The sequence below is a fragment of the Rhodococcus sp. OS5 genome, from assembly GCF_056837585.1.
Genome location: NZ_CM166368.1, coordinates 2,434,077 through 2,489,942 on the forward strand (window position 1 = coordinate 2,434,077; position 55,866 = coordinate 2,489,942).

56 protein-coding genes, 1 tRNA gene and 1 other RNA gene (1 of these 58 cut by a window edge) are annotated in these 55,866 nt (G+C 62.6%); 37 read left to right on the forward strand and 21 right to left on the reverse strand.

What is annotated here, in order from left to right; all coding sequences use genetic code 11:
• The 3 genes in view from ACVZUB_RS11485 to ACVZUB_RS11495 are tightly spaced (each overlapping or abutting the next) and all read right to left on the reverse strand, a layout consistent with a single transcriptional unit that may run on beyond the window.
• Nucleotides 1-157: the 5' portion of an isopenicillin N synthase family dioxygenase gene (locus ACVZUB_RS11485; protein WP_482628427.1), read on the reverse strand. It extends 914 nt beyond the left edge of the window; only the first 157 of its 1,071 coding nucleotides appear in the window; the start codon lies at nucleotides 155-157; its stop codon lies beyond the left edge, outside the window.
• Nucleotides 154-1,059, reverse strand: a complete 906-nt coding sequence (locus tag ACVZUB_RS11490) for an ABC transporter permease (RefSeq protein ID WP_482628428.1) — start codon at nucleotides 1,057-1,059, stop codon at nucleotides 154-156. Before ACVZUB_RS11490 ends, ACVZUB_RS11485 begins: the two co-directional genes overlap by 4 nt.
• A complete protein-coding gene (locus ACVZUB_RS11495) occupies nucleotides 1,056-1,838 on the reverse strand; it encodes an ABC transporter ATP-binding protein (protein ID WP_003942349.1) in 783 nt (260 codons plus the stop codon). The genes ACVZUB_RS11490 and ACVZUB_RS11495 overlap by 4 nt, the downstream gene beginning before the upstream one ends.
• A 251-nt stretch (nucleotides 1,839-2,089) precedes the next feature.
• Here ACVZUB_RS11495 and ACVZUB_RS11500 point away from each other — a divergent pair, with 251 nt between their 5' ends.
• Genes ACVZUB_RS11500 through ACVZUB_RS11510 form a run of 3 tightly spaced genes read left to right on the forward strand, consistent with a single transcriptional unit; the run spans nucleotide 2,090 to nucleotide 5,642 of the window.
• The gene (locus tag ACVZUB_RS11500; RefSeq protein WP_007731279.1) at nucleotides 2,090-3,280 is read left to right on the forward strand and encodes a hypothetical protein; all 1,191 of its coding nucleotides are present in this window, start codon (nucleotides 2,090-2,092) and stop codon (nucleotides 3,278-3,280) included.
• Nucleotides 3,281-3,295: 15 nt separating this feature from the next.
• The gene (locus ACVZUB_RS11505) at nucleotides 3,296-4,273 is read left to right on the forward strand and encodes an isopenicillin N synthase family dioxygenase (RefSeq protein WP_003942293.1); all 978 of its coding nucleotides are present in this window, start codon (nucleotides 3,296-3,298) and stop codon (nucleotides 4,271-4,273) included.
• 40 nt (nucleotides 4,274-4,313) lie between these two features.
• Nucleotides 4,314-5,642, forward strand: coding sequence for an amidohydrolase family protein (locus ACVZUB_RS11510; RefSeq protein ID WP_058039108.1), 1,329 nt, complete (start codon nucleotides 4,314-4,316; stop codon nucleotides 5,640-5,642).
• A gap of 6 nt (nucleotides 5,643-5,648) precedes the next feature.
• Here the strand turns inward: ACVZUB_RS11510 and ACVZUB_RS11515 are convergent, their stop codons facing one another.
• From ACVZUB_RS11515 to ACVZUB_RS11525, 3 genes are all read right to left on the reverse strand, one after another.
• Nucleotides 5,649-7,283: an acyl-CoA synthetase gene (locus ACVZUB_RS11515; RefSeq protein ID WP_063316616.1), complete on the reverse strand. Its 1,635-nt coding sequence runs from the start codon at nucleotides 7,281-7,283 to the stop codon at nucleotides 5,649-5,651.
• Nucleotides 7,284-7,439: 156 nt separating this feature from the next.
• Nucleotides 7,440-8,645 carry an acyl-CoA dehydrogenase family protein gene (locus ACVZUB_RS11520; RefSeq protein ID WP_003942363.1) on the reverse strand — a complete coding sequence of 402 codons (1,206 nt, stop codon included), beginning with the start codon at nucleotides 8,643-8,645 and terminating at the stop codon, nucleotides 7,440-7,442.
• Between the two features lie 27 nt (nucleotides 8,646-8,672).
• A complete protein-coding gene (locus ACVZUB_RS11525; protein WP_003942317.1) occupies nucleotides 8,673-10,121 on the reverse strand; it encodes an acyl-CoA dehydrogenase family protein in 1,449 nt (482 codons plus the stop codon).
• Nucleotides 10,122-10,224: 103 nt separating this feature from the next.
• Between ACVZUB_RS11525 and ACVZUB_RS11530 the strand changes: the two genes are divergently transcribed.
• Together ACVZUB_RS11530 and ACVZUB_RS11535 are read left to right on the forward strand one after the other, a co-directional pair.
• Nucleotides 10,225-11,370, forward strand: coding sequence for a sensor histidine kinase (locus tag ACVZUB_RS11530; protein ID WP_223304439.1), 1,146 nt, complete (start codon nucleotides 10,225-10,227; stop codon nucleotides 11,368-11,370).
• Complete coding sequence (locus ACVZUB_RS11535; RefSeq protein ID WP_047271656.1) at nucleotides 11,367-12,005, forward strand: response regulator; 639 nt, start codon at nucleotides 11,367-11,369, stop codon at nucleotides 12,003-12,005. Before ACVZUB_RS11530 ends, ACVZUB_RS11535 begins: the two co-directional genes overlap by 4 nt.
• On the opposite strand, the gene ACVZUB_RS11540 is transcribed toward ACVZUB_RS11535, so the two are convergent.
• The 3 genes from ACVZUB_RS11540 to ACVZUB_RS11550 all read right to left on the reverse strand — a co-directional run bounded on the left by ACVZUB_RS11540 (nucleotide 11,999) and on the right by ACVZUB_RS11550 (nucleotide 14,965).
• Nucleotides 11,999-13,531, reverse strand: a complete 1,533-nt coding sequence (locus ACVZUB_RS11540; protein ID WP_063316614.1) for a multicopper oxidase family protein — start codon at nucleotides 13,529-13,531, stop codon at nucleotides 11,999-12,001. The two genes, ACVZUB_RS11535 and ACVZUB_RS11540, sit on opposite strands and share 7 nt — an antisense overlap.
• 137 nt (nucleotides 13,532-13,668) lie before the next feature.
• Entirely contained in the window at nucleotides 13,669-14,451 is a 783-nt protein-coding gene (gene hisN, locus ACVZUB_RS11545) for a histidinol-phosphatase (RefSeq protein ID WP_003942301.1), read from the reverse strand.
• 19 nt (nucleotides 14,452-14,470) lie between these two features.
• Complete coding sequence (locus tag ACVZUB_RS11550; protein WP_007731285.1) at nucleotides 14,471-14,965, reverse strand: beta-class carbonic anhydrase; 495 nt, start codon at nucleotides 14,963-14,965, stop codon at nucleotides 14,471-14,473.
• Between the two features lie 109 nt (nucleotides 14,966-15,074).
• Here ACVZUB_RS11550 and prfB point away from each other — a divergent pair, with 109 nt between their 5' ends.
• The 7 genes from prfB (at nucleotide 15,075) to ACVZUB_RS11585 (ending at nucleotide 20,725) form a co-directional block, all read left to right on the forward strand.
• Nucleotides 15,075-16,181 (forward strand): peptide chain release factor 2, encoded by a 1,107-nt coding sequence (gene prfB, locus ACVZUB_RS11555; RefSeq protein ID WP_003942364.1) that lies wholly within the window; start codon nucleotides 15,075-15,077, stop codon nucleotides 16,179-16,181.
• A 22-nt stretch (nucleotides 16,182-16,203) separates the two neighbouring features.
• Nucleotides 16,204-17,088 (forward strand): mechanosensitive ion channel family protein, encoded by an 885-nt coding sequence (locus tag ACVZUB_RS11560; protein ID WP_003942304.1) that lies wholly within the window; start codon nucleotides 16,204-16,206, stop codon nucleotides 17,086-17,088.
• Entirely contained in the window at nucleotides 17,085-17,570 is a 486-nt protein-coding gene (locus ACVZUB_RS11565; RefSeq protein WP_007731286.1) for an Rv3103c transmembrane domain-containing protein, read from the forward strand. The genes ACVZUB_RS11560 and ACVZUB_RS11565 overlap by 4 nt, the downstream gene beginning before the upstream one ends.
• Before the next feature lie 71 nt (nucleotides 17,571-17,641).
• Nucleotides 17,642-18,322, forward strand: coding sequence for a cell division ATP-binding protein FtsE (ftsE, locus tag ACVZUB_RS11570; protein WP_020969258.1), 681 nt, complete (start codon nucleotides 17,642-17,644; stop codon nucleotides 18,320-18,322).
• Nucleotides 18,323-18,403: 81 nt separating this feature from the next.
• Nucleotides 18,404-19,309: a permease-like cell division protein FtsX gene (gene ftsX / locus ACVZUB_RS11575; protein ID WP_003942367.1), complete on the forward strand. Its 906-nt coding sequence runs from the start codon at nucleotides 18,404-18,406 to the stop codon at nucleotides 19,307-19,309.
• 76 nt (nucleotides 19,310-19,385) lie between these two features.
• A complete protein-coding gene (smpB, locus tag ACVZUB_RS11580; RefSeq protein ID WP_003942330.1) occupies nucleotides 19,386-19,859 on the forward strand; it encodes an SsrA-binding protein SmpB in 474 nt (157 codons plus the stop codon).
• Entirely contained in the window at nucleotides 19,856-20,725 is an 870-nt protein-coding gene (locus tag ACVZUB_RS11585) for an EamA family transporter (protein WP_482628527.1), read from the forward strand. The genes smpB and ACVZUB_RS11585 overlap by 4 nt, the downstream gene beginning before the upstream one ends.
• 35 nt (nucleotides 20,726-20,760) lie before the next feature.
• On the opposite strand, the gene ACVZUB_RS11590 is transcribed toward ACVZUB_RS11585, so the two are convergent.
• Nucleotides 20,761-21,345 (reverse strand): helix-turn-helix domain-containing protein, encoded by a 585-nt coding sequence (locus ACVZUB_RS11590; RefSeq protein ID WP_042450077.1) that lies wholly within the window; start codon nucleotides 21,343-21,345, stop codon nucleotides 20,761-20,763.
• 65 nt (nucleotides 21,346-21,410) lie between these two features.
• Here ACVZUB_RS11590 and ACVZUB_RS11595 point away from each other — a divergent pair, with 65 nt between their 5' ends.
• The 3 genes from ACVZUB_RS11595 (at nucleotide 21,411) to ssrA (ending at nucleotide 24,390) form a co-directional block, all read left to right on the forward strand.
• Nucleotides 21,411-22,358: an NAD(P)/FAD-dependent oxidoreductase gene (locus ACVZUB_RS11595; RefSeq protein ID WP_158170455.1), complete on the forward strand. Its 948-nt coding sequence runs from the start codon at nucleotides 21,411-21,413 to the stop codon at nucleotides 22,356-22,358.
• 20 nt (nucleotides 22,359-22,378) lie between these two features.
• A complete protein-coding gene (locus tag ACVZUB_RS11600) occupies nucleotides 22,379-23,953 on the forward strand; it encodes an SDR family oxidoreductase (RefSeq protein WP_192712535.1) in 1,575 nt (524 codons plus the stop codon).
• A 66-nt stretch (nucleotides 23,954-24,019) separates the two neighbouring features.
• Nucleotides 24,020-24,390: a transfer-messenger RNA gene (gene ssrA / locus ACVZUB_RS11605) on the forward strand.
• A gap of 115 nt (nucleotides 24,391-24,505) precedes the next feature.
• On the opposite strand, the gene ACVZUB_RS11610 is transcribed toward ssrA, so the two are convergent.
• From ACVZUB_RS11610 to ACVZUB_RS11620, 3 genes are all read right to left on the reverse strand, one after another.
• Complete coding sequence (locus tag ACVZUB_RS11610; protein ID WP_218695193.1) at nucleotides 24,506-25,486, reverse strand: alkaline phosphatase family protein; 981 nt, start codon at nucleotides 25,484-25,486, stop codon at nucleotides 24,506-24,508.
• Between the two features lie 101 nt (nucleotides 25,487-25,587).
• Nucleotides 25,588-26,889 carry an HNH endonuclease signature motif containing protein gene (locus ACVZUB_RS11615; RefSeq protein ID WP_482628429.1) on the reverse strand — a complete coding sequence of 434 codons (1,302 nt, stop codon included), beginning with the start codon at nucleotides 26,887-26,889 and terminating at the stop codon, nucleotides 25,588-25,590.
• A gap of 110 nt (nucleotides 26,890-26,999) precedes the next feature.
• Nucleotides 27,000-27,821, reverse strand: a complete 822-nt coding sequence (locus ACVZUB_RS11620; RefSeq protein ID WP_080961234.1) for a GNAT family N-acetyltransferase — start codon at nucleotides 27,819-27,821, stop codon at nucleotides 27,000-27,002.
• Between the two features lie 53 nt (nucleotides 27,822-27,874).
• On the opposite strand from ACVZUB_RS11620, the gene ACVZUB_RS11625 reads away from it, so the two are divergent.
• The 14 genes from ACVZUB_RS11625 to ACVZUB_RS11690 all read left to right on the forward strand — a co-directional run bounded on the left by ACVZUB_RS11625 (nucleotide 27,875) and on the right by ACVZUB_RS11690 (nucleotide 40,378).
• Complete coding sequence (locus tag ACVZUB_RS11625) at nucleotides 27,875-28,507, forward strand: dienelactone hydrolase family protein (protein WP_054187610.1); 633 nt, start codon at nucleotides 27,875-27,877, stop codon at nucleotides 28,505-28,507.
• Complete coding sequence (locus tag ACVZUB_RS11630) at nucleotides 28,504-29,784, forward strand: NAD(P)/FAD-dependent oxidoreductase (RefSeq protein WP_482628430.1); 1,281 nt, start codon at nucleotides 28,504-28,506, stop codon at nucleotides 29,782-29,784. The genes ACVZUB_RS11625 and ACVZUB_RS11630 overlap by 4 nt, the downstream gene beginning before the upstream one ends.
• Complete coding sequence (locus tag ACVZUB_RS11635) at nucleotides 29,775-30,518, forward strand: DUF1365 domain-containing protein (RefSeq protein WP_042450068.1); 744 nt, start codon at nucleotides 29,775-29,777, stop codon at nucleotides 30,516-30,518. Before ACVZUB_RS11630 ends, ACVZUB_RS11635 begins: the two co-directional genes overlap by 10 nt.
• The gene (locus tag ACVZUB_RS11640; protein ID WP_007731299.1) at nucleotides 30,515-31,804 is read left to right on the forward strand and encodes an SAM-dependent methyltransferase; all 1,290 of its coding nucleotides are present in this window, start codon (nucleotides 30,515-30,517) and stop codon (nucleotides 31,802-31,804) included. The genes ACVZUB_RS11635 and ACVZUB_RS11640 overlap by 4 nt, the downstream gene beginning before the upstream one ends.
• Nucleotides 31,801-33,117, forward strand: coding sequence for an SAM-dependent methyltransferase (locus ACVZUB_RS11645; protein WP_116056887.1), 1,317 nt, complete (start codon nucleotides 31,801-31,803; stop codon nucleotides 33,115-33,117). The genes ACVZUB_RS11640 and ACVZUB_RS11645 overlap by 4 nt, the downstream gene beginning before the upstream one ends.
• Nucleotides 33,114-33,917 carry a DUF1295 domain-containing protein gene (locus ACVZUB_RS11650; RefSeq protein WP_037130102.1) on the forward strand — a complete coding sequence of 268 codons (804 nt, stop codon included), beginning with the start codon at nucleotides 33,114-33,116 and terminating at the stop codon, nucleotides 33,915-33,917. Before ACVZUB_RS11645 ends, ACVZUB_RS11650 begins: the two co-directional genes overlap by 4 nt.
• 23 nt (nucleotides 33,918-33,940) lie before the next feature.
• Nucleotides 33,941-34,318 carry a fluoride efflux transporter FluC gene (locus ACVZUB_RS11655; RefSeq protein WP_162114279.1) on the forward strand — a complete coding sequence of 126 codons (378 nt, stop codon included), beginning with the start codon at nucleotides 33,941-33,943 and terminating at the stop codon, nucleotides 34,316-34,318.
• A complete protein-coding gene (crcB, locus tag ACVZUB_RS11660) occupies nucleotides 34,315-34,659 on the forward strand; it encodes a fluoride efflux transporter CrcB (protein WP_003942344.1) in 345 nt (114 codons plus the stop codon). Before ACVZUB_RS11655 ends, crcB begins: the two co-directional genes overlap by 4 nt.
• Nucleotides 34,660-34,756: 97 nt before the next feature.
• Entirely contained in the window at nucleotides 34,757-36,394 is a 1,638-nt protein-coding gene (gene pgm, locus ACVZUB_RS11665; protein WP_482628431.1) for a phosphoglucomutase (alpha-D-glucose-1,6-bisphosphate-dependent), read from the forward strand.
• A gap of 42 nt (nucleotides 36,395-36,436) precedes the next feature.
• Nucleotides 36,437-37,690: an MFS transporter gene (locus tag ACVZUB_RS11670; protein WP_482628432.1), complete on the forward strand. Its 1,254-nt coding sequence runs from the start codon at nucleotides 36,437-36,439 to the stop codon at nucleotides 37,688-37,690.
• Nucleotides 37,691-37,715: 25 nt separating this feature from the next.
• Nucleotides 37,716-38,204, forward strand: a complete 489-nt coding sequence (locus ACVZUB_RS11675) for a MauE/DoxX family redox-associated membrane protein (RefSeq protein ID WP_003942318.1) — start codon at nucleotides 37,716-37,718, stop codon at nucleotides 38,202-38,204.
• 42 nt (nucleotides 38,205-38,246) lie between these two features.
• Nucleotides 38,247-38,990, forward strand: a complete 744-nt coding sequence (locus ACVZUB_RS11680) for a DsbA family protein (protein WP_397523859.1) — start codon at nucleotides 38,247-38,249, stop codon at nucleotides 38,988-38,990.
• Nucleotides 38,991-39,135: 145 nt separating this feature from the next.
• A tRNA-Ala gene (locus ACVZUB_RS11685) sits at nucleotides 39,136-39,208 on the forward strand.
• 126 nt (nucleotides 39,209-39,334) lie between these two features.
• A complete protein-coding gene (locus ACVZUB_RS11690; protein ID WP_482628433.1) occupies nucleotides 39,335-40,378 on the forward strand; it encodes an NAD(P)/FAD-dependent oxidoreductase in 1,044 nt (347 codons plus the stop codon).
• A gap of 10 nt (nucleotides 40,379-40,388) precedes the next feature.
• On the opposite strand, the gene ACVZUB_RS11695 is transcribed toward ACVZUB_RS11690, so the two are convergent.
• Nucleotides 40,389-42,923: an AMP-binding protein gene (locus tag ACVZUB_RS11695; protein WP_482628434.1), complete on the reverse strand. Its 2,535-nt coding sequence runs from the start codon at nucleotides 42,921-42,923 to the stop codon at nucleotides 40,389-40,391.
• Nucleotides 42,924-43,101: 178 nt separating this feature from the next.
• On the opposite strand from ACVZUB_RS11695, the gene ACVZUB_RS11700 reads away from it, so the two are divergent.
• The 3 genes from ACVZUB_RS11700 to bluB all read left to right on the forward strand — a co-directional run bounded on the left by ACVZUB_RS11700 (nucleotide 43,102) and on the right by bluB (nucleotide 45,464).
• Entirely contained in the window at nucleotides 43,102-43,704 is a 603-nt protein-coding gene (locus ACVZUB_RS11700; protein WP_042924492.1) for a lipocalin family protein, read from the forward strand.
• 81 nt (nucleotides 43,705-43,785) lie between these two features.
• On the forward strand, nucleotides 43,786-44,838 hold the full coding sequence (locus ACVZUB_RS11705) for a CobW family GTP-binding protein (protein WP_482628435.1): 1,053 nt from the start codon (nucleotides 43,786-43,788) through the stop codon (nucleotides 44,836-44,838).
• Nucleotides 44,835-45,464 carry a 5,6-dimethylbenzimidazole synthase gene (bluB, locus tag ACVZUB_RS11710; RefSeq protein WP_007731309.1) on the forward strand — a complete coding sequence of 210 codons (630 nt, stop codon included), beginning with the start codon at nucleotides 44,835-44,837 and terminating at the stop codon, nucleotides 45,462-45,464. Before ACVZUB_RS11705 ends, bluB begins: the two co-directional genes overlap by 4 nt.
• A 14-nt stretch (nucleotides 45,465-45,478) precedes the next feature.
• On the opposite strand, the gene ACVZUB_RS11715 is transcribed toward bluB, so the two are convergent.
• The 4 genes from ACVZUB_RS11715 to ACVZUB_RS11730 form a co-directional block, all read right to left on the reverse strand.
• Complete coding sequence (locus ACVZUB_RS11715) at nucleotides 45,479-46,918, reverse strand: DEAD/DEAH box helicase (protein WP_042450056.1); 1,440 nt, start codon at nucleotides 46,916-46,918, stop codon at nucleotides 45,479-45,481.
• 228 nt (nucleotides 46,919-47,146) lie between these two features.
• Complete coding sequence (locus tag ACVZUB_RS11720; protein ID WP_482628436.1) at nucleotides 47,147-47,560, reverse strand: molybdenum cofactor biosynthesis protein MoaE; 414 nt, start codon at nucleotides 47,558-47,560, stop codon at nucleotides 47,147-47,149.
• Complete coding sequence (moaCB, locus tag ACVZUB_RS11725; RefSeq protein WP_165638280.1) at nucleotides 47,553-48,539, reverse strand: bifunctional molybdenum cofactor biosynthesis protein MoaC/MoaB; 987 nt, start codon at nucleotides 48,537-48,539, stop codon at nucleotides 47,553-47,555. Before moaCB ends, ACVZUB_RS11720 begins: the two co-directional genes overlap by 8 nt.
• Before the next feature lie 28 nt (nucleotides 48,540-48,567).
• Entirely contained in the window at nucleotides 48,568-49,770 is a 1,203-nt protein-coding gene (locus ACVZUB_RS11730) for a molybdopterin molybdotransferase MoeA (RefSeq protein ID WP_003944714.1), read from the reverse strand.
• Nucleotides 49,771-49,881: 111 nt separating this feature from the next.
• Here ACVZUB_RS11730 and moaA point away from each other — a divergent pair, with 111 nt between their 5' ends.
• From moaA to ACVZUB_RS11745, 3 genes are all read left to right on the forward strand, one after another.
• A complete protein-coding gene (gene moaA, locus ACVZUB_RS11735) occupies nucleotides 49,882-50,940 on the forward strand; it encodes a GTP 3',8-cyclase MoaA (protein WP_482628437.1) in 1,059 nt (352 codons plus the stop codon).
• Nucleotides 50,933-51,190, forward strand: coding sequence for a MoaD/ThiS family protein (locus ACVZUB_RS11740; RefSeq protein ID WP_003944706.1), 258 nt, complete (start codon nucleotides 50,933-50,935; stop codon nucleotides 51,188-51,190). Before moaA ends, ACVZUB_RS11740 begins: the two co-directional genes overlap by 8 nt.
• 314 nt (nucleotides 51,191-51,504) lie before the next feature.
• Nucleotides 51,505-52,260, forward strand: a complete 756-nt coding sequence (locus tag ACVZUB_RS11745) for a hypothetical protein (RefSeq protein ID WP_003944763.1) — start codon at nucleotides 51,505-51,507, stop codon at nucleotides 52,258-52,260.
• Nucleotides 52,261-52,285: 25 nt separating this feature from the next.
• Here the strand turns inward: ACVZUB_RS11745 and nadE are convergent, their stop codons facing one another.
• Entirely contained in the window at nucleotides 52,286-53,110 is an 825-nt protein-coding gene (nadE, locus tag ACVZUB_RS11750; protein WP_003944695.1) for an ammonia-dependent NAD(+) synthetase, read from the reverse strand.
• 68 nt (nucleotides 53,111-53,178) lie between these two features.
• Between nadE and ACVZUB_RS11755 the strand changes: the two genes are divergently transcribed.
• Complete coding sequence (locus ACVZUB_RS11755; protein WP_007736063.1) at nucleotides 53,179-53,733, forward strand: nucleosidase; 555 nt, start codon at nucleotides 53,179-53,181, stop codon at nucleotides 53,731-53,733.
• A 19-nt stretch (nucleotides 53,734-53,752) separates the two neighbouring features.
• Here ACVZUB_RS11755 and ACVZUB_RS11760 read toward each other — a convergent pair whose 3' ends face one another.
• Nucleotides 53,753-54,532, reverse strand: a complete 780-nt coding sequence (locus ACVZUB_RS11760; RefSeq protein ID WP_007736061.1) for an META domain-containing protein — start codon at nucleotides 54,530-54,532, stop codon at nucleotides 53,753-53,755.
• A 35-nt stretch (nucleotides 54,533-54,567) separates the two neighbouring features.
• The gene (locus ACVZUB_RS11765; protein WP_003944690.1) at nucleotides 54,568-55,167 is read right to left on the reverse strand and encodes a TetR/AcrR family transcriptional regulator; all 600 of its coding nucleotides are present in this window, start codon (nucleotides 55,165-55,167) and stop codon (nucleotides 54,568-54,570) included.
• Nucleotides 55,168-55,273: 106 nt separating this feature from the next.
• Here ACVZUB_RS11765 and ACVZUB_RS11770 point away from each other — a divergent pair, with 106 nt between their 5' ends.
• On the forward strand, nucleotides 55,274-55,840 hold the full coding sequence (locus tag ACVZUB_RS11770; RefSeq protein ID WP_003944689.1) for an NAD(P)H-dependent oxidoreductase: 567 nt from the start codon (nucleotides 55,274-55,276) through the stop codon (nucleotides 55,838-55,840).
• Nucleotides 55,841-55,866 lie beyond the last annotated feature (26 nt).

A 55,866-nucleotide genomic window follows, 5' to 3' on the forward strand; every position in this document is an offset into this window, starting at 1 on the left:
TCTGTATGAATCCGACCTCCCGGCACGCGCGATCGAGTTGAGCTGCCACTTCCGCACAGGCAGTGCTGTTGGTGGCGTTTGCAACCGCTGCCTCGCCGCGGAGGTACGGGCTGATATCGATCGTAGGAATTTCGAAGACAGGAGTTTCGTGGGTCATTTAAAGTCCTTGCGGCCGGACGTGTGCCACTTACCGACGAGCACACGTGAGAGGAATCCAAAGGCAGAGAAGACGAGGACACCGAACACCGACGCGATCACGATCGCGGCGATCAGATCCTCGGACTGAAGGCGGCTTCGGTAGACGTCGAGCAGCGTTCCGATCCCGGGTTGTCCTTTGGCGAAGAACATGTCGCCGATGATGGCACCGACGACAACAAGGCCGGAGGCGGTGCGGATGCCGGTGAGAATAGCCGGCATTGCCGCTCGCAGTTCGAGTTTCACCAATCGATCCCAACGGGACGCGCGGCCGAGGGTGAAGAGTTCGTGCAGTCCGCGATCGACCGATTGCAATCCGAAGTGTGTGTTGGTGATGATCGGGAAGGCTGCGATGAGAACACACACCAGGGTACGCGCGGTCATACCGTAGCCGAACCAGAGCCCGATGAGGGGGACGATGGCGAGGATGGGAATGACCTGCAGCACAACGGCATAGGGATAGACGATCTGCTCGATCCACTTGGCCTGGCTCATCAGCACGCCGGTTCCGACGCCGACTGCCACCGCGACGACGAAGCCGACCAGTGCTACCTGTGCCGTCACTGCGAGGGCTTCGAGCATGGGCGAGAGGTGCTTCCAGTCGAGTAGCGACTTTGTCAGTACTTGACTCGGCGGCGGAAGGAGAAATCGACGTTCCGGGGAGAGAACGAGGTAGCTGACGATCGACCACGCTGCGACCGCGCCGGCAAGTGAGAGCAGCGGATAGAGAAGGAAGGTGCCGAGCGCTCTCATTCGCGAGGGCCGTCCGGGCTGTGACTGTGCTCGCGCGGCGGTCGCAGAATCAGTGCGAACGGCGGAATTGCGTGCGGTGGTGCCCTGTTGCACTGCAAGGACTTCGGTCATCGTGAGCTCCCATGGAGACTGGCCGAGATCTCGGCGACGTGTTCGGTGTATCGGGCGTCGTAGCGCAGTTCCGGGCTACGCGGGTACGGGAAATCGATGTCCACGACCGAATGGATTCGTCCGGGCCGGGCGGTCATGACGACCACCTTGTTTGCGAGGTACACGGCCTCGGATACCGAGTGCGTGATGAACATCGAGGTGAACCCCTTGTCGGTGTAGAGCCTTTGCAGCTCTACCTGCATCTCCAGTCGTGTCATCTCGTCGAGAGCACCGAAAGGTTCGTCGAGCAGCATCACAGCAGGTGCGAGGGTGAGCGCACGCGCCAACGAGACGCGCATCTTCATTCCGCCCGACAACGCGTTGGGCAGTTGTTTCGCGAAGTCCGCCAGTCCCACTGCGCGAATTGCCTCGTCGGCGCGCAATTTTCGGGCTGCTTTGTCGCCGCCACCGAGTTCGGCGGACAATTCGACGTTGGCCTGCACGGTTCGCCAGGGGAGGAGAGTCGGCTCCTGGAAGATGAAGCCAACTGATTCGGTGTCGAGGGCAACCGCGCCGCTGGTCGGTCGCTCGAGGCCGGCCGCCATGCGCAACAAAGTCGACTTGCCGCAGCCGGAGGGTCCGACCACGGCGACGAAGTCTCCTCGCTCCACGTTCAGATCGATGCCGTCCAGCGCGACAGTGCCGGTATCGAACTTCTTGACGACATCGGAAAAGACCATCTGCATCGGTGCGGTGAGCTTGCGAGCGTCGGCATCCTGCATCGTGTTCGCGAGTTCCATCTGAGCCTCCGGTTCGATAATGCATGCAAAAGTTCTTCAAGATGTATGAACCATCTTGAATTGCATGTATGTCGCCTAGATTGCTGAATGTAAATGTGAGGTGACATTGCAGGTGAAGCGAGAATCCGGGCGCGCGTTACCTGATGGAAACAACTAGTCGATTGCATGTAATCCATGTGCTGCAGAGTGTGCACATCGGATCATCCTTCCTGGTTCGCCCACATCCCAATTGTTTTCACGAAGGAGACGCTGTGTATTCAAATCGCAAGGTGCATTCCAATCGCAGAAGTGTGGGAGCGGCCGGCGCGGCACTGGCCATGTGTGCAGCCATCGGATTGACTGCGTGCAGCTCCAGTGAGGCTGAGACGGCCAAGGCTGAATCTCTCGAACCAGCTGCCGAGGCTCAGAACCTAGCGGGTCTCTGTCCGGAAAACGTTGTGGTTCAACTCCAATGGCAGCCGCAGTCGGATATGGGAGCGCTCTTCGAGATGCTTGGTCCCGGCTATTCGGTCGACACCGACGACAAGTCCGTCAGCGGGACTCTTGTCGCCGGAGGGAAGGACACCGGAGTCGACTTGACCTTGCGGGCCGGGGGACCGGCAATCGGGTTCCAATCCGTCAGCTCCCAGATGTACGTCGACGATTCGATCACTCTCGGCTTGGTGCACGGCGATCAGGTGATCGCGGCAGCGGCAAGTCAGCCCGTTGTGGCCGTCACGCCATTGCTCAAGTACAGCCCGGCAATCCTCATGTGGGACAAAGAGTCTCATCCGGAATGGGCGAGTGTTGCCGATATCGGCAAGTCCGACGCGAGTGTCGTCGTTTCCAAGGAGCAACTGTTTCCGCAGTGGCTCGTGGCGAAAGGCCTACTGAAGCAGTCTCAGCTCGACACGAGCTACGACGGAGCTCCCTCGCGATTTGTCGGTGACCCGACCATCGCTCAGCAAGGATTCGCGAATTCGGAACCGTACACGTACGAGAAGGAGACGCCGGCGTGGGACAAGCCGGTTTCCTATGACCTGCTGAAAGATTCGGGTTTCGACATCTACGCGTCCAATGTTTCCGTTCGTGCCGACAAGGTCGAGACACTCTCCCCGTGTTTGAGCAAGCTGGTTCCGATCATTCAGCAGGCCACCGCGGACTACATCACTGCGCCGGATACGGCGAATGCTGCCATTGTCGACGTCGTCTCGCAGGACGTGTCGTTCTCTCCCTACACCGAGGGTGAAGCAGCGTTCAGTGCCCAACTCTTGAAAGAGAAGGGCCTGATCGCGAACGAGGCGGACGGATCCGTCGGCACGTTCGACATGACGCGAGTCGCTCACACCGTCGAAGAACTGAAGCCCATCCTGAACGCCGGGGGTGCGGCGATACCGCAGTCATTGACTGCAGAAGAGATCTACACCGACAAGTTCACCGATCGGTCCATCGGAATCCGCTGAAGGAGCTGACAGCAAATGACGTACGACATGACAGAACTCAACCGCGAGACCCGCATGGGTGGCCTGGGCACGGAGACCACCGACCGCGAGGTCCGAAGAATCGATCTCTCGGATTTCGAGAACCGGCGCAGCGAGATCGCCGAGGAGTTGTGGTCGGCAGCGACCGACATCGGATTCTTCCAAATCGTCAATCACGGGATCGATCTGGACCAGGTCCGCGAGGCTTTCGCGGCGGCCGAGCGATTCTTTGCACTGCCCACTGAGGTCAAAGCGCAGTATCCGCTCAAGAAGGGTTTCAACTCCGGCTGGGAGAGCATGACGCAGGTGCGTCCGTCCATCGGAACACCTGATCAGAAAGAGTCCTATCAGGTGACCCGCCCGCATATGGGTGATCTGTGGCCCACTGCAGACGAATTGGGCGGATTCCGCGAAACGATCCTGGACTTCGAAGCCAAGTGCTGGGGCATTGCGATGGACCTGTTGTCGTGCTTCGCCGAGAAGCTGGGATTCGAACGAGACTTCTTCACCAGGGCACATGACCCGTCGGTGGACACCTACCAGAGCACGCTGCGACTACTCCACTACTTCCCCCTTGCCGCCGACGCAGATGTCGAAGGGATGTGGCGTGCCGGAGCACACACCGATTTCGATTGCCTGACATTGCTTTTCCAGCGTGACGGTCAGGGCGGCTTGCAACTGTGCCCGGGCAAGGAGATGGACACCCAGGAATGGACGTCGGTGGTGCCGGCTGAGGAAGCAATCACCTGCAACATCGGCGACATGCTGATGAGATGGAGTGATGACGTCCTGCCGTCGAATTTTCATCGAGTCAAGAGTCCCGGAGTCACCGACTATCGGGGAGCCCGCTACAGCCTCGCGTTCTTCGCTCAGGCGAACCGCGACGTGACCATCGAGGGGCCGGCGGGCAAGTACCCGCCGATCACTGCCGAGGACTACATCGACCAGCGAGTACGCGCGAACTTCGCGCGTTGATCCGTATCCGTTCCGTCACACACTTTCAGGAGAACTGGCGATGACTACCGCGCCCAAGAACATGACCGACGCGATCATCCGGGACGTGACGTTGTACAGCGGCGGGCAATGGCTGACCGGCCACGACGTCGTCGTCTCGAATGGGGTGGTCGAATCGATCGAGAAGTCGACCGGCACCGCCACACCTGGAAGTGTGGACGGATCGGGGGCGTATCTGATCCCTGGGTTCGTCAACACCCATACGCACCTTCAGCAGTCACTGATGCGTGGGATCGCCGAAGGGACACCGCTTCTCGAATGGCTACTCGCGGTCGCAGAAGAGTCGGTTCAGATCACGCCGGAGCGCGCATACACGGCCACTGTCGCAGCCTCGCTGGAGGCATTGCGCAGCGGTACGACCACCCTGGTCGAACACATGTGGCCGCACCCGTCCAGCGAGGTTCACGACGCTGTGATCCGGGCGTTGCACGACACCGGGATTCGTGCGGTACTGGGACGCGGAACCGCAGACCGGGCGGACAAGACGAGGAAGTGGGGCTTCGATCCGCGGCTCATGCAACCACTCGGAGACGTTCTCGCACATACGGATCAGATGATGCGCGACGTCGCAGGTTCCCGCGTCGACGTGGCAGTCGCGGTACCGAACCCGCGTTCGCTGACCCCGGAGGGGATGTCGGAAGTGCGTGAGTTCGCGCAGGCTCGCGACCTGACGGTCTCGATTCACCTGCTCGAGACGCAGACCGACAACACGATGTGTACCGAACACGCGGGCATGAACGCGGTCGACTACCTGGATTCCCATGGGTTCTTGTGGGACCGGGTGCTGGCGGTCCACTGCGTCGAACTCGACGACCGTGGTCAGAAGGTGCTGGCGGAGCGCGGCGTCGGAGTGTCGTACAACCCCGTCAGCAACATGCGGCTCGGTAGCGGAATCGCGCCCGTCCCGAGTTTCCTCGACGCGGGGATCGCGGTGGGGTTGGGTGTGGACGGCGCAGCCAGCAACGATACTCAGGACATGCTCGAGACGCTGCGCACCGGCGCCTACGTGCAGCGAGCCGCGCGCGGCCGCGCCGACCTGCTCGGCTTCGAAGCCATGATCGACATCGCATCCGGCGGTGCAAACGCAGCACTCGGTCTGCCGGCCAGGTCCGGCGGGATCTCCGTGGGTGATCCCGCCGACCTCACCATGATTCGGTTCGAACGCGACTTCGGTTGCCTCCCGGTACGAGATCCGGGCGCGTCCATTCTCACGACGGGCAGTCGTCAGATAGTGGACACGGTGTTGGTTGCGGGCGAGGTCGTACTCCGCGACGGGCACTCCACTCGCGTCGACGAGGCGGAATTGATCCGCACGCTCAGCGCTTTGTGACTGTGCTCAGTCTTCGCTGATCTCCATCTCGATCAGGACGCGGCGCAACAGCTTTCCGGTGGCGTTGCGGGGAAGTTCGTCGATGAAGACGATCTCGCGGGGAACCTTGTAGCGCGCGAGATTCGACCGGACGTGATCCTTCAGCTCGTCGGAGTTCTGGTCGGCGCCGTGGGCGACGACGACAAACGCTCGCAGGCGGTGCCCGAAGTCGGCGTCCTCGACTCCGATGACTGCCGCTTCCAAGACGTCCTCGCGATCGGCGAGCAGGTTCTCGACTTCGAGCGGGTAGACGTTCTCGCCACCGGAGACGATCATGTCGTCGTCGCGGCCGTCGACGAAGAGGAGGCCGTTGGCGTCGAAGTGTCCGACGTCGCCGGTCGAGAGAAGTCCGTCGATACGTTCCTTGTCGCGCCCGTCGGTGTATCCCTCGAAGCTCAGCCCGCTGGCGACGAAGATCCTGCCGATCGTGTGTGGGGTGGTGATCTTCCTGTTGTTCTCGTCGAACAGTTCGACGTGACAGGTCACCGGAGCGCGGCCCGCGGTTCCCGGCGCAATGGTCAGATCCTCGGGAGTCGCGACCGTGGCCACTGCGACCTCGGTGGATCCGTACAGGTTGTAGAGGACGTACCCGAACGAGGCCGTGACTCGCTTGCACAGGTCGGGTGAGAGTGACGAACCTGCCGAGAAGATGATCTTCAGGTTCGACGTGTCGTACTTGGACAGCACGTCGGGACCGAGGTCGATGATGCGAGTGAGCATCGTCGGGACCACGACCAGACTGTCGCACTTGTACTGGGCGACAAGCTTGATCGTGTTCTCCGGATCGAACTTTCGATGCATGACGACGGTCTGGCCGAGCGCCAACGCGAGAGCGAACTGCGAGACGCCGGTTCCGTGGAAGGCGGGGGCCGCCATCATCATGGTCTGTCCGCGGCGCAACGGCACGCGGTCGAGGAACTGCGCCGACGCGAGAGGGGAGGTGTGGCCACGCGGCGCACCCTTGGGAGTTCCCGTTGTGCCGCTGGTGAGGAGGACGAAGCCACCGTTCTTCTCGGGTGCCGGCACCGACGACGTGGTGCGTCCGGCGATGGCCTCGTCGAGAGTAGCTGCCGTGGAACCGTCAGCGGCCGTGCCCTCTGGCCAGGAACGATAGACGACGACGTCGTCCGGCAAGGCATCGGCGATGTCCGCGAACTCGTCGTCGTAGACGAAGGCGACCACCTTCTCCCGCGCGGCGACGTCCACGAGTTGGGGCCGAGCGAAGCCCGTGTTCATGAGAACGAGCTTCGTTCCGTTTTTCGCTGCCGCCAGCATGGTCAGGACCAAGCCTCGATGGTTACGGCACATCGCACCCATGACGGAGTCGGAGGTGATGCCGTCGGCCTGCCACGCCCGGACCAACGCGTTGCTCTGACGCTCGAGCTCGGCATAGGTGATGGGTCCGCGCTCGTCGATGACCGCCACCGCATCGTAGCCGTTCTCGGCGTGTGCATGGACCGGCCCGGCAAAGGGTCCGTACTTGTCCACGGCTGCAATGGATTTGAGCCCGCGATCGAGGCGAGGGAACGGGACGAGTCCGGCTCGGAACATGACCCCCGCCGCGCCGATGGTGTCAGTGACCTTGGTGACCAATCCGGGCATACGTGAACCTCTTCCGAGCGTCGTTGTAGGACTGATTACACACTAATGCGCAATCAGGTTTCGGTGGTGAAGTTTCACGATGGCGACCGAGCACTCCGCCCCGCCACCTCGAAAGGTGGCGGGGCGGAGTGTTTCGGGATCTGGTCCGTGCGACCGTCACTTCAGTTCGGCGGACGACTTTCCGAGCAGGCGGCGTGCGACGATCAGCTGCTGGATCTGCTGGGTGCCCTCGAAGATGTCGAGAATCTTCGAGTCGCGGCCCCACTTCTCGAGCAACGGGCGCTGCGAGTAGCCGTAAGTGCCGGCCAACTCGACTGCCTTGAGCGTCACGTCGGTGCCGGTGCGGCCGGCCTTCGCCTTGGACATGGACGCTTCGAGCGAGTTCGGCTTCTTGTTGTCGGCCATCCACGCCGCGCGCAGAGACAGCAGGTACGCGGCCTCCCAGTCGGCTTCCAAACGGATGAACTCGGCTGCAGCTGCATGCTGGTTGTAGACCGGTGTGTCGTAGGAGATCTCGACACCGGCTTCGGTCAGGATGCCGCGCAGTTCTTCGAGAGCTGCGCGTCCGACGCCGACGGCCATGGCTGCAACGAGGGGCCGGGTGTTGTCGAACGTCTGCATGACGCCGGCAAAGCCCTGCTCCACGTTGACCTCCGGGCTGCCGAGGATGTTGTCCGCGGGAATGCGGCAATCCTGGAGCAGGAGTACTGCGGTGTCGGAGGCCTTGATGCCCAGCTTGTGCTCGAGGCGGGCAACGCTCAGGCCCGGTGCGTCACGCGGAACGACGAACGATTTAATGGCCGCTCGGCCCTTCGACTTGTCGACCGACGCCCACACGACGATGTGCGTCGAACGCTCACCGGCGGTGACGAAGATCTTCTCGCCGTTGAGAACCCACTCGTCGCCGTCGAGAACGGCGGTGGTGGTCACTGCGGCGGAGTCGGAACCGAAACTCGGTTCGGTGATGGCCATCGAGGCCCACACCTTACCGAAACGTTCGAGCTGTTCGTCGGTTGACACTGCGGCGATCGCGGCGTTGCCGAGCCCCTGGTAGGGGATCGAGAGCATGAGTCCGACGTCGCCCCAAGACGTTTCGAGCGAGTTGAGGAGCGCAGACATGTTGCCGCCGTTGGCGTTGCCACCCTTGGCGCTCGCGTCGGACCGTCCGCCGCTGGCACCGCCGATGTCTCCACCGGAATCGGAGAGGCCTTCGACCATGGCGGCCATGGTGTCGAGCTCGACGGGATACTCGTGCTCAGCGAGATCGTACTTACGTGAAATGGGTCGGAAGATCTGCGCCGCGACCTGATGTGCCTGGTTCGCTGATGCTTTGAGCTTCTTGGGAAGTTCGAGGTTGATCATCGTGGTTCTCCTGGAAGTTCAGCGGCGTCAGATGAGGACGATGCCCTCGGCAACGCCGATGGCACGGAGGTCGCGGTACCAGCGCTCGACCGGGTGTTCCTTGGTGAACCCGTGTCCACCGAGGAGTTGCACACCGTCGAGGCCGATCTGCATGCCCTTCTCGGAAGCCAGCTTCCGGGCCAGAGCGGATTCGCGAGCGAAGGACAAGCCCTGCTCGGCGCGTGAAGCGCCCCGAAGCGTGACCAGGCGCAGTCCGTCGAGTTCGATGCCGATGTTGGCGACCATGAAGGCAACCGCCTGGCGGTGGCTGATCGGCTCGCCGAACGCTTCGCGCTCGTTGACGTACGGAATCACGTAGTCGAGAACTGCCTGGCTGGTGCCGACGGCCATGGACGCCCAACCGAGTCGAGCCAGGCGAATCGCGTCGGCGTATTCGGCCTTACGCTGCTCGGCGTCACCGTCGCCGAGCAGTGCGGACTCTGACACAGCGACGTCGGTGAGGATCAGGCGACCCAGACCGGCGGCGCGCAGACCCATGCTGGGATCTGCTTCGACGACGAGTCCCTTGGTGTCGGATTCGACGATGAAGAAGGACGGCTTGCCGTCGAGTTCTGCGGCGATGACGAAGAGTTCGGACGTAGCGGCGGCGGGCACCAAGCTCTTGACGCCGTTGAGCTTGTAGCCGCTGGGGGAGCGAACTGCCTTGGTCTGCAGGGCAAACGGATCGAACAGTGCGCGTGGTTCGTTGACCACCACTGCTGCGCCGGGGACCTGCTCGCCGGTGAAGGCCGGAAGGTAGGTCTTCTGCTGCGCGTCGGTGCCCCACTGCGTCAGTGCGACTGCAACGCCGCTGGGTGCGAGGATCGGAAGTGCAAGCCCCATGTCTCCGTGCGCAAGTGCCTCGGCAACAAGAGAATTGGTGACTGCGCCGCGATCGGCAGCTGCTCCGTCGAGTTCTTCGGGAACATTGATCAGCGTGATGCCGAGCTCGGCTGCGCGCTTGGAGAGATCGGCGGGTGCCTGCGCTGCGCCGTCGGCGTCGTGCGCTGCGGGACGCAGGATCTCGGCCGCGAACTCGCGCACGGTCTCGACGATCATCTTCTGGTCGTCGTCGGGGGTCAGATCGAAGTAGTCGGCGTTCTTGCTCGGGTTGTCGGGCAGGCGCTTGGGTGCGCCGTTGCCCGAGACCTTCTGGAATCCTCGAGTGGCGGCACCCAGGGTTTTGAAGCCCGTCTTGGTGCCCTCGTAGGTCACGCGATCGATGGTCTGACGCAGATTGAACTTCTCGGCCAGTTCCGAACCGGTGATCTTGGTAAGCACACGCATGGCTGCGCCCATGGCGTCGCGTTTGATCGGGTTCAGGCCGACGGCGGACGTGTCGCGGGGCGCACCCTTGGCGCCGCCGCGCTGCGCGCCCGATTCGCTGCGCTGAGCGCTCTTGTCGGGGGCAACACTGTCTTGCTTGGTCATGATCACCAGCTGTTTCTCGGTGTTGGGGCGTTGGACGATCCTTATCTTACTCATCAGTAAGGTCTGTTGTCGAGAAACCGCGAAATGATGCGCGTCATAGGCTCGAGGGGTGAACCGGACAGAGGTGCCAGATCGGATACAGCGGTACGTGCGCTACACGCCGTTGGTGGTGGTCCCGTGCCTGTTGATCGCCAGCACGTATCCGGGGGAGTATCGAGTTCCCCTCACCTACTGGATTCTGTCGATGCTGTCGGCGCTCGCCTTCGCCGTCGGCCGTCGATGGCCGGTCTTCGCGTCCCTGGTCATCTCGGCGCTCGCCGTTCCGATGTTCGTCGCCGACGCCTGGGGGCTGTCCGAGCTTGTTCCGTATCTCGGGGCGGTCGCCGTCGTCGACGTCACGATGCGGGCCGAGCGTAGAGAAATGGTTGCCGTATCGGCAGCAGGATGGTGCGGTTCGGTGCTCGCGGGTATCTGGTTCGAATCTCACGAAGCGTTCTGGTCTGTCACGACGGCTGTGAAAGTGCTTGCGTACGTGGGGTTGCCACTGCTGCTCGGGCTGTATCTACGCTCGCAGCGTGAATTGGCCGCGAACAATCTTGCGCAGACCCGCGCTGCGGAGCGCAGTGCGCTCGCCCGCGAACTGCACGACCTGGTTGCGCACCACATGGCATCGATCGTCCTGAGAATCGGCGTGGCTCAACATGTCTTGGCGCCCCAGGACGAGGCCGTGCGTGAGGTCCTCGCGGATGTGCGTGGGACTGCGTCCGATGCGCTGGCCGATATCCGTCGCCTCCTGGTCGCACTTCGTGATCCTTCGCTCGGTGAGGTCGCTCTGGTCGAGCCGGATGCCGTCGAGGCGGAAATCGAGGCGGCGATAGATCGTGTGCGTGCGGCGGGTTTCGAGGTGCGGGCAGTCTTCGATGCCCAGGAGAATGTCGAGTCAGGCGCAGCCGATCTCGACGCGATCGGGAGGCTGACGTTGTTGCGGGTGATTCAGGAATCACTGACCAACGTCATGAAGCACGGCGACAAGAAGGGGCTGGTATCGGTCTCGGTCGGTCGCGAAGACAACCGGGTGCATGTCAGGGTTGTCAACGACGTCGAGGGATCGCCTCGGAGTGCAGGTCATGGCCTGGTGGGAATGCAGGAGCGTGCGGAGTTGGTCGGCGGCGAGATGACCGCCGGCACCAACAGTGACGGGAAATGGGAAGTGCACGTGAGTATTCCACTCGTTGTCTCGGGCGGTGTCTCGTGATCAGCGTGCTGATCGTCGACGACCAGCGACTTGTGCGCGCCGGTTTGCGGATGCTGTGCGCGGCAGCCGAGGACATGACCGTGGCCGGTGAGGCGTCGAACGGCGTCGAGGCGGTAGCGCTCGCTGCAGAATTGGATCCCGACGTGATTCTGATGGACTTGAGAATGCCCGGGCTGGACGGGATCGGCGCCACGCAGCAGATCGTCAAGGCCGGTCGTCGAGCGCGCATCCTCGTGCTGACCACCTTCGACGACGACGATCATCTGTATCCCGCACTCGCCGCGGGGGCTTCGGGATTCTTCGTCAAGGACACCGAACCCGCCGAGTTGCTCGGTGCCATTCGGCGGATCGCCGAGGGCGAGATGGTGTTCACTCCGGAACTTCTCCGCCGCGTTGTGGATCGAGCGGTGATCGGTGGTATCGCAGACACTGCTGCGACGGAGAAGGTTCCGTTGACCGATCGCGAATCGCAGGTCCTCGCGCTGGTGGCAGAAGGGAAGAGCAATCAGGAGATCGCGGACACGCTGCATCTCGGTGTGACCACGGTGAAGACGCACGTGGCGAACCTGATGTCGAAGACCGGTTGCGACAATCGGGTTCGCCTCGCCGTGTACCACTTGCAGAACTTTCAGTGACCGGAGTGCGAACCAGGCATCGGCATGTCCATCGGCATGTCCATCTGCATCGGAGCCGCCTTCTGTCCCGGTTCGAGGACGAGGAATTGGCCCATCATCCCTTGGTCCTCGTGCATCAGCAGGTGGCAGTGGAACATGTACGGGAAGGTGGGATCGGTGTACTCGGACCACTGCAGTGCGACGCGAACCCTGCTGCCCGGCGGTGTGTAGACGGTGTCCTTGAGTCCGCGCAAGTGCGGCGGGGGAGTGCGACCGTCGACGTCGAGGATCTGGAACTGTACGTCGTGGACATGGAAATTGTGTGGCCAGTTGTCCTTGTTGGTGATCGTCCACACCTCGGTCGCGCCGACCTCGGCCTCGAAGTCGATGCGGTTCATGTCCATTCGTTGCCCGTTGATCATGTACCACTGCAGATCGAAGGTTCGGGAAACGCTTGCCTTCGACGGATCCAGACTCGGCAGTACGGCCAACTGCGCCGGGAGAGTCGACCGTGACGCGCGGCTGGCAACGCCCCGCAGTTCGAGGATGTCGAAGCGGTCGTTCATGCCGAAGTTCTCGGCGTCGGAGGAACTCACGCCACCGCCGTCCTCGATCGGGAACGACACCAGTGTGGTCGTCGCGCCGGGGTCGACGCGAACCACGATCTCGGCTCGTTCGCCGGGGCTGAGCTGAATCCGCTTGATCGCAATAGGTGATTCGAGCAGTCCGCCGTCGGTGGCAATCAGATCGAAGGTGCGGTCGTCGGGGAACCCCAGGTTGTAGAGACGGCCGGAAGAGCCGTTCAGAATGCGTAACCGGACGACCCCGGTGGTGACGTCGAGGTAGGCGTCGGAGATGCCGTTGGTGACTATCGTGTCGCCGAGCAGGCCTATGTCGGTCGGATCCGATTCGTCGAAGCTGCCGTCGGCGAGGAATCGACGATCCTGGATGATCAGCGGAACATCGTCGACACCATAGGTTTTGGGGATGTCAAACGCCCGCGTGTCGGCGTCGTCGATCAGGAACAGTCCGGCGAGACCGCGCTGCACGTGCCGTTCGGTGGATCCGTGCGGGTGTGGATGATACCAGAGCGTCGACGCCGACTGGCCGATCGTCCACGCCGGTTCCCAGCGTCCGCCGGCTTCGATGGTCTGGTGCGGGCCGCCGTCGTATCGGGCGGGCAGATGCATGCCGTGCCAATGGACGGTCGTGGGCTCTGCCAGTGTGTTGTCGATCGTGAATGCGACAGATTCTCCGCGTTCGGCGCGGACGGTGGGTCCCAGAATGGATCCGTTGAAACCCCAAGTGTCGGTGAGTTTTCCCGCGACGATCTCGGTGGTTCCGGCACCGGCACGAAGTGTGAAGTGGCGAACACCGGCGTCGTCGACGGTGGATTCGGCAAGCGGTGGAATCGGTAGCGGACGCGAAGTTCCGGCCACCGCCAGTGTGGCGCTCTTCGCTGCCGGGTCGGCGCCGCAGCCCACCGCGAGCCCGAGGGGCGCTGCGGCCAGACCGAACAGAATCGTGCGCCTGGAAATCCGGTTCATCGTTCTCCTGGAAGTAGTGCGTGATCAACTACTTCCAGTCAACGGGCCGAGATGTCGTGCCGAATCCTGCCGACGGGCCTGTCGGAACTCCTCCCTCGGACCCTTGCGGCGGGTGGGATGTTCTGGTAGTCGGGTGGTTACCGCAGGCGGGCCAGAACGTCTTCGTGCAGCAGTCCGTTGGTGGCGACCGCGCTGCCGCCGTGCGGACCTGCGCCGCCGTCCAGATCGGTGAACGCGCCGCCGGCCTCACGGACCAATACGTCGAGCGCTGCCAGATCCCACAGGGAAACCTCGGGTTCGGCAGCAATGTCGACGGCGCCTTCGGCCACGAGGCAGTAGGAGAAGAAGTCCCCGTAACCGCGCACGCGCCAGACGTGGTCGGTGAGTTCGACGAACTGATCGCGAATTCCGCGGTCCTTCCACCCCGAGAGGCTCGAGAAGCTCAGGCTCGCTGACTCGCTGCGATCGACGGCGGATACCTGGATCGCTCGCGCATCACTGTCCCCGAAGGACGTATGTGCACCCAAACCTGTTGCAGCCCACCATCGCCGATTCAGTGCAGGTGCGCTCACGACGCCGACGACCGGGACGCCGTCCTCGAGCAAGCTGATCAGCGTGGCCCACACCGGTACGTTGCGGACGAAGTTCTTGGTCCCGTCGATGGGGTCGACCACCCACTGTCTGCCCTCGAAGACTGCGTCGCCGCCGAATTCCTCGCCGAGTACGGAATCCGCAGGACGATGCTCACCGAGCGTCGCGCGCACTGCTCGCTCGACAGCCAGATCGGCGTCGGAGACGGGGGTGAGGTCCGGCTTGTCGTCCACTCGAAGGTCGAGGGCGCCGAAGCGGGCGCGAGTGATCGCGTCAGCCTCGTCGGCGATACGGAGGGCGAGTGCGAGGTCGGATGCGCGATCGGTCACGGGTACACAACCTACCGGCTCAATCGGGGAGGACCTCGTTCAGCTTTCCGGTTGCGACGTCGAAGACGAATCCGCGTAGGGAGGTCGTCGCGGTGACGAACGGACTGTTCTCGATGCGCTTCAACGACTGACGGACGTCCTCGTCGATGTCGGGAAACGATTCGGCAGCCCAATTTGGTTTGATGCCGATCTCGTCCTGGATGGATCGCTTGAAGTCGTCGTCGGTGAACGTCAGCATTCCGCAGTCGGTGTGGTGGATGAGGATGATCTCGGTAGTTCCCAGCAGACGCTGGCTGATGGCCAGGGATCGGATCTCGTCGTCGGTGACGACTCCACCCGCATTGCGGATGACGTGCGATTCGCCTTCCTTGATTCCCAGCACCCGATAGACGTCGATGCGGGCGTCCATGCAGGCGAGTACGGCGACGTGTTTGCTGGGTGGGAGGGGGAGCGGTCCGGTGAACTGCTCGGCGTAGGCGGCGTTGTTCTGCAGGTATTCGTCGGTGACAGTCATCGTTCCAGTAGGTTCCCTCGGAGCGAGGTTGGCAAGGCTTCCAGTCCCGGTGATCCCAATACGTGACGGGCGGCAGGGCCGAGGTCGGCACCCGGTAGCCTTGAGAACCGTGCATCCCGACGTAATTGCAGACCTGAACGCCCTCGACACCACCCTTCGCACCTGCGAATCGGTTGTGGACGTCGAGGAGCTGCGCCGACGCATCGACGAGCTCGAGCACCAGGCAGCCGACCCGGGTCTGTGGAACGACCAGGAACACGCCCAGCAGGTCACGAGCCAGCTCTCCCACGCGCAGGCCGAGCTGCGCCGGATCGTGGCACTACGCGAGCGACTCGACGAGATGCCGATCCTCTACGAACTGGCAGAAGACGAAGGCCCCGACGCGGTGGCCGACGCCGACGCCGAGCGCGCGAGCCTGCGAGACGACATCGCGGCGATGGAAGTCAAGACCATGCTCTCGGGCGAGTACGACGAGCGCGACGCGCTCATCAACATCCGCTCCGGTGCCGGCGGTATCGACGCTGCAGACTGGGCCGAGATGCTCATGCGTATGTACATCCGCTGGGCGGAGAAGCACGACTACGGCGTCGAGGTCTACGACACGTCGTACGCCGAAGAAGCCGGACTCAAGAGCGCGACGTTCGCGATCAAAGGCCCGTACACGTACGGCACGCTGTCTGTCGAGATGGGCACCCACCGGCTCGTTCGCATCAGTCCCTTCGACAACCAGGGGCGTCGTCAGACGTCGTTCGCCGAGGTCGAGGTACTGCCGGTCGTCGAGACGACCGACCACATCGAGATCAACGAGAACGACATCCGCGTCGACGTCTACCGCTCGTCCGGTCCCGGCGGCCAGTCGGTCAACACGACGGACTCCGCCGTTCGACTCACGCACATCCCGACGGGAATCGTCGTCACCTGTCAGAACGAGAAGTCGCAGCTCCAGAACAAGGTGTCGGCGATGCGCGTCCTGCAGGCAAAGCTGCTCGCGGTCAAGCGTCAGGAAGAGCGCGCCGAGATGGATGCGCTCAAGGGCGACAGCGGCAGCTCGTGGGGCAACCAGATGCGCTCCTATGTTCTGCATCCGTACCAGATGGTCAAGGACCTGCGTACCGAGTACGAGGTCAACAACCCGTCGGCAGTGCTCGACGGCGACATCGACGGGTTCCTCGAGGCCGGCATCCGCTGGCGCATGAGCGAGAACCAGTCCGCATAGCGTTCGGATACCGAAAGGCACGATGACTTTACTTCGACCTGGGCAGAACCTGCTCGATTGGCTTCAAACCACCGGTTTGTCCGTCCTCATGACCGTGCTCGGGGCGATGATTCTCGCCCGGTTGGTCAGTTGGGGAGGCAACAAGGTCACCGACCAGATCGACTCCAACTATCAGTTGGGCGATGCGCTGGTTCGTTCCGAGGCGACCAAGCATCGTCACTCGGTCGCGCAGGTCATCACCTGGGTGGTCATCACGTTCATCTACGTGATCGCGACGCTGAAGGTTCTCGACCAACTGAACCTGCCGATCGGAAGTCTCGTCGCGCCGGCGACCGTTCTCGGTGCGGCGCTCGGTTTCGGTGCACAGCGCGTCGTGCAGGACATTCTTGCCGGTTTCTTCATCATCACCGAACGTCAGTACGGCTTCGGTGACACCGTCCGGCTTGCGATCACCGGCTCCTCCGACGACGCCGAAGGTGTCATCGAGGACGTGACCCTGCGCGTGACGCGGATGCGGAACTCCGACGGCGAGGTCATCACCGTTCCCAACGGCCAGATCGTGAAAGCGACCAACCTGTCCAAGGATTGGGCACGCGCCGTCATCGACGTTCCGGTTCCGGCGACCGCCGATCTCACCCGGGTCAACGAGGTGCTTCGCCAGGTCGGAGTCGACGCGATGGCCGACCGCGGACTCAAGAAACTGCTGCTCGACGAGCCCACGGTCATGGGCGTCGAAAGCCTGGAGGTCGATCAGGTCAACGTGCGGATGGTCGCGCGCACACTCCCTGGCAAACAGTTCCAGGTCGGACGCGCTCTTCGTGTCCGCGTCGCCGCAGCACTGCGACGTCAGGGGATCACGGTGTCACCGGATCTGCACACCGTACGGACCGAGGAGGCGAGCGAATGACCGATCAGGAACCGCGCCGCGGACTCGACCGACTGTTTCACCTGGACTGGCTCCCGTCCCGGATCTTCGGCGGCCGGATGCGAACCTCTACCTTCATTCTCATCGTGGCGTGGATATTGACGTATCTGTTGCATACGTATCTCAATCCTGAGGACCCGACCGCAGTGACACCACCGCCCAGCGTGGACACGTCGCAGACCGAGCCTTACGTCGCGCCCTCGGTCAAACCGTCGACGACGACCCCCGTGCCGTCCTCGACCGAGCCGACGACTACGTCCGAGACCCAGTCTCCGGAATCGAGCACGGGCAGCTCAGGTTCTCCGACGCCGACTTCGGGTCCCGCGCCTGCGCCGGGCAACGCCGAACAGTCCGCGACCACGGTGCCGACCACTCCGGCGACGACGACCGTTCCCCAACCTGGCGCGGCGATGCAGGCACCGACGTCTGTGCCGCAGTCACCCGCGACCACCGGTACCGGATAAGGACGAGGGTGCTCGCGCGTGGCGCCAAGGTCACCGTTAGATAACGGCTAGACTGGCTAGTTGTGATCAGCATGAAGAATGTGTCGAAGTCCTACAAGGCCTCCACCAGGCCGGCGCTCGACAAGGTCAGTGTGGAGGTGGAGAAGGGGGAGTTCGTCTTCCTCATCGGCCCCTCCGGCTCCGGCAAGTCGACGTTCATGCGGTTGCTGCTCAAGATGGAGTCGCCCACGTCCGGCGACATCGAGGTCGCGGATTTCCACGTCAACAAGTTGGCGGCCCGCCGCGTGCCGAAGCTTCGCCAGAGCATGGGCTGTGTGTTCCAGGACTTCCGCTTGCTTCAGCAGAAGACGGTCTCCGAGAACGTGGCCTTTGCGTTGGAAGTCATCGGCAAGCCCCGCAACGTCATCGCGCGCACTGTGCCCGAGGTTCTCGACATGGTCGGTCTGGCCGGCAAAGCCGATCGACTGCCCACCGAACTTTCCGGCGGTGAGCAGCAGCGCGTCGCCATCGCCCGCGCATTCGTGAACCGCCCTCTCGTGCTGCTCGCCGACGAGCCCACCGGCAACCTGGACCCCGAAACGAGCCAGGACATCATGCTGCTGCTCGAACGGATCAACCGCACCGGCACCACCGTCGTGATGGCGACCCACGATCACCACATCGTCGACTCCATGCGTCGACGCGTCATCGAACTCGATCTCGGCAAGGTGACCAGAGACGAAGCGCGGGGTGTGTACGGCGTCGGCAGGTAGCGCCGACTACGACCACACGTCCCGTACGCCCACCGGTTGTCGTGAAACAACCGGCCTCTCGAAAAGGAATCGGATTCCCCGATGCGCGCCAGCTTTATTTTCAGCGAAGTCCTGACCGGCCTACGCCGCAACATCACGATGACCATCGCCATGATCTTGACGACGGCGATCTCCCTCGGACTCTTCGGCGGTGGTCTGCTGGTCGTGCAGATGGCAGGCAAGACCCAGCAGATCTTCCTCGAACGAGTCGAGGTGCAGATCTTCCTGACCGACGACATCTCTTCGGCCGATCCCGGTTGCGAGCAGGAGATCTGCAGTTCGTTGCGCAAGGAACTCGAGCAGACTCCGTCCGTCGTCGCGGTTCAGTACCTCAACCGCGAAGACGCCGTGAAGGACGCCACCGAGCGCGTCTTCAAGGACCAGCCCGAACTGGCAGCCCTGGTGAGCCCGGACAGCTTCCCGGCGTCGTTCAAGGTCAAGCTCAGTGACCCGGAGCGGTTCGGCGTCATCAACGACACCTTCGGTTCGAGGCCCGGCGTCGAGAGTGTGCTCAATCAGCGCGAGTTGGTGGACCGACTGTTCAGCGTGCTCGGTGGAGTGCGCAACGCAGCGTTCGCGATCGCGATCGTCCAGGCGATAGCGGCCATCCTGCTCATCGCCAACATGGTCCAGATCGCCGCGTTCACGCGTCGTACCGAGGTCAACATCATGCGGTTGGTCGGCGCGACGCGTTGGTACACCCAGCTTCCGTTCCTCCTCGAAGCCGTCGTGGCGGCCTTGATCGGTGCGGTGCTCGCCATTGCCGGGCTGTTCACGGCGAAGAACGTCTTCATCGACGGGGTCCTGTCCGACGTCTACGAAGCAAACATCGTGGCGCGGATATCCAACAGTGACGTGCTGTTCGTCTCGCCGATCCTCGTACTTGCCGGTGTCGGAATGGCCGCGGTGACGGCGTACGTGACGCTGCGTCTGTACGTCCGCGAATAATCGGTTTGCACGAGCTTCTATGCTGGAACAGCAAGAACCATTCGACAGCAAGACAGCGGACTGAGAGGCCCGGACAGTGAAGGAAAAGGGCCGCAAGGTCATTGCGACCAATCGCAAAGCACGCCACAACTACACGATCATCGACACCTACGAGGCCGGCATCGCTCTCGTCGGGACCGAGGTCAAGAGTCTGCGTGAAGGCAAGGCGTCGCTCGTCGACGCGTTCGCCACGGTGGACAACGGCGAAGTGTGGTTGCGCTCGTTGCACATTCCGGAGTACACGCAAGGCACGTGGAACAACCATTCGCCACGTCGTACCCGAAAGCTCCTGCTGCACAAGCGTGAGATCGAGCACCTCGTCGGCAAGACCCGCGAGGGAAATCAGACGCTGGTCCCGCTGTCGATGTACTTCAACGACGGCAAGGTCAAGGTCGAACTCGCACTGGCAAAGGGTAAGCAGGACTACGACAAGCGCCAGGACATGGCCAAGCGCACCGCCGAGCGCGAGGTGACCCGCGAGCTCGGTCGTCGTATCAAGGGCATGCGCTGACCTCCATCCTGCTTGCCCTCGTGGCGGCAGTTGCCTACGGAGTCAGCGACTTCGTCGGGGGAGTTGCGTCACGACGAGTTGCCGCACTGCGTGTGGTGATCGTCTCGTATCCACTCTCGCTCGTCATCGTACTGATCGCAGCACCTTTCGTATCCGGGACGCTGACGCCGAACGGTCTGATCTGGGGTGCGATCGCGGGCGTCACGAGTGGTCTGGCGGTCTGGTGGTTCTATCTCGCGCTGGCAACCGGCCCCATGTCGGTGGTCTCGCCGCTGACAGCTGTTCTGGTGGCGGGCATTCCGGTGCTCGTCGGCTTCGCTTTCGGTGAGCGGCCGGGGTTGATCGCGTACCTCGGTATTGCCGTCGCGCTGGTCGCCGTCGTCCTGGTCAGCCGCGAGTCGCCTGACGACACCGCGGGTGAGGTTGCCGGCGGAATCACCCTCCGCTTCACCAGACAAGTGGCTCTTCTGACCGTCGGAAGCGGTGGCGCATTTGCGCTCTCGTTCATCGCACTTCACCAGATCGGCGAGGGCAGCGGGCTGTGGGCGTTGGCCGTATCTCGAGGCGCCGCGACCGTCGTGGTGTGGTTGGTCGCGCTGGCGGCCGGTCACTTCGTTCTCCCACGAGGCGAGCCACTCAAGCTCGCGGTGTACGTCAGCGTCCTCGACGTCGTCGCGAACGGGACGATGATCTACGCCTTCCAAGGCGGAATGCTCTCACTGGTCAGCGTGATCGGTTCGCTGTATCCGGCTGCGACGGTTCTGCTCGCCATGGTGATGCTGGGCGAGCGGGTAAGCCGCGTGCAACAAGCGGGAATGCTGTTGGCGCTGGCGGCAGTCGGCATGATTGCCGTCGCGGGCGCCTAGATTTTTCGAGTTCCAGCGTTTTCAGTCCTAGCGTTTCAGCCGCGTCTGTCGGCCGGCGCTGCGCGTAGGTGAACCCGCTCGCCCTGTTTTCCGAAGAGGCTGATCGCCTCGGCCGGCCGGCCGTCGGCAGCACTGATGCGGTGCGGGATGTGCGTGTCGAACTCGGCGGCCTCGCCTGCCCCCATGATGAAATCCCGGTCGCCGAGTTGGAGTCGGATGCGCCCGGACAGAACGTAGACCCACTCGTAGCCCTCGTGGGATCCCGGTTCGCGATCGTCGTCGGTGGGCGAGATGATCATCTTGTAGGCCTGCAGATTGCCGGGTTGACTGGTCAGCGGAATGACCGTCATACATCCGACCGTTCGAGGTTCTTCTCGAACGCGGGGGTCCTTGATCTTGCTGTTCACCAGGTCGTCCAACGGGACGCCGTGTGCCTTGGCAATCGGCAGCAGCAACTCCAAGTTGGCTCGGCGAGTACCGGATTCGAGTCTCGACAGTGTGCTGACGCTGATGTCGGTGGTCTCCGACAGGTCGGCCAGGGTCATCTCGGACTGCTGGCGCAACGCACGTAGGCGAGGGCCGATGCCGGCTAGTACGGCTTCGAACGATGGTTCGGTCATGCACTCATTTTGCCAAAGTGGCAACAGTGTTTGTCAAGACTGCGTTCTCTTGTCATTCTGGATTCATGACGCAGAACTCATTCGACGTAGCAGTAATCGGAGCCGGTGCGGCAGGCCTCAACGCCGCACTCATTCTCGGTCAGGCACGCAGGTCCGTGATCGTCTTCGACAACGGATCGCCACGGAACGCGGCCGCCGACCACATGAACGGATTCCTCTCCCGTGACGGCATGAACCCGGCAGAATTGTTGACCATCGGCCGAGGTGAGGTCCGCAAATTCGGCGGCGAGTTCCATGACGGCACCGTTGTCTCCGTGACACCGGACGGCGAGAAATTCTCGGTAGAACTGGCTGGCGGCAGCAAGATTCAGGTGCGCAAGGTGCTTGTTTCGACGGGTCTGACGGACCGCCTACCGGTAGAACTCGAAGTCTTCGGCGAGCGTTGGGGACGCGATGTGTTGCACTGCCCGTACTGCCACGGGTACGGCGTGCGTGATCAGCCGCTCGGCGTGATCGCCAAGAGCGCGGAATTTGCGATGCACCAGGCGCTCATGGTTCGCCAGTGGTCCGATGACGTGGTTCTCTTCCTTCATCGCATCACCGAACTGAGTTCCGAAGATCGGGAAAAGCTTGCGGCTCGCGGTATTTCGATCGTCGAGGGTGAGGTTGCCGGTCCCGTCGTCGAGGATGATCGGTTGGTGGGCGTGCGGTTGGCCGACGGCAGTGTGGTCGCGCGTTCGGCGGTCTTTGTCGGTGGCGCCCTCACGATGGACCCCAACGATGCGATCTTGCGCGCATTCGGTGCGCAGCGCGCCGAGACGATGATGGGCGATTTTGTCACAGTCGACATGATGGGGGCCACAAGCGTGCCCGGCGTGTTCGCTGCGGGCAATGTCGTGGACCCGGGTGCCCAGGTCATCATGGCCGCAGCCGCCGGGGCGAAGGCCGGAGCGGGGATCAACATGATGTTGACCAACGACGACCTCGAGGTTGCACTCGCGCTTCGCAGTTGAATTGTGCGTAGCGTGGGGTGATGGACGCAGTGAGAGTGTTGATCACGGGTGCGACCGGATACATCGGCGGACGTCTTGCCCCTCGCCTGGTCGAAGAGGGTCATCGAGTTCGAGTGGTGGTGCGCAGCCCGGAGAAACTACGCGATGTTCCCTGGCACGATTCCGTGGAGATCAAGCGCGGGGATCTGACCGACAGTGGCACCCTCTCAGGTGTTTTCGACGATATCGACGTGGTCTACTACCTCGTTCACGCCATGGGTGGGGGAGGGTCGTTCTCGGATATCGACAAGCGAAGCGCGGAGAACGTCGCCGCCGCTGCCCGCGATGCGGGGGTGCGACGGATCGTCTACCTGGGCGGGCTTCATCCGTCCGACCGAGAGTTGTCGACTCACTTGCAGTCCCGGCTCGAAGTCGGTCGGATCCTGCTCGACTCCGAGGTTCCGACGGTTGTGTTCCAAGCTGGAGTGGTGATCGGATCGGGTTCGGCGTCCTTCGAAATGGTGCGCCACTTGACCAATCGGCTTCCGGTGATGACCACACCCAAGTGGGTGCACAACAACATTCAGCCGATCGCGGTGCGTGACGTACTCCACTATTTGATTGCAGCCGCGGCGACGACGCCGGAGGTCAACCGCGCCTTCGACATCGGTGGGCCGGATGTCATGCAGTACGGCGAAATGATGAACACCTACGCCGACGTCGCTGGATTGGTACGCCGACGCATCCTCGTCCTGCCCGTCCTCACCCCGCGTCTGGCAGGTCACTGGGTGGGATTGGTCACGCCGATCCCACGAGGTTTGGCGATGCCCCTGATCGAATCCCTGCAGAACGACGCGGTGATGCACAATCACGACATCGACGGCTTCATCCCGCCTCCCGCCGAGGGCCTCACGCCGTATCGAGAAGCGGTGCGACTGGCACTTCGAAAGATCGACACCGGTGAGGTGGAGACGGCGTGGTCCGGTGCAACGATCGCGGGCGCTCCATCCGATCCTCTTCCATCCGACCCGGATTGGGCCGGCGAAGCGGTCTACGTCGATCATCGCGAACGTGACTGCGCGGCGGATCCGAAAACCCTCTGGTCGGTGGTCGAGTCGATCGGCGGCGAGAACGGTTGGTATTCATTCCCTTTGGCGTGGGCCATTCGGGGGTGGATGGACCGCGCGGTCGGTGGTGTCGGACTGCGCCGGGGCAGGCGGGATCCACGCCGGCTCAACACGGGCGAAGCCCTGGACTTTTGGAGGGTCGAAGAAATCGATCGAGGCAAGTTGCTCCGATTGCGCGCCGAGATGAAGGTCCCGGGCGGAGCATGGTTGGAGTTGCGAGTATCAGAAGGCCCAGCCGGTGCCGACGGACGGCCGGTGGGTTCCCACCTCGATCAACGCGCGGTCTTCTTCCCTCGCGGGCTCGCGGGTCGGGCGTACTGGTATTCGATCCTGCCTTTCCACGGAGTCGTCTTCCAGGGGATGATCACCAACATCACCGGTGCCGCCGAGCGTGAGATGGCTGCGGTGCAGGAAACGGGTGCAGTGCAGGAAGCGGGTGCAGTGCAGGAAACGGCTGGGCCGAAGGACACGGAAAGTGCCGCCGATTAATTGGTATGACTTCCGAACTTCGGCGCGTTATAGTGAATAGCCCCACGAAAGACGCGGGGCACACACGGGGCTGAGCGGTTTCGACTGCGTGTGTTGAGTTAGGGGAAGCGTGTCGGTGCAGGCAAGAGACCACCGTAAGCGTCGCTGCAAACCTATAAGCGCCGATTCCAATCAGCGCGACTACGCTCTCGCTGCCTAAGTAGCGAAGCGTGTCTGTCAGCCCGGGGTTGCCCTCGACCCGGTTCCTGGCATCAGCTAGAGGGCTTTACTGTTCGGCTCGGTCACGGAGTCGAATGGGACATCAAACAGTGACTGGGATCGTCATCCTGGCTTGTTCGCGAGACTGGGAGATCCAAGTAGAGACTTAGCGAACTGCACACGGAGAAGCCCTAGCGATTCAACGTAGGACCCGGGTTCAATTCCCGGCAGCTCCACAACAGGTCGGGCCGGAGAGCACACGCTCTCCGGCCCGACCTTTTTGCTGCCTTTTTGCTGCCTTTTTGCTGCTGTCTTGCTGCGGCACTCTGCTGTGTGGCCCGGGCCTTCTTGCGATCAGGAGCCGAAGAATCCCAGGTCGACCGAGCCGACGAAGCCGGGAGCTTCCTTGGCCAGCGGCTTGCCGTCCAGATCGGCAGGCAATGCAACGCCCAGGCTCTGGAGGATTGTCGGGGTGATGTCGGCGATCGTGTACGAGTCTGTGTTCTTACCGGCCGCGTATCCCGCGCCGCGTGCTATGACGAATGTCGTTGCTTCCGCGGGTGTCTGACCGCCGTGCCCACCGGCGGGCTTGTGCCCGTGATCCGCAGTGACCAGTACAGTCCACTTCTCGCCGGTCTTTGCTGCGCGCTGATCGACGGCATCGACAATCTTGCCCACCTGAGCATCGACCGAGGCGATCGACTCTTCGTACGCAGCGCCGTTGGTGCCGCCGCTATGTCCCGCGCCGTCCACCTGATCGAGTTGGGTGAAGATCAGGTCAGGTCCCTTGTCTGTGATGTCGCGGGCGACGGCGTCTGCCGTCGCAGCGTCGGTGGCCGCTCCGGAACCTGCATCGGCCGTGGTGACGACAACGTCGGCTTTCGGTGTCCCACTGGAGGCGATGTTGTCGATGCCGCCCCAGGTGGAGATCGATTCGGTGAGGAGGGAGGGCTTTGCTGTTTCCAGTCGGGTGAAGACGCTCGGGTAGAGGTCGAAGCGGGCGCCCGCGTACGTGTTGTCCTTGACTCCGTGCTTGGTATCCCAGACTCCGGTCAGGATGGTCGACCACGACGGTCCGGAGATGGTGATGTGGCCGAGGATGGAAGATTCTCCGCTGGTTCCTTCGGCGATCAGCTTCTGGAGACGGGGAGCGTCGGCGGTCTTGATGTGGCTGAGCATAGTGCCGTCGAGGCCGATGACAACTGTCTTCTCGGCGGCCGACGGATTGAGGTCGGACGATCCGGGAATTGCTGCAGCAGTTGCAGTTCCGGCAGCAACAGCGCCGGCGAGGAGGAGTGTGATAGCGGCTGAGGTGCGTGCGATTTTCTTGGTCACGCTAAGCATCTTGCGATAGGACTAGACCAATTGCACTACCTGGATGTGAGGGTTGTCCTGTTGTTCACGGCAGATTCAGATTGGACTAGACCAATGTTTCCTCAGGCGGCCCAACCGTCGAGGATGACGCTGACCGCGTGATCGAGGTGAAGGGGCTCGCCGTCCCATCTTGGGATGATCGCGTCGTCGGGTATGTCTCCGCGCAGTAGGCCATCAGCGAATCCCTCGGTCGGTGGTGCTGGGTCGATGACGTCACCATTGGCGTAAAGGAACTCGAACTTCTGCTCGCCGAGAGCAGTGATCGTGAACTGGCCGTCATGCAGCGCGCGGTGGCAGGTGCCGCACAGCATGATCAGATTGTCCAAGTCCGTATTTCCGCCGCGTCCCCAGAATTTCACGTGATGTGCGTGTAAGAAGCGAGTCCGCCCGCAACCCGGTGTGCGGCAACATCCGTCGCGGTAATTCAATGCCAGCATTTGTTTGGCGCTGACGACGCGGGTCCTTCGGCCCAGATTCAAAACGCATCCCTCCTTTGTCGTTCCCAGGCGAAGTTTCGCGTTGCAGAGCACTTCCTCGGCGGCACTTTGGGGGAGCGCGGGTCCACTCGGTACACGGACGGTGTTCGCTTCGTGGAAGAACACAACTTCGTTCGCGGCGGCCTTGGACGGGCGGTCTGTGACTGCGGCGGTGGCGAGCTCGGCCATCGCGACGAGTCCTGGTCCGATATTTCCGGCCGGGTTCTTTGTAGCCTTCTCGTCGACAGGGCGGATGGCAGCGGTTCGGGTGCGTTCACGTTCCGCCGCCGCCAATGCTGCGAGGATTCGGGCGCCGTCCTGCGCGGGCAGGCGTCCTTTGATGACAAACTCGCCCGTATCCGAGTCCCAATGCCAGCGGACCTGAAGATGTTCGGGCGCTTTGCTTTTGCCGGATTCATTGTCGGTTGCATTACGCAGACCTGCGGCGAGACGATCGATCTGGGCTGCGGGCGCCTCGCATCCGAACCGAACCATCTGCTGTTCGTTTGACGGCGTGGTGACCCGGGTGAGTGCGCGAACCTTCGAGTAGGACAGCCGGCCTTGCTCGAAGGCCTTCCGCATCTCGGGCAAAGGTCGGAGCGCTTTGGCGACGCGAACATATTCCCTGCCGGTGTGCAGGCTCATTCCACATTTCCACGACAGCCAGTGGGCGCATGAATGCAGTCCAGGGCCGGACCAGCCGCGGTCTTCGTCGAATTTTGACAGGAGGGTAAGGAATCGAGCCGTGGCCGCGGCGATCTGGCCGGCGAGAGCGCAGATTTCGGAGCCGAGTTGCTCTACGTCGCTTCGGGTGGAACCCTGCGTTTCTTCATTGATCAGTGCTGCGGTATCGGTCAGTTCTGCGGTATCGGTCAGTGCTGCGTTCATCGTTGCCCCCCGGCGCGTGTCCGACAATGTTTCGAATGTACGTTCGATAATAGATGCCAGTACCGACACACATCCGTGGATGAGGACGGAAAGCGTCCCCGCGGGGACGTCTAACCGCTGCCGATCGAGTACTCGGCGTAGGTACCGACATCCTCGAAGCCGACGTTTCGATAGAGCTGTGCGCCGTCGCTGGACGCTTGAAGTACAGCGGTTCGGGCACCTCGCTCGCGGGCGATGTCGAGTGCGGCAAGGGTGACCGCCGAGCCGAATCCGCGTCGGCGCGCCGTTTCGAGTGTGACGACCCCGTACAGTCCGGCGACGTCGGCGGCAAAATGGACCTCGGCTCCGGCGACAGGCTGGGAGTTCGCGTATCCCACGACAAACGAACTCCGCGAGCGCTCATCGAGGATGTCATCGGCGGTGTCTTCGAAGAAACGTATTACTGCGGTTGAGGGCGGCGACCAATTGGCGGCCATCACGGCGGCGTAGTCGGCGAGCTGCGAGCGAGTCGTCACTCGCTGAACGCACAGTTCTGAAACAGGCGTTGGGCGTGGGACGACGTCCAAGTCTGCCGTCATCGCTCTTTCTTCCTCGGAGCGCACGCAGCCGAGGGCTGACAAGCGAGCGCCGAGGTCAGAGGGCTTGTCGCGCGGACCTGTCCACCAGGAGAACGGACGACCGGTTGCTCGAAGCCACGCGAGTACGTCGAGTAGTCGTCGGTCTTCTTCCGGGCCTTCAGCAGCAGGTACAGCGAAGCGTGCACCAGCGATGATGTTGAAAGTGTCGTCGGTGAGGCCGCTGTCTGCGACGACAACATCTGCAGAGACCGTGACCGATCCCGTCGGCAAGTGTTCATGCAGGTGGCAGGCATGGGATACCAAGTTGGCGTCCATGGCGTCGAGGACATCGCCGACGAGTGCTTCACGATTCACAAAAGAAATTCTACGAACCCCATCCAAATGGTTTTCGGCTCCGAATGCCGTGTATGACGCCCAACCGACGGCAACAGCAGGACGGTGACCAGCACCTGGTGGTGCTAGTGCTGCCTGGAGGAAAGGTATCGAGCCATCGCCCGGCTCGCGCCTGGCATCTGTCCAACCTTCGGATGTGCCCGTTCACCGCTCAGCTTCGCCTCTCCGGTGTCAAAGCGGTGCAGGCTCGCTATCGAGTTCGAGGTTGGAACGGTGCCGAGCGCAGTCCGGTCGTGGACGCCCGCGCCGCACTCGACGCGATAACGAAACGTAATTCACAAGCTCAGGTGATCCTGCTGGGGCACTCGATGGGCGGACGGGTCGCCGCCGAACTATGTGGCGATCCGGCGGTGGTCGGTGTGGTCGCGCTGGCGCCGTGGTGGCCCGATGGAACGTCGGTGAATCTGCGTTCGGACACACCACTGTCAGTCCTTCACGGCACGGCTGACTCCTGGACCGATCCGGAGGTGTCGCGGCGAAAGGTCGACGAACTGCAGGCGTCGGGTAAGAGCGCTGAATGGATCGGCATCGACGGCGCAGGCCACTTCATGCTCCGTCGGGCGGCGACTTGGCATCGCCTCGTCGCGGATGCAATCGCAGGAATGAGTCGCGGGGTAGCCGCAACAAAGATGGGAGAACGACGATGAGTTCCGACAAGCGCAAGGTGGCCGTCGTCGGTAGTGGTGTCGCAGGTCTGACAGCGGCGTGGGTGCTCAGTAAGGACAGTGACGTCACCCTCTACGAAGCGGATTCACGGCTCGGCGGGCACGCGGACACCCATTCGGTCACCGACCCGGAAGGGCGAAGCCTCGCCATCGACACGGGGTTCATCGTCCACAACGATCGCACCTATCCGACATTGTTGCGATTGTTCGCAGAACTCGATGTGCCTACGCAGGAATCCGATATGAGCATGTCGGTCAGGTGTGGGGGTTGCGGACTCGAGTACTCGGGAGGCCAAGGGTTGCGCGGCGTTCTCCCGACGCCGGGGCTCCTTGTCAACGGCAGCTTTCTGTCGATGTTGATGGAGGTCAAGCGCTTCCATCGCCGTGCCCGAGCCCTGCTCGACAACACGGATCCGTCGGCACCCGACCAGACACTGGGGGTGTTTCTGCGCAGCGGCCGGTTCTCCGACTACTTCACCGCTCACTTCATGACTCCGCTCGTGTCGGCAGTCTGGTCGTGTGATCCCGGCTCGGCGCTGAAATATCCCGCGCGGTACCTGTTCTCGTTCCTCGATCACCACGGAATGCTGAGCGTCACTGGATCGCCGACCTGGCGAACAGTCACCGGTGGATCGGGCGAATACGTTCGTCTCGTCGCCAAAAGTATCGGGGATATCCGCCTCAACACGCCGGTGCGCGCAATCCACCGGTTCGATGATCGCGTCGACATTCGTGACGGCGACGACCAGATCCAGACCTTCGACGCAGCCGTGGTCGCAACGCATCCGCAGCAAGCGCTGAAGATTTTGGCGGATCCGACGCCTGTCGAATCCCAGGTCCTCGCCGCAATGCCGTACTCCGTCAACCACACCCAGCTTCACACCGACGAGAATGTGCTGCCCGGCAACACCAATGCGCGCGCGTCGTGGAACTACTACATCCCTGAATGCAACGCGAAGCCGGATCACGTTCTGGTCAGCTACGACATGACGAGGTTGCAGCGGCTGCCGGAGACCGGCCGGCGCTACCTGGTGACGTTGGGGGGAGACGAAATGGTGGCCCCGGACTCGGTGATCGATCAGATGACCTACGAGCATCCGCAGTACACACCCACCTCCGTCGCCGCTCAAGCGCGGCTTCCCGAGTTGGACTCGGACGTGCTCGCGTTTGCCGGTGCGTACCACGGATGGGGCTTCCACGAGGACGGTGCACTCTCTGGCCTGCGCGCCGCCGAACGCGTCGGAGGTCGGTGGCCGTGACCGCACCCATCACGCCGTCCATCGTTCATACGAGCATTCGGCACGTACGAACGGAGCCGTTGCACAACGAGTTCGAGTACCGAAGCTACAGTTGGCTCGTCGACGTCGACGATTTGCCCGAGCTTCCGAAGGCTTTGCGGCCCTTGGCGAAGTTCGACGCCGGGGATCACCTCGGCGACCCCACTCGATCGATTCGTGCCAACGTCGAGACTTTTCTGGCAACCAACGGATTGGAGTTCGCCGGCGGTCGCATCCTCATGCTTGCGAACGCGCGTGTGTTCGGCCATGTGTTCAACCCGCTGAGTGTGTTCTGGTGTCTGAACGACGACGGCAGTCAGCGGTGCGTCGTTGCCGAGGTTCACAACACCTACGGCGAGCGGCACTGCTACCTGCTCGAAACCGACGAACGTGGCGCGGTTCGCACGTCCAAAGAGTTCTACGTGTCTCCATTCAACGATCTGGACGGCGAGTACCGGATGCGACTTCCGCTACCCGACACCGCGCTCGCGCTCTCGATAGTTCTGGCCCGTGACGGCAAGGCGCCCTTCGTGGCCACGGTGTCCGGTCGTTGTGTGCCGGCGACGACGCGCGAGATCGTGCGCAGTGCGCTCGCCATCCCGCTGGCTCCGCTCCGAGTCGCCGCGCAGATCAGATTTCAAGGAATCCGGCTGTGGGCCAGGCGCTTACCCATCGTTCCCCGACCGCAACATCACCCGCAGGAGGCAGTGCAATGACCACAACCACTCTCGGCACCGAACCTTCCGCTCACACGATCGAAACCGAGCGGTGGCCGGGCGTCGCCACCGTGCCGAGCGGGCTCAAAGTGCGGGTTGCATCACCGGTTGCCCGCGCCCTGTTTCACAAGGCGGTCGCGCGTTTGCCGCTGCGTGTCCAGATGCCCAACGGTGAGTTCTCCGGTGGCGGTAGCCCCGATTCGCCGTTGATGGTCATTCACCGCCCAGACGACTTCGCTGCTCGTGTGGGGGACAGTGGTTTGATCGGATTCGGCGAGTCTTACATGGCGGGCGATTGGGAAGCATCCGACCTCACTGCGGTCCTGGAAGTCTTCGCCTCCCGCGTGGCGACGCTCATTCCCGACTTCCTGCAGCGGCTACGAGGCCTCTACATTCCGAAGCAGCCTCGCAGTGAACGGAATTCGACGCAGAACACGCGCTCGAACATCTCCCGGCACTACGACCTCTCGAACGAGATGTTCGAACTGTTCCTCGACGACACCATGACGTATTCCAGTGCCCTCTTCGAGGATCTGTCGGTAGGAGCGACCCCGTCGTGGGACGTGTTCGCAGCGGCGCAGCATCGGAAGATCGATCGACTGCTGGATGGCGCAGGTGTCGGACCCGGTTCGCGAGTGCTCGAAATCGGCACAGGCTGGGGAGAATTGGCGATCCGAGCTGCCCAACGGGGAGCGACGGTGCGCTCGGTGACACTTTCGGTCGAACAGCAGGAATTGGCAGCGAAGCGGATAAGCGCTGCGGGACTGGCAGATCGCGTTCAGGTCGACCTTCTCGACTATCGGCAGGTACAGGGGGAGTACGACGCCGTTGTGTCGGTCGAGATGATCGAGGCCGTCGGCCACCAGTACTGGGGAAGCTACTTCCAGACGATCGACGCCCTGCTGGCGCCGGGTGGGCGCGCAGCGATCCAAGCCATCACGATGCCGCACGATCGAATGCTCGCGACCCGCAACACCTACACCTGGGTGCACAAGTACATCTTCCCCGGCGGATTTCTCCCGTCGGTGCGGGCGATCGAGGACGTCACCGAGCGCATGACAACCCTGCGGGTGCGTGAGCGGATGTCGATGGGCGATCACTACGCGCAGACGTTGCGACTGTGGGACGAGCGATTCAGCGCTCGCACCGACGAGGCGTCCGCGCTCGGGTTCGACGCAGTGTTCGCGCGCATGTGGCATTTCTATCTCTGCTACTCCGAGGCGGGGTTTCGGTCGGGGTATCTCGACGTCCAGCAAATTGTTCTCGATCGGAGGAACCAGCGATGACTGCCACAATGGATCGAACGACACAAGGTACCGGCGTTGCGGGTCGTCTCTCGGACATCCTCAGTCCACTTGTCGGCGGCGAACTTCCGGTGCGGTTGACTGCATGGGACGGCAGCACAGCAGGTCCGGAAGATGCTCCGAAGCTGACGCTTTACAGCCCGAACGTTTTGCGACGCTTGCTCTGGAATCCCGGCGAGTTGGGGGCTGCGCAGGCGTATGTTCTCGGTGAACTCGACGTCGAGGGCGATCTAGGCGACGCACTCACACACGTGTGGAAGGTGTCTGCCGAGCGGGGGCTCGGGTCGATTACCCCGACACCATCGCTCGTCTTGGCCGCGGTCAAGGCTGCGCGATCCTTCGGTGCTTTCGGGAGACCTTTGGCTCCGCCGGCGTCGCAGGCTCAGGTGAAGGGGCGCCTGCACAGCCTCGCCCGCGACCGCGAGGCGATCGGGCACCACTACGATTTGTCGAACGATTTCTACCAATTGATCCTCGATGAGAACATGGCGTACTCCTCGGGCTATTGGACTTCCGATGCACCGGACTACACGCTCGAAGACTCACAGACAGACAAGCTGGACCTGGTGTGCCGCAAGGTCGGTCTCGATCGAGCGCGAGGCTTGCGGTTTCTCGATGTCGGCTGTGGTTGGGGCTCGCTCAGCCTGCATGCAGCGCGGGAGTACGGCGCCAGGGTTGTCGGAATCACGATCTCGGCGGAGCAGAAGGCTTTTGTCGACGCGAAGGTCCGCGCGCTCGGTTTGGAAGACTGGGTCGAGATTCGCCTCCAAGATTATCGAGAGATTCCAGACGGTCCCTTCGATGCGGTCGCTTCCATCGAGATGGGTGAGCATGTCGGTGAGGACAACTATCCGACCTACGTGAAAGCGCTCCACGACAATGTTATTGCCGGTGGCCGTGTGCTGATTCAGCAGATGTCCCGCACTGGCCCGCACCCCGGGGGAGGTCCGTTCATCGAGTCGTTCATCGCGCCGGACATGTACATGCGGCCCGTCGGTCGCACTGTTGCGATGATCGAGGAAGGTGGACTCGAAGTGCGGGACGTCCACGCCCTGCGTGAGCACTACGTGCGGACCGTCGACGCGTGGATCGAGACCTTCGAATCGAACTGGGATCGCGTCGTGGAACTCGTAGGTGTCGAAGTCGCCCGGGTGTGGCGTCTCTACCTCGTCGGCGGAGGAATGGCATTTCGGGACGGCAGGATGGGCGTCGATCAGATTCTGTCGGTCCGGCCGCACGGTGATGGTCGATCGGGTATGGAACCGGTACGGCCGCAGTGGGTGTCGCGGCGATGAACGGATTCGACTGGGGCGCGTTCGGAGTGGTCACACTCACGAGTCTGCTGGCGATCGCCGTCGGAATGGCGGTGACAGCCACGATCGGTGTACGGATCGGGCGCCACAACGTTGTCGACGTGTCGTGGGGCGCCGGCTTCGTTCTGATCGCGCTCGTGTCCGCGATAGTGGGAACCGGCGACCTCTGGCGCCGGTTGCTGATGCTTGCGCTCGTGGCGATCTGGGGTCTGCGGTTGGCGACGCACATGGCGATTCGATCGCGTGGCAAAGGTGAAGACCCGCGGTACGAAGAAATGCTCGGACGAGCGACGGGTAATCGAACGCTGTATGCGATCCGCAAGATCTATCTCACGCAGGGGATTTCGTTGTGGTTCGTCTCCCTGCCGATCCAGGTCGCAGCAGTATCGAACGGCAGCTTCGGACTTCTTGTCGTACTCGGAATCGCGCTGTGGATTGTCGGCGTCACGTTCGAGACGGTCGGCGACCGACAGATGGAGGAGTTCAAATCCGATCCGGGCAGCCGTGGCCACATCATGGATCAAGGTTTGTGGGCATGGACGCGGCATCCCAACTATTTCGGCGACGCGTGTGTCTGGTGGGGGATCTTCCTCGTCTCGGCGTCCGTGTGGCCGGGGGTGTTGACCGTCCTCTCACCGATCGCCATGACGTACTTCCTGGTCTTCGCCACCGGAGCGCGGTTGCTCGAGCGACACATGGAACAGCGTCCGGGCTATCGCGAGTATCAGCAGCGGACAAGTTACTTCATTCCTCGCCCGCCGAAAGCCCGCTCCGGGACGTAGGCTCTTTCGGGTGAGGCCAGAGCATGGGTGATCTGAAACTGCCGGCTGCGGTATGCGCGGTTGCCGTCGGCGGAGGGTTGGGCGCGCTCAGCCGCTACGGTCTGGGGGAGCTCTTTCCCCACATCTGGACGACTCTGGTCATCAACGTCGTCGGCTCGTTCGTTCTCGGTGTTCTCGCGGCCCTGCTCGTGCACAACAAGATTGGGTACCTCTTTCTCGGCACGGGCTTCTGCGGCGGCTTCACCACCTTCTCGTCCTTCGCGGTTCACGCCGTGACGGAGAGTCCGTGGCGATCGATTCTCTATGTTCTCGGGACGTTGATTCCCGCGATCCTCGCTGCAGCACTGGGCAAAGGGCTCGGTGAACGCTGGATCCGCGCGCGGGACGGAGCGTCGGCATGACAGTTCTCCTGGTGGCGCTCGGCGGCGGCGCTGGTGCGAGTGGCCGGTACCTGTTGGCGCGGTATGTGCCCGCGTACAAGGGATTTCCGGCTGCGACGTTCGCCGCGAACGTGATCGGCTGCTTCCTCCTTGGATTGTTCACCGGGGCAGCTCTTTCCACCGAGATGGCCGCACTTCTGGCGACCGGCTTCTGCGGCGGCTTGTCCACCTATTCGACCTTCGCGACCGAGAACGTCGGGATGATCGAGAGGCGCCAGACGGCGCTTTCTCTGATCTACATCGTCCTCAGTCTGATCGTGGGACTGTCCGCTGCGTGGTTGGGAATCCAGATCACGGATTGACGGATCCGGCGCCGAGCGTGCACGCCACGCGGCCAGGGTAGACAATTGTCCACAGTCGCGTCGACACAGTGGTCGACCACCGGGCCGAGGGGGATTCGTGGCGCACGAACGAGCAGGACAAGTGGCTCTGCCAGAGGATCTGATCAATGTTCCTCATCTGGTCACCGCGTATTACACGCGCACTCCGGATCCCGAGAACCCGATGCAGCAGGTACTTTTCGGCACTTCAGGACATCGCGGTTCCAGTCTCGACTCGGCGTTCAACGAAGCTCATATCCTGGCGACAACCCAGGCGATCGTCGAGTACCGCGCTTCGCAGGGAATCGACGGCCCGCTGTTCATCGGCCGGGACACACATGCGCTCTCGGAGCCTGCCTGGCTGTCGGCCTTGGAGGTCCTGGTCGCCAACGACGTCGTCGTCCTCGTCGATTCACGCGACGCCTACACTCCCACCCCGGCTGTCAGTCACGCGATCTTGCGATACAACTCGACGGGTCCGGAGGCCAAAGCCGACGGCATCGTCGTGACACCGTCACACAATCCGCCTCGTGACGGTGGCTTCAAATACAACCCGCCGCACGGCGGGCCCGCGGACACGGATGCGACGTCGGTTATCGCCGATCGAGCGAACGAGCTACTGCGCAAGGGGCTTTCCGGGGTACGGCGTGTGACGGCGGCACAAGCGCTGGACCGCGTCGAACGCTACGACTTCCTCCGCTACTACGTCGAAGACCTCCCCAGTGTCCTCAACCTCGACGCGATCCGCGATGCCGGAATCACGATCGGTGCAGACCCCCTCGGCGGGGCAAGCGTCGACTACTGGGGCGCGATTGCCGAAACTCACCGACTCGACCTCGAAGTGGTGAATCCTCTCGTCGATCCGACCTGGCGGTTCATGACGCTCGATACGGACGGCAAGATCCGCATGGACTGCTCGTCGCCCGACGCGATGGCGTCGCTGATCGGGATTCGGGATCGCTACGACATCGCGACCGGAAACGATGCGGACTCCGACCGCCACGGCATCGTCACTCCCGACGGCGGTTTGATGAACCCGAATCACTATCTGGCCGTTGCCATCGAGTACCTGTTCGCGAACCGGCCAGGTTGGGGCGCAGATACCAAGGTCGGCAAGACCCTCGTGAGTTCCTCGATGATCGACCGTGTCGTGAGCAGCCTGGGCCGCGATTTGCTCGAGGTTCCGGTCGGGTTCAAGTGGTTCGTTCCCGGATTGCTCGACGGGTCTGTGGGATTCGGCGGCGAGGAAAGCGCCGGCGCGTCCTTCCTCCGACACGACGGTTCCGTCTGGACGACGGACAAGGACGGCATCATCCTTGCGTTGCTCGCGTCGGAAATCACCGCGGTGACGGGAAAGTCTCCGTCAGCGCACTACGCCGCGTTGGCCGAGAAGTTCGGGAGCCCGGCGTACGCACGTATCGATGCGCCCGCGACACGCGCACAGAAGGCAGTCTTGGCAAAACTGTCTCCCGACCAGGTGAGTGCAACCGAGCTGGCGGGTGAACCGATCACCGCGACACTGACTGCCGCGCCCGGAAACGGCGCGGCGATCGGTGGTCTCAAGGTGACGACGGAGAACGCGTGGTTTGCAGCGAGGCCGTCCGGCACGGAGGACGTGTACAAGATCTATGCCGAGTCGATGAAGGGCGCCGATCATCTGGCTCAGGTTCAGGCAGCGGCCAAGGACTTGGTGTCCGGCGTCTTGAAGGCGAACTAGCCCGCGGACCGCTCATGTCGCCCGGCTAGAATTCCGGACGACATGAAAACTCGTGCAGCCAAGCTGCCACAGGAAATTTGGGTACTGGTCGCCGCCAGCTTCGTCATCGCCCTCGGATTCGGGTTGGTCGCCCCGGCACTACCTCAGTTCGCGCGCAGCTTCGACGTATCGGTCACCGCCGCCACGATCGTGATCTCGTCTTTCGCTTTCATGCGGTTGGTGTTCGCGCCGATGAGCGGCACTTTGGTACAGAAACTCGGTGAGCGGCCGGTCTACATCGTCGGCCTTCTCATCGTCGCGGTCTCGACCGGTGCGTGCGCTTTCGCGGGGGAGTACTGGCAACTTCTGCTGTTCCGGTCGTTGGGCGGCATCGGGTCGACCATGTTCACGGTGTCGGCCCTCGGGCTGATCATTCGCATGTCACCGTCGGACAGTCGCGGCCGCGTGTCGGGTCTGTACGCGACAAGCTTTCTCATGGGATCGATCGGAGGCCCGCTGGTCGGCGGTGCGCTGTTGCAGTTCGGTCTGCGGATGCCGTTCATCATCTACGCAATTGCGTTGGTGATCGCCGCGCTCGTTGTCTTCGTGAGCCTGCGTGGATCTCATTTGGCGTCACCGGACAAGGCTGTCGATGTGAAGTCGATGACTCTCACAGAAGGCCTCCAGTCTCCGGTGTACCGGGCAGCGCTCGGATCGAACCTCGCCTTCGGCGGGGTTATTTTCGGAGTTCGCGTTGCCATGGTCCCCCTGTTCGTCGTGGAGTTCCTCGATCGGGATCCGTCGATTGCGGCCTACGCCCTGACGATCTTCGCCGTCGGCAATGCGTTGGTGTTGATCGTTTCCGGACGACTCTCGGACCGCTTCGGCCGCAAGCCCTTTGTCGTGAGCGGCCTGCTCATCTGTGGTGTGGGCACCATCGCGATGGGATTCACGGACAACCTCGTGGTGTTCTTTGTCATTGCTGCAGTGACGGGCGTCGGTTCAGGGCTCATGAGCCCGGCTCAGCAAGCAGCGGTTGCCGATGTGGTCGGGTCGACGGCTCGCGGCGGACCCGTCCTGGCGGTATTCCAGATGATGTCCGACATCGGTGGGGTAGTGGCGCCGATTTGTGCCGGACTGATCGCCCAGCATGTGTCGTACTCGGCGGCCTTCGCGGTGATGGGAGCCGTAGTAGTCGTGTCGGCGACGGGTTGGTTGTTCGTTCCGTCGCGAACGAAGCCCGTCGAATCCGTCGTCGAAGATCTGACTGATGTGACGGTGCTAACGGATACTCCTGCGCGGACAAACCTAGACTGACCGGGCATTCTGTACTCTCGATCGGGTGGCAATTCGCATCGTGAGTCTTGTGGCCCGATTGGGTTTGGCGGCCGTTTGGCTGATTTCCGGGGGACTCAAGTTCTTTGATCCCGTTCAGACGAAGATCGCGGTGCGCGCCTATCAACTATTGCCCGAGTCACTGGTGGGTCCGGTGGCGACGGCTCTTCCCCTGGTCGAAATAGTCCTGGGCCTGCTGATCCTCGTCGGGTTGGCGGTGCGAGCATCCGCTGCAGTCTCGGTGGTCATCCTCACGGTTCTCATTGCGGTGATCATTTCGGTGTGGGCCAGGGGATTGTCCATCGATTGCGGATGTTTCGGCGGCGGAGGTGCAGCCGACGTCGGCGCTTGGGACTATTCGAAGGAGATTCTCCGCGACCTGGGCTTCTTGGCACTTGCCGTCTGGCTGCTCGTGTTCCCGCGTTCGCCACTCGCACTGGGGCCCGGATCACGCGCGGCGTTCTCAGTGGATACTCAGTCTTCAGTGGCAAGGTAAGCAATCGGTAAATCGTTTCGACGCACGAAGGACTGCATCAGCGTGAGCACCAAGAGCAGCAAGAACAAATACTCGCCGGAACCGGTCTCGAGCCGCTCCACCTACATCATCGGTGGCCTCGCGGTGCTCGTGATCGCGGCCCTCGTCATCGGCGGTGTCTTGTGGACGAACAGCAAGAACAAGCCCCAGAACGACGGTTACGGCTCCGTGCAGAGTTCCGAAGTTGCCGTCACGGTGCAGGACAACGGAGTGGTGCTGCTCGGCAAGTCCTCCGCCGCGACAACCATTGATCTCTTCGAGGATCCGCTGTGCCCCGCCTGTGCCGCTCTCGAACACCTCAGTGGCCAGGCTCTCGCGGCCGCTGTCGACAACGGTGACGTCGCCGTGCGATACCACATGCTGAACTTCCTCAACCGGGCGTCGGGCAGCGGTGACTACTCCACACGGGCCGGCGCTGCGCTCCTGTGCGTTGCTCAGGGCGGCGACGCGATCGCGTACTCCGCATTCCACAACAAGCTTTTCGCGACCGACACGCAGCCGGCCGAGGGCGGCAGCAGCGACCACACCAACGACGACCTCGCCCAGATCGCTCGTGATGCGGGCGCATCCGAGGACGTGGCAACCTGCATCTCTTCCGGTACCAACGTCGAAGCCGCCGCGGCCAATGCCGCAGCCGCCAGCCAGGCGCTCAAGGATGTCGGGTCGAACGGGACGCCCACGGTTGTGGCGAACGGCAAGATCGTTGACACAGGCAGCAGCGACTGGGTTTCCAAGCTCTCCTCTTGAGCTGGAGCGGCCGCTTCGACAAGGAGCGGCCGCTTCGCTCTGACCAGGCGATTTGTTGCCCACGAGTCAAGTGGTGTAACTTTCTTCCAGCAAGCGGAAAGCAGAACAGCCGCTGCAAGTTCGACTGTTAGAGTGAACTGAATACGGGGCTATGGCGCAGCTGGTAGCGCACCACACTGGCAGTGTGGGGGTCAGGGGTTCGAGTCCCCTTAGCTCCACCCAATACAAATGCTCTGCACCAATCGGTGCAGAGCATTTGTTGTTTTCGTGCGCAATACTGTCCGCTGTGAGGCCTGATCGGCCCGTGCATCTCGGTACGGAGACCAGCGGCGGAATGGGAAATCGTGCGCGCACACGTGGTGGTGATCGGTGCAGGATATGCGGGCGCCATGGCAGCGAAGCGGCTCCATCAGATGATCGCGGCTGGCTACGACGCGACGGTCTCGTTCGACAGGGCGCTACCGCGTGCGGCACACCGAGTATTCGGGACGGTGACGGACATCGACGCCGCGGTCAGCAGGCTTACCCTCGACGACGGCAGTGTGCTCGACTACGACTATCTGGTCTACGCAGTCGGAAGTGGGCAGTTACCCAGCACTATCGGCGGGGCGGCGGAGCACGGGTTCAGCGTCTCCGAATTCGAGGACGCGGTTCGCCTCGAATCCAGACTGGCGACACTCGACGGGAAGGCTACGGTCTGTGTTGTCGGCGGCGGTCTCACCGGAATCGAGACTGCCGCAGAATTGGCTGAGCAGCGAAGCAGCCGAATCACTTTGGTGACCGGAGGAATCGTGGCCCCGGATCTGTCAGAGCGTGCGCGATCTGCAATTCTCAGAACATTGACCGATCTTGGGGTCGACATCGTCACCGAATCCCGGGTTACACGGATTGACGGTTCGTCCTGCGAGCTTGCGGGAGGCGCACGGGTGGAGGCAGATTGCACGATTCTCGCGACAGAATTCGGGGCCCCCGAGCTGGCGCGCCGAAGTGGCCTTCCCGTCGACGGTCTCGGTCGTCTGAAGGTCGACGACCGACTCGAATGCTCGTCCCACCCCAACATCGTCGGTGCGGGTGATGCTGTCGCAGTCGGTGATCTTTCACTGAGGATGAGTTGTCAGGCTGCGATTCCCTTGGGAATCCATGCGGCCGAGACGATCCTGCATCGACTCGAAGGTTCCGCGCCGCGCCCGGTGGCTCCGAAGTTCGCAGGCCGGTGCATCAGTCTCGGGAGGCGGCGAGGTGTGTTCCAGCGGACCACTCGTGTCGACGACGCAGCGGGCATGTTCATCGCAGGCAGGGCGGGTGCGTTCGTCAAGGAACGAGTGTGTTCGTCGACGACCGACTGGGCACTCACTCCCCGCCGCTCTTTCTTCTACAGCTGGACATGAGCAGCGCTGGTCACGCTCGATCACAGACTCGATCGATGATCGCCGCAGTCTTGCGGACGTACGGTTGGCGGACGACGTCTTCGTGGCACGCGTCGACGTCGTCGAAATCCAGTGAGCCTGTGGCAATGAGTGACCAGATCTCGCGTCCACGGTTGTTGGTGGCTCCACGGATCACGGTGACGGGCGCGGCGCATGCTCGTATCCGATGCTTCCGGAGCGCCTGGCCTCCGATGTAGAGGAACACGGTCCACTGGGTGGCCGGCGGGTACTGCAGAATGCCGGCGAACAGCGTGCGGATCCACATGGCCGCGACGGTGCGTCTGGTCGGCTTCCAGCGGGCATTGGTGGATGGTTGTGGTGCAAGGTCGACGATCGACGGATCCAAAGTGATGCCCGCTCGACCAGCCAGTCGTGCGGCAGCCTCGGTGGAGATTCTGGTGTCGAGAACGGTGACGTGTTCGACAGTGTCACCTGACTCGGACAGCTGTGCCGCCATTTCCAGCGCCACGTAGCCGCCGTACGAGTATCCGGCGAGGAGGTATGGCCCGGTGGGCTGAATCTTCTTGATTTCGAAAATGAAACGGCGGGCGCTTGCTTTCACCGACCGGTCGGGTAGTCCGCGAGATTCGAAGCCGTGTGGCTGAAGTGCGTAAACCGGCCGATCGGTGTGCAGCGCTTTCGACAAGGTGGACAGCGTCGTCGATGGGCACCCCGCTCCGTTCATGATGAACAGCGGTCGCCCGGAGCCTTCGAGCTTCAGTGGCACCATCGTGTTGTGACAGACGCGATCATCGGGATCGATTCTGCGCCGATCCACCAGCGCTGCAAGGTCTTTGACGGTACTGGCGGCCGCGAACTCCGCCGCCGTGATCCGGATCCGGAACATGTCGTGAATCTTTGCCACCACTTCGGTTGAAGCAAGCGAATCGCCGCCGAGTTCGAAGAAGTCGTCCTCACGGTCGATGGAGTCGATACCGAGAATCGACTCCCAGATCGAGGACAACCACAATTCGGCGGGCCCGGCGAGAGTCGGTGGAGTGGACCGCACCTCGACGGAGGGCAGCGCTGTTCGATCGACCTTTCCTCTTTCGTTGCGGGGCAACGCCGGCATCAGAACAAAATGTCGGGGGAGCATCCAGGCCGGCAGATATGTCGCCAATTCGCGCCGCATCTCGGCGCCCGACCGTGCCATCACGGCTTTGGTCAGGACCACGTAGGCGACGATCTCCGGTCGATCGTTCTCGAGGACGACGGCCACGAAAACATCAGCGACGCCGGGAATTCGACGAATATGCGACTCGACTTCCATCGGTTCCACCAGGTAGCCCCGAATCTTGACGGCGTCGTCGACGCGTCCCCGAAGTTGCAGTTCTCCGCGTTCGTCGATGCGGCCCCGGTCACCGGTCCGGTAGATGCTCACTCCGTCGCCCAGGCGCGTGAATCTTGCCGCAGTGCGATCCGGGTCGCCGTGGTATCCGTCGGCAAGATCACTCGAGACAACCTGAATCTCGCCGATCTCGCCGTCGGGGAGAGGCACGCCGTTCACATCGACGATCTGTACGTCCTTGCCGTCGCGAGCACGTCCGGCCGGTACCACTCCGACGGGTAGTTCGGAATGTGGTGGGAACACGTTGTACGCGACGACACCGGTCTCGGTGGTGGCCAGCCAGTTGACGTACGTGACGCGAGCGAAGCCGTGACTGCGATGGCGCGCGTAGTCCTCGCCGTGAACTGCTTCCCCGTACGTTACGACGACGCGTAGGGAACCGATCGAATCATCATTTGCTGCACCGCAATCGAGATCCGACCACGCCCGCAGAAAAGACGGCGCACAGTGCGTGGTCGTGATCGAATTCTCGATCAGCCAGTCGTCGATTCCCGAGACGCCGTCGATACGTGGATCCCAGCAGTAGACCGTGACTCCGTTCATAAGCCCCATGATCAGGGCCGTGATTCCGGCTCCGAAACTGACGGGCAACAGGTTCCCGATGTGATCGTCGGGTCGCAGGTCGATTGCTGCGGCGAGTTCGTCGGCCTTGTTCAGGCACATGGAGTGGCTCAACACGACTCCCTTGGGTGCCCCGCTGGTGCCTGACGTGAACGCGATCATGGCAGGGTCGGAACTCGATGGTTCCAACGCGCTGTCGAATCTGAAGCCCGTCGCAGCAGACTCGTCGAGTATCGACTGCAGCGGGACTGCACCCGAGGTGCTCATGATGTGCGCTCGGCGGGCCTCGGGGAGTTGTGGGTCGATCATGACCAAGGGCCGACCGGAAATCAGAGTGGCGAGGATGGCGGGCACCGACTCGGCCGTTGGTTCGAGATCGACCGCAACCGGGCGTGCCCCGTGTGACCCACGTAGGCGAAGTTCGCGGACCAATGCGTCGGTCCGGAGTTCGAGTTCGGCGAAAGTGATCCGGTCGCGCGGAGTCACGACGGCAACGGCGTCGTGCTGCATAGAGGTGACTCGGCGCCACCTCGACTCGATCGTCTCGTCGATGACTGCATAGCGAGTGCGTTCTAGACCTAAGTCGACAACCTTCATCACAGTAGCTCCGTCCGACTTTCAGCTATCTTTTAGCAAAGACTACATAAGGTTTGTGAAGTAGGTCCATAACAAACCAAAAGTAGTTTTACATACCTCCCCATCCTCCAGTCCGTCAGCTCCGAATGTCTTGAGGAACCAATGCCGATCGAGCGTTGTACAGACGAGGAGCAGTGACATGAAGTGGTCGGGGCGAAGTGCGATTGCGATTGCGGGAGTGTGCGCCGCAGCGACGATGTTTTCGGGAACCGCGCAGGCGAGCCCACTCTGGGAACCCTTGCAGCCGGTGGCGAACCTGGACGTCGCGCGCTACGTAGGGGAATGGAACCAGGTGGCGGCGATTCCTCAGCCCTTCAACCTCGCGTGCGCGAAGGACACCCGGGCGAGTTACGGGATCGTCGATTCGTCGAACGTGAGCGTGAAGAACACGTGTACGACGTGGACCGGTCAAGCCAACGAGATCGTCGGGAATGCCCGAGTTACCGATCCAGCAACGGGTGCCCAGTTGCATGTGAGCTTCCCCGGGGTGCCCTCACAGGAAAGCTTGGACGGCCCACCCAACTACATCGTCACCTACATTGCCGACGACTATTCATGGGCACTGGTGGGCGATCCGCTCAGGCTTTCCGGGTTCGTGCTCTCACGGTCGGCGGTCATCGACGCGGCAGGCTGGAGTGAGATCCGCCGGGTCGCCGAATCCCGTGGATACAACGCATGCACGATCCTGACGTCACCGACCACCGAGGGCACGTCGGACATCCGTCCGCTCTGCACGGTGTGAGTCTGCTGTCAGCGTGAACCTTCCGGAGCCACACTCCACTACGATCACTGATCGGTACGTGTGGTTTCGGAAGGTTGTGTGGTGGCGAAGAAGCAGATTCCCGTAATAGTCGTCGCAGGCTTTCTCGGTTCGGGCAAGACGACGCTGCTCAACCATCTTCTGCGTAACAACGACGGTGTACGCATCGGCGTGATCGTCAACGACTTCGGATCCGTCAACATCGACTCGATGATGGTCGCCGGTCAGGTCGATTCGATGGTCTCTCTCAGCAACGGCTGTTTGTGCTGCGCTGTCGACGTCTCGGACATGGACGAGATGCTGAACAAGTTGGCGCACCGGCAGTCCGGGATCGACGTGATCGTCATCGAGGCCAGCGGGCTTGCCGAGCCGCGGAACATGATTCGACTCGTCCTCGGAAGTGAGAACCCGTCTGTCGTCTACGGCGGCCTGGTGGTCCTGGTCGACGGAGCCAATTTCTCCACCGTTCGCCGCGAACATCCCGAGCTCGATCAACATGTCCGCCTGGCAGACCTGGTGGTAGTCAACAAGATCGACAGCGTTCCGGTCGCCGAACGCGAGCGATTCACGGCCGAAATTCGTAAGTTGAATCCGCGAGCGCCGATGGTGGAAACCTCGCACTCGCGGATAGACCCCGCTCTGTTGTTCGATACCGGCGAGGTGACCCCTCCGGCTCCGGGCGATCAACTGAGCCTCGACGAGCTCCTGCGCGACGGGCACGACGAGGATCACGAGGACGGCTCGTGTCATCACGATCACCTGCACCACCGCTACGAATCGGTTGATTTCGCATCGGAGACGCCTCTCGATGCCAGGGCTCTGACGCACTTTCTCGAGAATCAGCCGTCGGGTGTTTACCGCATCAAGGGCTTCGTGAACTTCGAGATTCCGGGCTACACAGGAAAATTCGAGATCCAATCGGTGGGTGATCATGTCCGGATCACGCCGCTGCGATGGAAGTCGGGCGAACCTCGAACCACGCAACTGGTCGTGATCGGCACCGGGATGGATTCGGGGGCGGTCGGCAGCGCGCTCCGCGCCTGCATGCGCGAAGAAACGGTCGAACCGCACCCCGACGCCATGCTGGGATTGCACCGCTATACCGTCGGGGCGTGAGTGAATCAGCTGTATCCGTGTACGAAGCGATTCGGCGACGGCGAGACGTTCGCGCCGAGTTCTCGGGAGAGATCGTCCCCGACGAAACTCTGATGCGCATTCTCGACGCCGCCCATCGCGCGCCGAGCGTGGGAAACACGCAACCGTGGGATTTTGTCGTCGTTCGTAATCCGGAGACGCTCGACACCTTCGCGGCACACGTCGCCGATGCCCGGGTGAAATTCGCGCAGTCCTTGCCCGAGGATCGCCGCTCGACGTTCGACCCCATCAAGATCGAGGGAATCGCCGAGAGCGGTACCGGCATCGTCGTCACTTACGACCCGTCGCGCGGTGGTCCGAACATCCTCGGCCGTCATACCGTCGACGACACCGGACTGTTCTCGGCGGTGCTGGCAATTCAGAATTTGTGGCTCGCCGCGGTAGCCGAGGAGATCGGCATCGGCTGGGTTTCGTTCTACGACGAGAAGTACCTCACCGAACTCATGGGCATTCCGTCACCCGTTCGCCCCATTGCGTGGCTGTGCGTCGGGAAGGTGACCGAGTTTCAACAGGTTCCGGATCTCGAACGCTTCGGATGGCGACAGCGCCGGCCATTGGCCGACGCTGTCCATTACGAAACCTATTGAGTTGTACCGGTGGCCTAGCGTGCGGGACGGCCACCGGTGGAGCCTGCGGTGCGAGCGCCGCCGCCGGTGCGGGGACGGCGAGCGCCACCACCGGCATGTTCCTGACGGGCAGCTCCGCCGGTGCGAGCACCGCGTGACTGACCGCCCTGTCCGGAGCGAGCCTGACCCGAACGTGCTGCGCCGCCGCGTCCACCCTGGCCGGCGGGACGCTGTCCGCGTCCACCGTTGGGCTGGGCAGGAGCCTTCGGAGCCGGCGTGACGTGCGGTGCGATGTCGCCGACCAACTTGACGACGTGCTCGGAGTTGGCAGTCGAACGGACCGGGGTCACCTTGATGGCTGCCTTGCGCATAAGGATCGCAAGATCCTTACGCTGCTCGGGCAGAACCACGGTGACCACGTCGCCGGCGCTGCCTGCGCGAGCGGTGCGACCACTGCGGTGCAGGTAAGCCTTGTGCTCGGCCGGCGGATCGACGTGGACGACCAACTCGACGTCGTCGACGTGGACGCCACGCGCTGCGACGTCGGTGGCGACGAGGACGCGCGCTTCACCGGCGGAGAATGCCGCCAGGTTACGGTCGCGAGCAGCCTGCGAGAGGTTGCCGTGAAGGTCAACGGACGGGATGCCCGACTCGGTGAGCTGGCGAGCCAACTTGCGAGCCTGGTGCTTGGTGCGCATGAACAGGATGCGACGACCGGTACCGGAAGCGAGCTTCTCGACCAGAGCCTTCTTGGCTTCGACGCCGTCGACGTCGAACACGTGGTGCGTCATTGCGGCGACGGGGGAGTTGGCCTCGTCGACCGAATGCATGACCTCGTTCTTGAGGAAACGCTTGACGAGCTTGTCGACGCCGTTGTCCAGCGTTGCCGAGAACAGTAGACGCTGCCCGTCCTGCGGGGTGGACGAGAGGATGCGGGTGACGACGGGCAGGAAGCCGAGGTCGGCCATGTGGTCGGCCTCGTCGAGCACGGTGATCTCGACGGCGTCGAGACTGACGAACTTCTGCTTCATGAGGTCTTCGAGGCGACCGGGGCAGGCGACGACGATGTCGACTCCGGCCTTGAGAGCCTGAACCTGGCGGTGCTGCGAGACACCACCGAAGATCGTGGTCACGCGCAAGTCGTATGCGGCGGCCAACGGTTCGAGGGTTGCGGTGATCTGGGTGGCGAGCTCACGCGTGGGTGCGAGCACCAGGCCGAGCGGTCGACCCGGACGACGCTTTCCTCCGGACAGTTCGCCGGCGAGGCGGGAGACCATGGGGATGGAGAACGCGAGGGTCTTGCCGCTTCCGGTCTTTCCGCGGCCCAGTACGTCGCGCCCCGAGAGAGTGTCGGGGAGGGTGTCGATCTGGATCGGGAACGGAGAAGTGATTCCGCCGTCTTCGAGAGCTTTCACCAGCGGTGCGCGCACACCGAGGGCTGCGAAGGTGGTAGCGGGCGTAGAGATGTCAGACAAGTGTGTTCAGAGCCTTTCGGGCACGTGTTCGTGCCCGGATGCCGACACGGGAATTAACCGGTCGAACAATCAAGCACAGTGGTGGCGGCGCTGCCGGTCGGCAGGCTTCTTCGCCGTAAGAAGAGCGGGTGCATTGAGCACTCAGCAAGAAAATTTGCGTTCTACGACGCTGGATGCCCGATTTCAGGCACCTAGTGATCGCAACTCTACCTTCCCGGAGCGTTCGACCTACAACCCGACCCATTCGGAGACGCCGTTCGCGAAGTGTTGCCGCTTCCAGATCGGTACCTCGTGCTTGATGCGCTCCACCAGTTCGGCGCACGCGGCAAACGCCTCCGCTCGATGCGGCGCGGCGACGGCGGCGACCAGTGCGAGATCACCGATCTCGAGGTGACCGACGCGATGGATCGCGGCAACCGGCAGGCCGGTCGAGGCCGCAACCTCTTGGCAGTACGTCTCGAGGAAGCGTTCGGCATCCGGATGCGCTTGGTACTCCAACGCCGAAACCGCTTGACCTCCATCGTGATTGCGCACCGTTCCCGTGAACACCACAACAGCGCCGTTCTTCGGACCGGCAACGGCGGCGTCGACGGTGTCTGCGTGAATCGGTTGCTCGGAGATCCGAGCCAATAGCTCACTCATCGTGCGCTCCTCCGCCTGCGACCTGCGCGAGCAGGTGATCGATGATGGGTCCGAGGACGGCGAGACCGTCCTTCACTCCACCGGGAGAACCCGGAAGATTGACGACGACCGTCGTACCTGTGAGACCTGCCACACCACGGCTCAGCGACGCGTGTGGTGTCTTCTCGAGGCCCTTGGTCCGGATCGCTTCTGCGACGCCGGGCAACTCACGGGTCAAGACTGCCCGGGTAGCTTCCGGGGTGGCATCCGTGGGGGAAGCCCCGGTGCCGCCGGTACTGATGACGAGTGACGGGGAGCCCTCCTTGGCGTCAGCGATGCCCGCCGCGATGTCTGCGTCGGCGTACACAAGCGGTCCACGTACCTCGAAGTCCCGTTCACGTAGCCAGGTCGCGATCGTGGGTCCGGTGGTGTCGGGTCTGGTGCCGTTCGCACCGCCGGTGGAAGCCACGAGGACGGTCGCGGACCGTGCCGAGGTGAAGGTGTGCGCCGGAGCTGTCTGTGCGTTCTGAGTGTCGCGGGTCCAATGTCCGCGCTTACCACCGTCTTTGGTGAGCAGACGAACACCGTTCATGGTAGCTCCGGGGTCCACCGCTTTGACCATGTCGTGCAAGGTCAGGCCGGCTACCGCGACGGCGGTGAGTGCTTCCATCTCGACGCCGGTCTGTCCGCGAGTCTTCGCCGTCGCCTCGACGGTGATCGATGTTTCGGTGAACCCGAATTCCACCTTGACCGACGAGAGCGCGAGTTGATGACACAGCGGGATCAGTTCGGAGGTCTTCTTCGCACCGGCGATTCCGGCGATGCGCGCGGTGGTGAGGACATCAGCCTTGGGCATGCCGTCGGCGCGGACGAGGCGAACTACCTCGGCGGTCGTGACGAGTTCGCCGGCAGCGACGGCGATACGCGTCGTCTCGGCCTTGGCGCTGACGTCGACCATGCGCGCTCGGCCCTCGCTGTCGACGTGTGTCAATTCGGTCATCAGTGTCCTTTGAATCAGATCGAGTGAATCAGATCGAGGAAGTCGAGAGCGGGACGACGTCGACGAGATCGCCCGCGCCGAGCTCGGTCACGGCGGCGGGGATGTCGATCAGGACGTCGGCCCACGCCATGGCTGCAACAAGGTGCGATCCGGGTCCGGCAACGAGTTCGATTCCGTCCGCAGTTCTGCGTGCCCGCAGGAACTGCCGCTTGCCGTCCACCGAACGCAGCGGTGCAGTCAACGGGAGTCGCTCGCGTGGGATCTCGGGCAGGCCCGCGGCCCGGCGCAGTTCGCCCCGTGCGAAGACCTCGAAGGAGACCATCGTGCTCACCGGGTTGCCCGGGAAGCTCAGTACCGGCACTTCGTTCACCACTGCAGTGCCTTGCGGACCGCCCGGCTGCATTGCGACGTGGCCGAAGTGTGCTCCCAGAGGCGTGAGAGTTTCCTTCACCACCTCGAAGTCGCCCATGGACACTCCGCCGGAGGTGAACACCAGATCAGCGACCGAGGTTGCGTACGAGAGCAATTCGCGGAACTCGGCGGGGTCGTCGCTGCTTCGGGCGACGGATACGACATCGGCGCCGTTGGCTTCGGCCAATGTTGCCAAAGCTGGACCGTTGGAATCGTAGATCTCACCGGGTTCGAGAGTTGTTCCGGCACTTTTCAGTTCGGCGCCCGTCGTAATTATCGCGACCCGTGGCTTCGTGTAGGTGTCGAGCGAGGCCAGGCCCACAGCACTCAGCGCGGCGATATGGCGAGGTTCCAAGTGCGTTCCGGCCGTGACCAGTAGCATTCCGGCGGTGATGTCGCTGCCACGTTCGCGTACGAATTCGCCTACCGACCTGCCCCGTTCGATCGTGACGACGTGCTCGGTGACACCCGTTGTGTCCTCGACCGGAACAACGGCGTCGGCACCCTCGGGGAGCGGAGCACCGGTCATGATGCGAAATGCCGATCCTGGAAGGTGTTTCGGTGGTTTTCCGCTTCCAGCGGCGATCACGCCTCGAACCGTCAGTGTGGTCGGAACCGAGGCCACAGAAGCAGCATCGACGGCATACCCGTCCATCTGCGAGTTGCGGAAGAGTGGCAGGTCTACCGGCGATGCGATATCCGAGCAAGTTATGCGCCCCAACGCTTCTGCCGTCGGAACTGCCGTCGGAGAGAGGGTGTGCAGGCCGGTGAGCAATCCGGAGATGTGCGACGCGTGTTCCTCGACCGAACGCGCGCTCATGACAGTAACCTCGACAACCTCGACATGTTTTGATCCTAGGCGGTGTGGTCCGTCCGACACACGGAGTACGGCTTTCGGTCATACTGGAGCAATACGGAAGTTGGTGAAGTGATGACAGTGGTCTCGATGGGAATTCCCACCGTGCGGTTCGACGCTGCCTCCCTCGCCGGTCGTCCCGAGACGGATCTCCTGGTCGACAGGTTCGGGCGTGTTGCCAGAGATCTGCGAGTCTCGATCACCGAGAAGTGTTCACTTCGTTGCACGTATTGCATGCCGGAGGAAGGCTTGCCGGCCATCGCTGCGGAAGATCTTCTGAGTGCCGACGAGATCATTCGAGTAGTCGGAATCGGCGTCGAACGAGTCGGTATTCGCGAGGTGAGATTCACCGGCGGCGAACCGCTGATGCGTAGTGACCTCGAAAAGATCATCGGGGGGTGCGCCGCGCGCGTGCCAGGAATTCCACTTTCCATGACTACCAACGCCGTTGGGCTCGAACATCGTGCCGCAAAGCTGGCTGCAGCTGGTTTGACCCGCGTGAATGTTTCCCTGGATTCGGTTGATCGCGCCCATTTCGCTGAATTGACGCGTCGAGACAGGTTGCCGTCCGTTCTCGCGGGAATTCGAGCGGCAGCTGCGGCCGGGCTCGCGCCACTGAAGATCAATGCGGTGCTGATGCGTGAAACGCTCCACGGCGCGGCGGATCTTTTGCAGTGGTGCCTCGAAGCCGGCGTCGAATTGCGCTTTATCGAGCAAATGCCTCTGGACGCAGACCATGCATGGGCACGCGAGAACATGGTGACCGCGGCTGAATTATTGTCCGTTTTGGGAAGCCGTTTCGAATTGGAAGCAATCGGCCGTGAAGATCCGTCGGCTCCTGCCGAAGAATGGCGTGTCGACGGGACCACGATGACGGTAGGGATCATCGCTTCCGTGACCCGCTCGTTCTGCAGTGATTGCGATCGGACGCGAATGACCGCAGAGGGAACAATTCGGTCATGTCTGTTCAGTGACCGTGAAGTTGATCTGCGTGCCGCGCTCAGGGCCGGAGCAAGTGACGACGAACTAACGGATTTGTGGCGCGGTGCGATGTGGAACAAGTGGGCTGGGCACGGCATCGACGCCGCGGACTTCGTTCCGCCGGAAAGAAGTATGGGAGCGATTGGTGGCTGATCCGCATTCGATCTCGGTTCGTTACTTTGCTGCTGCAGCGGATGTATCCGGTTGCCGTAGCGAGGTAGTCGCCATCTCGCCTGACAACACACTTGCCGAGTTGGTGGCGGTGCTGGTCGGGCGATACGGACCGGAGATGGAGCGAGTGCTGTCGGTCTCGGCTTTCCTCGTCGGTGACGAGTTGACCCGCGACGTCTCTCGAGCCTCCGGTAGCGCTGTCGATATTCTTCCGCCTTTCGCTGGAGGCTAGTCCGAGAATTGCCGGCGTAGCTATTTGTGGGCTGCCGACGTATTGTCCTTTTTCGGTTTGCCGGTCCAAATATTTATATCTTGATCACTCCAGCTCAAGTGGCATCTATCTCCGTTTTCTCCATTGTTGGTCAATTGTCCAGCATTGGTCGTTTTGTTTAGTTTCTCCTACTTTTGGGGGAGCGAATGCACTTCGAATTGCCAAGGTGAATTGTCATCTGTTTGGATGACAAAAGAAATACCTTCGCTGTTGGTAATTGTCGACATGTGTTAATTTTGGCGCAATTCCACTCGGGATATGTGAAAGGTATTTCAATGTCGATTAATTCCACGCGCCGTGTCGGAGTCGTCGTAGCGCTCCTCGGGGCAGCTGCACTCACCGCTCCGGCAATTGCTACTGCGCTTCCGTCCACCGGTTCTCTCGGCTCTTCTGCGCCGGAAGCCTCGTGCTCGACCCTGTCCACCGAAGCGACGCCGAACGGGTGGGGCATCCCGTTCACCGACGAGAAGGATCAGACCGCGTCGTACTCGGCCGACAACGTTCTCGACAAGGACGGCTCACTGAAGCTGGCCGTCGACGGTACCGGCGATCGTTCGGTTTCCTACCATTCGGCCGGCGGTATCAAGCTGTCCGACGCAGTCGGCAAGGCGATCGGCTTTGCCGAGCGCGCCGCCACGCCGACTGCGGCATTCCAGCTCCGCCTCACCGGAACCACCGGCGGAAAGTTCGAGAACGGATTCACCACCCTGGTGTGGGTCCCGGGACCCGACGCGACGCCGACGGCTGACGGCGGCGTTCACGCGGATCTCCAGAAGGGCGTGTGGTGGAGCACTCAGAACATCGACGGCGCCAAGGACCGCGTGTCAGTGCCTTTGGCTGACATCGTCGCCGCGAACCCGAACGCGGTAGTCGACCACTACGGCGTCAGTGTGGGCACCGGTTCCGCCGCCACGTCGACGCTGGTCGATGCAGTGCAGTTCAACGGATGCACCACCAACTTCGCGAAGAAGGATCCGGCTTCGGGAACGGGTTCGCTGGGCGACGTCTTCGGCAGCCTGTTCGGTAGCTAGTCGCTGGTAAGAGCTCTGGTAGGAGTTACTTCCACCAGTCATCGAGGGGTGTGACCGGCACCGTGCGCTTGTGACGAGTGTTGGTGAACATCTTCTCGAGCTTCTCGGCTACCTCGGAGGAAACGTCCTTTCCTTCGAGGTAGTCGTCTATCTGTGAGTACGTGACGCCGAGGGCAACTTCGTCGGGTAGCGCGGGTCGGTCGTCCTCCAGGTCGGCGGTCGGCACCTTGCGCCACGTGCTCTCGGGTGCGCCCAATTCCTGCAGCAATGCAGCGCCCTGGCGTTTGCTCAAGCCGGTGAGCGGCGTGATGTCGACACCGCCGTCACCGAATTTCGTGAAGAAGCCGGTAATCGCTTCTGCGGCGTGGTCGGTACCGATCACGAGGTAGCCGAGCTGACCGGCAATCGCATACTGGATGACCATTCGTTCGCGCGCCTTGATGTTGCCGCGGACGAAGTCGCGTAGTTCGCCGTTCCCCAACGCCTCGGAGGCCTCACGGGCCGTCGCGTCGGCGCCAGGCTTGACGTTGACCGTGAGAGAGCGGTCCGGCTTGATGAAGCCGAGCGCGATCTGAGCGTCGGATTCGTCAGCCTGAGCGCCATAGGGGAGTCGAACGGCGACGAACTCGGCCTCGTGGCCTTCTTCACGAAGTTCCGTGACCGCGCGTTGGGCGAGGGCTCCGGCGAGCGTGCTGTCCTGACCGCCGCTGATTCCCAGAACGAACCCTTTGGCGGGGGTCGAGCGCACGTAGTCCTTCAGGAACTGGACTCGCGCGCGAACCTCCGCTGCGGCGTCGATTGTCGGCTTTGTGCCGAGTTCTTCGATGATGCTTTCACGCAGTGTGGCCATGAATGGACTCTAGCGATGTGAGCAGGCGCGTGCAGTGCCACCGTATCCGGGGCGGTACGGTCGCGCACATGAGTGCGAACAACGTTCTGGTGGTCAGTGCGACGAAGTCGGAAGCGGCATACGTGCCGCAAGGATGCGAACTGCTGGTCACGGGGATTGGAAAGGTCAGTGCTGCAACAGCAGTCGCCTCTGCTCTCGCGCGGTACGAGCGGGATGATCTGCCGCTGGTCGTCAACATCGGGACAGCCGGTGCGCTGCACGCGCACCACGGCGGCCTCTATGTTCCCGGCGTCGTCATCAATCACGACATCAGCAGCACCGCGATCCGAGCGCTGGGGCACGACGTCGCGGACCGTTTGGTGCTCGCCGGCGGTGACGACTCGGTGTTGGCGACCGGCGACGCATTCATCGCCGACGCTGCAACCCGGGACGCCCTTGCACAGCGAGCCGATCTGGTCGACATGGAGGGATTTGCCATCGCATTCGCCGCGCAGGCTGCGGGTGCTACCTGCCGACTCGTCAAACACGTCAGCGATCACGCGGACGACTCGGCCTTGGACTGGCCCGCGATGATCGATGCCAGCGCCCGCGAGTTGGGGCGCTGGCTGCTCGACAACGTCTGATCGAGCCTGCAGCGTCTGGTCAAGCCTGCGCAGTCAGTATCAATCCGGTGTCGTCGGGCTTGCGCAGGGTCAGCGTGTCGGCGTCGACGGTGTAGCTCACTTCGCCGTCGAGCACCGCCAGGATCTGGCGCTCGATGTCCATGTTCTCCTCGGGGCAAGCCATACGCGTGGTTGCCATCGGCGTGAACGTGACTGTGGTGTCGGACGTCTGGGCGCTTCCGGTCATGCGATTGCATCCGGTGCTCCCGCTGACCGAACCGTCTGCGGCAATCGTCAGTTCGGGAGCTGACGTCTCCAGAGCCAGGCTCGTACTGATCGCATCGGGACTGATGAGGGACGTGACAGTCCACGTCGTGCCCTGCAGCGGTCGATCCGGCGTGACGATTTTCTTGTCCTGCAGGGTGACTGTGGCGTCCTTCGATGTCAGGACGAGGGTGTCGCCGTCGAGGCTCCACGCCGGCGCGGCGGTCAGCAATGTTGTTGTCCAGGAGTCGGACTCGGCGATGCCGGGAGGGCAGCCCATCATGGTCGACGCCATGGTGCCGGTGGTCAGCGTGCCGTCGTTGAACTCGACCGAACCGTTTGCCGTGTTGCATCCGGCGCTCGCGGACACTCGACCGGCCTGGCTGAAGTCGAGAGTCAGCGGGCCGCCGCCGGGAATTTGTGTTCCATCCACGGAGGTCGAGATGAACACACGACCGGAGGGATCCGTCTTGTCTTCGGGGGAGTCGGACGAAGCGGAGCAACCACTTACCGCGGCGATGGTCAGGAGGCCGATGACGGCTGCAGCGATGCGCATGGGCTCACATTAAGTGGTGGGACGGATCGGGGGAGTCAACATCGAGTAACGCGCCGGGCAAGGTCTTCCCAGCCGGCGGCCAGACGCTCGGTGGTCATCCCGAGATCGCGCACCTGATGAAGGACGAGCGACGCTTCGAGTGGTGCCAACAGTGCTGAAGCGAGCAGATCGAGGTCGCCCTCGACGCCGGCTCCTCGAAGAAGCCCGATGACGTGAGCGATGCCGAGCGCCCGGGCCGGACCGCCGAAGCGGTATTCAGGAGCGTTTTCCGCTGCTCGGAGGACTTCGCCCTGTACTTCCACCATGGCAATCCGGGCTCGGCCGAACGCGATGAGGCGCTCGATCGGCGGCGCGCCCGGACCCAACGGTGGGGGGCCGAACATGAATGCCTGCTGCAGTTCTCGCTCGGTGTGATCGAGCAAAGCCTGCATCAGTCCCGATCGATTGCCGAAGCGCCGAAAAACTGTGCCCTTGCCCACACCGGCCCGGCACGCGACAGCATCCATCGTCACCGCGTCGACACCTCGCTCGGCAACGAGGAGGGCTGCGGCGTCGAGCAGAAGTACGCGGTTACGTGCTGCGTCACCGCGCTCGACCGGCGCGGCGCCGATCTGGGGGAGGGGGATTGCGCTCACGGGATCAGGTTACAGGGCCGGGGAATGTAAGTGGACCGCGGTCCGTTTAGTTGATATAACTTTCAACCGGAGCCACCAACCGCACCACTCTCGAAGGAAACTCGCTATGTCACAGACCAATGTTCTCGTTCTCGTCGGCAGCCTGCGCGCCGGATCCGTCAACCGCCAGCTTGCCGAGACGGCTGTGTCCGCCGCGCCCGAGGGTGCAACGCTGACGGTCTTCGAAGGCCTCGCCGACGTCCCCTTCTACAACGAAGACATCGACGTCGAGGGTGCTTCCATTCCCGCTGTCGACGCACTGCGCGCCGCTGCGAGCGACGCTGACGCGTTCCTGCTCGTCACCCCCGAATACAACGGCACCATCCCCGCAGTTCTGAAGAACGCCATCGACTGGATCTCGCGTCCGTACGGTGTCGGTGCAGTCAAGGACAAGGCTGTCGCAGTCATCAGCGCTTCGCCCAGTGGCAACGGCGCCAAGTGGGCACACGAAGACACCACCAAGGCAGTCCGCATCGCCGGCGGCAAGGTCGTCGAGGACACCGCACTGAGCATCGGTGGAACCGGCGCACTGTTCGGTGAGCTGCACCCGCGTGAGAACGCAGAGGTGCTCGCTCAGGTCTCCAAGGTCGTCTCCGACCTCGTCGACGCCGGCAAGCAGCTCGTCAACGCGTAATCCGTTTCACGAGTGAGGGCCATGCC

What these genes read in the sequence shown, in the direction of transcription:
- ACVZUB_RS11600 (WP_192712535.1), top strand. Translation starts at nt 22,379, where the DNA reads ATGGACGCAGTGAGAGTGTTGATCACGGGTGCGACCGGATACATCGGC.
- ACVZUB_RS11630 (WP_482628430.1), top strand. Translation starts at nt 28,504, where the DNA reads ATGAGTTCCGACAAGCGCAAGGTGGCCGTCGTCGGTAGTGGTGTCGCA.
- ACVZUB_RS11670 (WP_482628432.1), top strand. Translation starts at nt 36,437, where the DNA reads ATGAAAACTCGTGCAGCCAAGCTGCCACAGGAAATTTGGGTACTGGTC.
- ACVZUB_RS11590 (WP_042450077.1), bottom strand. Translation starts at nt 21,345, where the DNA reads ATGACCGAACCATCGTTCGAAGCCGTACTAGCCGGCATCGGCCCTCGC.
- ACVZUB_RS11655 (WP_162114279.1), top strand. Translation starts at nt 33,941, where the DNA reads ATGGGTGATCTGAAACTGCCGGCTGCGGTATGCGCGGTTGCCGTCGGC.
- nadE (WP_003944695.1), bottom strand. Translation starts at nt 53,110, where the DNA reads ATGGCCACACTGCGTGAAAGCATCATCGAAGAACTCGGCACAAAGCCG.
- ACVZUB_RS11490 (WP_482628428.1), bottom strand. Translation starts at nt 1,059, where the DNA reads ATGACCGAAGTCCTTGCAGTGCAACAGGGCACCACCGCACGCAATTCC.
- ACVZUB_RS11515 (WP_063316616.1), bottom strand. Translation starts at nt 7,283, where the DNA reads ATGCCCGGATTGGTCACCAAGGTCACTGACACCATCGGCGCGGCGGGG.
- ACVZUB_RS11560 (WP_003942304.1), top strand. Translation starts at nt 16,204, where the DNA reads ATGACTTTACTTCGACCTGGGCAGAACCTGCTCGATTGGCTTCAAACC.
- ACVZUB_RS11595 (WP_158170455.1), top strand. Translation starts at nt 21,411, where the DNA reads ATGACGCAGAACTCATTCGACGTAGCAGTAATCGGAGCCGGTGCGGCA.
- ftsE (WP_020969258.1), top strand. Translation starts at nt 17,642, where the DNA reads ATGAAGAATGTGTCGAAGTCCTACAAGGCCTCCACCAGGCCGGCGCTC.
- ACVZUB_RS11770 (WP_003944689.1), top strand. Translation starts at nt 55,274, where the DNA reads ATGTCACAGACCAATGTTCTCGTTCTCGTCGGCAGCCTGCGCGCCGGA.
- moaCB (WP_165638280.1), bottom strand. Translation starts at nt 48,539, where the DNA reads ATGACCGAATTGACACACGTCGACAGCGAGGGCCGAGCGCGCATGGTC.
- ACVZUB_RS11565 (WP_007731286.1), top strand. Translation starts at nt 17,085, where the DNA reads ATGACCGATCAGGAACCGCGCCGCGGACTCGACCGACTGTTTCACCTG.
- ACVZUB_RS11520 (WP_003942363.1), bottom strand. Translation starts at nt 8,645, where the DNA reads ATGATCAACCTCGAACTTCCCAAGAAGCTCAAAGCATCAGCGAACCAG.
- moaA (WP_482628437.1), top strand. Translation starts at nt 49,882, where the DNA reads ATGACAGTGGTCTCGATGGGAATTCCCACCGTGCGGTTCGACGCTGCC.
- ACVZUB_RS11700 (WP_042924492.1), top strand. Translation starts at nt 43,102, where the DNA reads ATGAAGTGGTCGGGGCGAAGTGCGATTGCGATTGCGGGAGTGTGCGCC.
- ACVZUB_RS11615 (WP_482628429.1), bottom strand. Translation starts at nt 26,889, where the DNA reads ATGAACGCAGCACTGACCGATACCGCAGAACTGACCGATACCGCAGCA.
- ACVZUB_RS11495 (WP_003942349.1), bottom strand. Translation starts at nt 1,838, where the DNA reads ATGGAACTCGCGAACACGATGCAGGATGCCGACGCTCGCAAGCTCACC.
- ACVZUB_RS11540 (WP_063316614.1), bottom strand. Translation starts at nt 13,531, where the DNA reads ATGAACCGGATTTCCAGGCGCACGATTCTGTTCGGTCTGGCCGCAGCG.
- ACVZUB_RS11720 (WP_482628436.1), bottom strand. Translation starts at nt 47,560, where the DNA reads ATGAGTGAGCTATTGGCTCGGATCTCCGAGCAACCGATTCACGCAGAC.
- ACVZUB_RS11760 (WP_007736061.1), bottom strand. Translation starts at nt 54,532, where the DNA reads ATGCGCATCGCTGCAGCCGTCATCGGCCTCCTGACCATCGCCGCGGTA.
- ACVZUB_RS11645 (WP_116056887.1), top strand. Translation starts at nt 31,801, where the DNA reads ATGACTGCCACAATGGATCGAACGACACAAGGTACCGGCGTTGCGGGT.
- ACVZUB_RS11550 (WP_007731285.1), bottom strand. Translation starts at nt 14,965, where the DNA reads ATGACTGTCACCGACGAATACCTGCAGAACAACGCCGCCTACGCCGAG.
- ACVZUB_RS11625 (WP_054187610.1), top strand. Translation starts at nt 27,875, where the DNA reads ATGACGCCCAACCGACGGCAACAGCAGGACGGTGACCAGCACCTGGTG.
- ACVZUB_RS11695 (WP_482628434.1), bottom strand. Translation starts at nt 42,923, where the DNA reads ATGAAGGTTGTCGACTTAGGTCTAGAACGCACTCGCTATGCAGTCATC.
- ACVZUB_RS11505 (WP_003942293.1), top strand. Translation starts at nt 3,296, where the DNA reads ATGACGTACGACATGACAGAACTCAACCGCGAGACCCGCATGGGTGGC.
- ACVZUB_RS11650 (WP_037130102.1), top strand. Translation starts at nt 33,114, where the DNA reads ATGAACGGATTCGACTGGGGCGCGTTCGGAGTGGTCACACTCACGAGT.
- ACVZUB_RS11745 (WP_003944763.1), top strand. Translation starts at nt 51,505, where the DNA reads ATGTCGATTAATTCCACGCGCCGTGTCGGAGTCGTCGTAGCGCTCCTC.
- ACVZUB_RS11640 (WP_007731299.1), top strand. Translation starts at nt 30,515, where the DNA reads ATGACCACAACCACTCTCGGCACCGAACCTTCCGCTCACACGATCGAA.
- ACVZUB_RS11510 (WP_058039108.1), top strand. Translation starts at nt 4,314, where the DNA reads ATGACTACCGCGCCCAAGAACATGACCGACGCGATCATCCGGGACGTG.
- crcB (WP_003942344.1), top strand. Translation starts at nt 34,315, where the DNA reads ATGACAGTTCTCCTGGTGGCGCTCGGCGGCGGCGCTGGTGCGAGTGGC.
- ACVZUB_RS11755 (WP_007736063.1), top strand. Translation starts at nt 53,179, where the DNA reads ATGAGTGCGAACAACGTTCTGGTGGTCAGTGCGACGAAGTCGGAAGCG.
- ftsX (WP_003942367.1), top strand. Translation starts at nt 18,404, where the DNA reads ATGCGCGCCAGCTTTATTTTCAGCGAAGTCCTGACCGGCCTACGCCGC.
- ACVZUB_RS11730 (WP_003944714.1), bottom strand. Translation starts at nt 49,770, where the DNA reads ATGAGCGCGCGTTCGGTCGAGGAACACGCGTCGCACATCTCCGGATTG.